The sequence below is a fragment of the Kribbella sp. NPDC003505 genome (genome assembly GCF_040610875.1).
GTDB lineage: Bacteria > Actinomycetota > Actinomycetes > Propionibacteriales > Kribbellaceae > Kribbella.
Genome location: NZ_JBEXNA010000017.1, coordinates 1 through 55,148, shown reverse-complemented (window position 1 = coordinate 55,148; position 55,148 = coordinate 1). Strand labels below are relative to the sequence as shown.

At 68.9% G+C, this 55,148-nt stretch carries 60 protein-coding genes (1 of these 60 running past the window's edge); 30 read left to right on the top strand and 30 right to left on the bottom strand.

Annotated features, from left to right (window positions below; genetic code table 11):
• Window positions 1-207, bottom strand: the beginning of a protein-coding gene (locus ABZX12_RS39385; protein ID WP_355700578.1) for a tyrosine-type recombinase/integrase. Its footprint begins 906 nt before the window's first position; only the first 207 of its 1,113 coding nucleotides appear in the window; its start codon is at window positions 205-207; its stop codon lies off the left edge, out of view.
• Between the two features lie 125 nt (window positions 208-332).
• Between ABZX12_RS39385 and ABZX12_RS39380 the strand changes: the two genes are divergently transcribed.
• Complete coding sequence (locus ABZX12_RS39380) at window positions 333-1,478, top strand: hypothetical protein (protein WP_355700577.1); 1,146 nt, start codon at window positions 333-335, stop codon at window positions 1,476-1,478.
• Between the two features lie 564 nt (window positions 1,479-2,042).
• On the opposite strand, the gene ABZX12_RS39375 is transcribed toward ABZX12_RS39380, so the two are convergent.
• A complete protein-coding gene (locus ABZX12_RS39375; protein WP_355700576.1) occupies window positions 2,043-2,840 on the bottom strand; it encodes an NAD(P)H-binding protein in 798 nt (265 codons plus the stop codon).
• A 56-nt stretch (window positions 2,841-2,896) separates the two neighbouring features.
• Here ABZX12_RS39375 and ABZX12_RS39370 point away from each other — a divergent pair, with 56 nt between their 5' ends.
• Window positions 2,897-3,280, top strand: coding sequence for a helix-turn-helix domain-containing protein (locus tag ABZX12_RS39370; protein WP_355700575.1), 384 nt, complete (start codon window positions 2,897-2,899; stop codon window positions 3,278-3,280).
• A 514-nt stretch (window positions 3,281-3,794) separates the two neighbouring features.
• Here ABZX12_RS39370 and ABZX12_RS39365 read toward each other — a convergent pair.
• Entirely contained in the window at window positions 3,795-4,202 is a 408-nt protein-coding gene (locus ABZX12_RS39365) for a hypothetical protein (RefSeq protein WP_355700574.1), read from the bottom strand.
• 252 nt (window positions 4,203-4,454) lie between these two features.
• Between ABZX12_RS39365 and ABZX12_RS39360 the strand changes: the two genes are divergently transcribed.
• A complete protein-coding gene (locus tag ABZX12_RS39360) occupies window positions 4,455-5,420 on the top strand; it encodes a BtrH N-terminal domain-containing protein (RefSeq protein ID WP_355700573.1) in 966 nt (321 codons plus the stop codon).
• On the opposite strand, the gene ABZX12_RS39355 is transcribed toward ABZX12_RS39360, so the two are convergent.
• The 3 genes from ABZX12_RS39355 to pepN all read right to left on the bottom strand — a co-directional run bounded on the left by ABZX12_RS39355 (window position 5,417) and on the right by pepN (window position 10,707).
• On the bottom strand, window positions 5,417-6,631 hold the full coding sequence (locus tag ABZX12_RS39355; RefSeq protein WP_355700572.1) for a hypothetical protein: 1,215 nt from the start codon (window positions 6,629-6,631) through the stop codon (window positions 5,417-5,419). The genes ABZX12_RS39360 and ABZX12_RS39355 overlap by 4 nt on opposite strands.
• A gap of 27 nt (window positions 6,632-6,658) precedes the next feature.
• On the bottom strand, window positions 6,659-8,062 hold the full coding sequence (gene sepH, locus ABZX12_RS39350; RefSeq protein WP_355700571.1) for a septation protein SepH: 1,404 nt from the start codon (window positions 8,060-8,062) through the stop codon (window positions 6,659-6,661).
• A 188-nt stretch (window positions 8,063-8,250) separates the two neighbouring features.
• Window positions 8,251-10,707, bottom strand: coding sequence for an aminopeptidase N (gene pepN / locus ABZX12_RS39345; protein ID WP_355700570.1), 2,457 nt, complete (start codon window positions 10,705-10,707; stop codon window positions 8,251-8,253).
• 34 nt (window positions 10,708-10,741) lie between these two features.
• On the opposite strand from pepN, the gene ABZX12_RS39340 reads away from it, so the two are divergent.
• Entirely contained in the window at window positions 10,742-11,686 is a 945-nt protein-coding gene (locus tag ABZX12_RS39340) for an aldo/keto reductase (RefSeq protein WP_355700569.1), read from the top strand.
• A gap of 115 nt (window positions 11,687-11,801) precedes the next feature.
• Window positions 11,802-12,563: a peroxide stress protein YaaA gene (locus tag ABZX12_RS39335; RefSeq protein ID WP_355700568.1), complete on the top strand. Its 762-nt coding sequence runs from the start codon at window positions 11,802-11,804 to the stop codon at window positions 12,561-12,563.
• Between the two features lie 4 nt (window positions 12,564-12,567).
• Here the strand turns inward: ABZX12_RS39335 and ABZX12_RS39330 are convergent, their stop codons facing one another.
• Window positions 12,568-13,275, bottom strand: coding sequence for a L,D-transpeptidase family protein (locus ABZX12_RS39330; protein WP_355700567.1), 708 nt, complete (start codon window positions 13,273-13,275; stop codon window positions 12,568-12,570).
• A gap of 210 nt (window positions 13,276-13,485) precedes the next feature.
• On the opposite strand from ABZX12_RS39330, the gene ABZX12_RS39325 reads away from it, so the two are divergent.
• Entirely contained in the window at window positions 13,486-14,115 is a 630-nt protein-coding gene (locus tag ABZX12_RS39325) for an HNH endonuclease family protein (RefSeq protein ID WP_355700566.1), read from the top strand.
• A gap of 3 nt (window positions 14,116-14,118) precedes the next feature.
• Here the strand turns inward: ABZX12_RS39325 and ABZX12_RS39320 are convergent, their stop codons facing one another.
• On the bottom strand, window positions 14,119-15,066 hold the full coding sequence (locus ABZX12_RS39320) for a MarR family transcriptional regulator (protein WP_355700565.1): 948 nt from the start codon (window positions 15,064-15,066) through the stop codon (window positions 14,119-14,121).
• A 166-nt stretch (window positions 15,067-15,232) separates the two neighbouring features.
• Window positions 15,233-16,186: a DUF389 domain-containing protein gene (locus tag ABZX12_RS39315; protein ID WP_355700564.1), complete on the bottom strand. Its 954-nt coding sequence runs from the start codon at window positions 16,184-16,186 to the stop codon at window positions 15,233-15,235.
• A gap of 102 nt (window positions 16,187-16,288) precedes the next feature.
• Between ABZX12_RS39315 and ABZX12_RS39310 the strand changes: the two genes are divergently transcribed.
• Window positions 16,289-17,704 (top strand): APC family permease, encoded by a 1,416-nt coding sequence (locus ABZX12_RS39310; protein WP_355700563.1) that lies wholly within the window; start codon window positions 16,289-16,291, stop codon window positions 17,702-17,704.
• Here the strand turns inward: ABZX12_RS39310 and ABZX12_RS39305 are convergent.
• On the bottom strand, window positions 17,646-18,845 hold the full coding sequence (locus tag ABZX12_RS39305; protein ID WP_355700562.1) for a Cmx/CmrA family chloramphenicol efflux MFS transporter: 1,200 nt from the start codon (window positions 18,843-18,845) through the stop codon (window positions 17,646-17,648). The genes ABZX12_RS39310 and ABZX12_RS39305 overlap by 59 nt on opposite strands.
• Before the next feature lie 110 nt (window positions 18,846-18,955).
• Between ABZX12_RS39305 and ABZX12_RS39300 the strand changes: the two genes are divergently transcribed.
• Entirely contained in the window at window positions 18,956-19,564 is a 609-nt protein-coding gene (locus ABZX12_RS39300) for a rhomboid family intramembrane serine protease (protein ID WP_355700561.1), read from the top strand.
• Here ABZX12_RS39300 and ABZX12_RS39295 read toward each other — a convergent pair.
• Window positions 19,557-20,477 carry a threonine/serine dehydratase gene (locus tag ABZX12_RS39295; RefSeq protein ID WP_355700560.1) on the bottom strand — a complete coding sequence of 307 codons (921 nt, stop codon included), beginning with the start codon at window positions 20,475-20,477 and terminating at the stop codon, window positions 19,557-19,559. The two genes, ABZX12_RS39300 and ABZX12_RS39295, sit on opposite strands and share 8 nt — an antisense overlap.
• 50 nt (window positions 20,478-20,527) lie before the next feature.
• On the opposite strand from ABZX12_RS39295, the gene ABZX12_RS39290 reads away from it, so the two are divergent.
• Complete coding sequence (locus tag ABZX12_RS39290; RefSeq protein ID WP_355700559.1) at window positions 20,528-22,420, top strand: propionyl-CoA synthetase; 1,893 nt, start codon at window positions 20,528-20,530, stop codon at window positions 22,418-22,420.
• Here the strand turns inward: ABZX12_RS39290 and ABZX12_RS39285 are convergent.
• Window positions 22,388-23,167 carry an alpha/beta fold hydrolase gene (locus tag ABZX12_RS39285; protein WP_355700558.1) on the bottom strand — a complete coding sequence of 260 codons (780 nt, stop codon included), beginning with the start codon at window positions 23,165-23,167 and terminating at the stop codon, window positions 22,388-22,390. The two genes, ABZX12_RS39290 and ABZX12_RS39285, sit on opposite strands and share 33 nt — an antisense overlap.
• A 17-nt stretch (window positions 23,168-23,184) precedes the next feature.
• Between ABZX12_RS39285 and ABZX12_RS39280 the strand changes: the two genes are divergently transcribed.
• On the top strand, window positions 23,185-23,835 hold the full coding sequence (locus ABZX12_RS39280; RefSeq protein WP_355700557.1) for an SDR family oxidoreductase: 651 nt from the start codon (window positions 23,185-23,187) through the stop codon (window positions 23,833-23,835).
• A gap of 61 nt (window positions 23,836-23,896) precedes the next feature.
• Window positions 23,897-24,304, top strand: a complete 408-nt coding sequence (locus ABZX12_RS39275; protein WP_355700556.1) for an OsmC family protein — start codon at window positions 23,897-23,899, stop codon at window positions 24,302-24,304.
• Here the strand turns inward: ABZX12_RS39275 and ABZX12_RS39270 are convergent.
• The 3 genes from ABZX12_RS39270 to ABZX12_RS39260 are packed head-to-tail and all read right to left on the bottom strand — an operon-like array spanning window position 24,294 to window position 26,404.
• Entirely contained in the window at window positions 24,294-25,088 is a 795-nt protein-coding gene (locus ABZX12_RS39270) for a sugar nucleotide-binding protein (RefSeq protein ID WP_355700555.1), read from the bottom strand. The genes ABZX12_RS39275 and ABZX12_RS39270 overlap by 11 nt on opposite strands.
• Window positions 25,085-25,924, bottom strand: coding sequence for a hypothetical protein (locus tag ABZX12_RS39265; RefSeq protein ID WP_355700554.1), 840 nt, complete (start codon window positions 25,922-25,924; stop codon window positions 25,085-25,087). Before ABZX12_RS39265 ends, ABZX12_RS39270 begins: the two co-directional genes overlap by 4 nt.
• Before the next feature lie 18 nt (window positions 25,925-25,942).
• Window positions 25,943-26,404, bottom strand: a complete 462-nt coding sequence (locus tag ABZX12_RS39260) for an Lrp/AsnC family transcriptional regulator (RefSeq protein WP_355700553.1) — start codon at window positions 26,402-26,404, stop codon at window positions 25,943-25,945.
• 93 nt (window positions 26,405-26,497) lie between these two features.
• Here ABZX12_RS39260 and ABZX12_RS39255 point away from each other — a divergent pair, with 93 nt between their 5' ends.
• A complete protein-coding gene (locus ABZX12_RS39255) occupies window positions 26,498-27,346 on the top strand; it encodes an LLM class flavin-dependent oxidoreductase (protein ID WP_355700552.1) in 849 nt (282 codons plus the stop codon).
• Complete coding sequence (locus ABZX12_RS39250; RefSeq protein ID WP_355700551.1) at window positions 27,343-27,768, top strand: nucleoside deaminase; 426 nt, start codon at window positions 27,343-27,345, stop codon at window positions 27,766-27,768. Before ABZX12_RS39255 ends, ABZX12_RS39250 begins: the two co-directional genes overlap by 4 nt.
• 32 nt (window positions 27,769-27,800) lie before the next feature.
• On the opposite strand, the gene ABZX12_RS39245 is transcribed toward ABZX12_RS39250, so the two are convergent.
• Together ABZX12_RS39245 and ABZX12_RS39240 are read right to left on the bottom strand one after the other, a co-directional pair.
• Window positions 27,801-28,730 carry a toxin-antitoxin system, toxin component gene (locus tag ABZX12_RS39245; RefSeq protein ID WP_355700550.1) on the bottom strand — a complete coding sequence of 310 codons (930 nt, stop codon included), beginning with the start codon at window positions 28,728-28,730 and terminating at the stop codon, window positions 27,801-27,803.
• Window positions 28,731-28,775: 45 nt separating this feature from the next.
• On the bottom strand, window positions 28,776-29,735 hold the full coding sequence (locus ABZX12_RS39240; protein WP_355700549.1) for a YafY family protein: 960 nt from the start codon (window positions 29,733-29,735) through the stop codon (window positions 28,776-28,778).
• Between the two features lie 92 nt (window positions 29,736-29,827).
• Between ABZX12_RS39240 and ABZX12_RS39235 the strand changes: the two genes are divergently transcribed.
• The 3 genes from ABZX12_RS39235 (at window position 29,828) to ABZX12_RS39225 (ending at window position 31,685) form a co-directional block, all read left to right on the top strand.
• Window positions 29,828-30,781: a WYL domain-containing protein gene (locus ABZX12_RS39235; RefSeq protein WP_355700548.1), complete on the top strand. Its 954-nt coding sequence runs from the start codon at window positions 29,828-29,830 to the stop codon at window positions 30,779-30,781.
• Complete coding sequence (locus ABZX12_RS39230; protein WP_355700547.1) at window positions 30,778-31,074, top strand: DUF1905 domain-containing protein; 297 nt, start codon at window positions 30,778-30,780, stop codon at window positions 31,072-31,074. Before ABZX12_RS39235 ends, ABZX12_RS39230 begins: the two co-directional genes overlap by 4 nt.
• 62 nt (window positions 31,075-31,136) lie before the next feature.
• Window positions 31,137-31,685 (top strand): isochorismatase family protein, encoded by a 549-nt coding sequence (locus tag ABZX12_RS39225; RefSeq protein ID WP_355700546.1) that lies wholly within the window; start codon window positions 31,137-31,139, stop codon window positions 31,683-31,685.
• Here ABZX12_RS39225 and ABZX12_RS39220 read toward each other — a convergent pair.
• Window positions 31,675-32,346 (bottom strand): HAD family hydrolase, encoded by a 672-nt coding sequence (locus tag ABZX12_RS39220; protein WP_355700545.1) that lies wholly within the window; start codon window positions 32,344-32,346, stop codon window positions 31,675-31,677. The genes ABZX12_RS39225 and ABZX12_RS39220 overlap by 11 nt on opposite strands.
• A gap of 39 nt (window positions 32,347-32,385) precedes the next feature.
• Window positions 32,386-33,249 carry a LysR family transcriptional regulator gene (locus ABZX12_RS39215; RefSeq protein WP_355700544.1) on the bottom strand — a complete coding sequence of 288 codons (864 nt, stop codon included), beginning with the start codon at window positions 33,247-33,249 and terminating at the stop codon, window positions 32,386-32,388.
• Window positions 33,250-33,324: 75 nt separating this feature from the next.
• Here ABZX12_RS39215 and ABZX12_RS39210 point away from each other — a divergent pair, with 75 nt between their 5' ends.
• Complete coding sequence (locus ABZX12_RS39210) at window positions 33,325-33,831, top strand: cysteine dioxygenase family protein (RefSeq protein WP_355700543.1); 507 nt, start codon at window positions 33,325-33,327, stop codon at window positions 33,829-33,831.
• A gap of 17 nt (window positions 33,832-33,848) precedes the next feature.
• On the opposite strand, the gene ABZX12_RS39205 is transcribed toward ABZX12_RS39210, so the two are convergent.
• Window positions 33,849-34,682, bottom strand: a complete 834-nt coding sequence (locus ABZX12_RS39205) for an aldo/keto reductase (RefSeq protein WP_355700542.1) — start codon at window positions 34,680-34,682, stop codon at window positions 33,849-33,851.
• Between the two features lie 584 nt (window positions 34,683-35,266).
• On the opposite strand from ABZX12_RS39205, the gene ABZX12_RS39200 reads away from it, so the two are divergent.
• Together ABZX12_RS39200 and ABZX12_RS39195 are read left to right on the top strand one after the other, a co-directional pair.
• Window positions 35,267-36,052 carry an aminoglycoside phosphotransferase family protein gene (locus ABZX12_RS39200; RefSeq protein WP_355700541.1) on the top strand — a complete coding sequence of 262 codons (786 nt, stop codon included), beginning with the start codon at window positions 35,267-35,269 and terminating at the stop codon, window positions 36,050-36,052.
• A 30-nt stretch (window positions 36,053-36,082) separates the two neighbouring features.
• Window positions 36,083-36,835, top strand: coding sequence for a methyltransferase domain-containing protein (locus tag ABZX12_RS39195; RefSeq protein WP_355700540.1), 753 nt, complete (start codon window positions 36,083-36,085; stop codon window positions 36,833-36,835).
• Here the strand turns inward: ABZX12_RS39195 and ABZX12_RS39190 are convergent.
• On the bottom strand, window positions 36,806-37,282 hold the full coding sequence (locus tag ABZX12_RS39190; protein WP_355700539.1) for an NUDIX domain-containing protein: 477 nt from the start codon (window positions 37,280-37,282) through the stop codon (window positions 36,806-36,808). The two genes, ABZX12_RS39195 and ABZX12_RS39190, sit on opposite strands and share 30 nt — an antisense overlap.
• Before the next feature lie 218 nt (window positions 37,283-37,500).
• Between ABZX12_RS39190 and ABZX12_RS39185 the strand changes: the two genes are divergently transcribed.
• The gene (locus ABZX12_RS39185; RefSeq protein ID WP_355700672.1) at window positions 37,501-37,884 is read left to right on the top strand and encodes a DUF3626 domain-containing protein; all 384 of its coding nucleotides are present in this window, start codon (window positions 37,501-37,503) and stop codon (window positions 37,882-37,884) included.
• Here ABZX12_RS39185 and ABZX12_RS39180 read toward each other — a convergent pair.
• From ABZX12_RS39180 to ABZX12_RS39150, 7 genes are all read right to left on the bottom strand, one after another.
• Window positions 37,869-39,095, bottom strand: coding sequence for a DUF6596 domain-containing protein (locus ABZX12_RS39180; protein WP_355700538.1), 1,227 nt, complete (start codon window positions 39,093-39,095; stop codon window positions 37,869-37,871). The two genes, ABZX12_RS39185 and ABZX12_RS39180, sit on opposite strands and share 16 nt — an antisense overlap.
• On the bottom strand, window positions 39,092-39,415 hold the full coding sequence (locus tag ABZX12_RS39175; protein WP_355700537.1) for a YciI family protein: 324 nt from the start codon (window positions 39,413-39,415) through the stop codon (window positions 39,092-39,094). Before ABZX12_RS39175 ends, ABZX12_RS39180 begins: the two co-directional genes overlap by 4 nt.
• An 85-nt stretch (window positions 39,416-39,500) precedes the next feature.
• Window positions 39,501-41,261, bottom strand: a complete 1,761-nt coding sequence (locus ABZX12_RS39170; RefSeq protein ID WP_355700536.1) for an ABC transporter ATP-binding protein — start codon at window positions 41,259-41,261, stop codon at window positions 39,501-39,503.
• Complete coding sequence (locus ABZX12_RS39165; RefSeq protein WP_355700535.1) at window positions 41,254-43,005, bottom strand: ABC transporter ATP-binding protein; 1,752 nt, start codon at window positions 43,003-43,005, stop codon at window positions 41,254-41,256. The genes ABZX12_RS39170 and ABZX12_RS39165 overlap by 8 nt, the downstream gene beginning before the upstream one ends.
• Window positions 43,006-43,079: 74 nt before the next feature.
• Window positions 43,080-44,105: an FAD-binding oxidoreductase gene (locus ABZX12_RS39160; RefSeq protein ID WP_355700534.1), complete on the bottom strand. Its 1,026-nt coding sequence runs from the start codon at window positions 44,103-44,105 to the stop codon at window positions 43,080-43,082.
• 41 nt (window positions 44,106-44,146) lie between these two features.
• Complete coding sequence (locus ABZX12_RS39155; RefSeq protein ID WP_355700533.1) at window positions 44,147-44,308, bottom strand: hypothetical protein; 162 nt, start codon at window positions 44,306-44,308, stop codon at window positions 44,147-44,149.
• A gap of 22 nt (window positions 44,309-44,330) precedes the next feature.
• On the bottom strand, window positions 44,331-45,386 hold the full coding sequence (locus ABZX12_RS39150) for a serine hydrolase domain-containing protein (protein WP_355700532.1): 1,056 nt from the start codon (window positions 45,384-45,386) through the stop codon (window positions 44,331-44,333).
• Between the two features lie 16 nt (window positions 45,387-45,402).
• On the opposite strand from ABZX12_RS39150, the gene ABZX12_RS39145 reads away from it, so the two are divergent.
• The 8 genes from ABZX12_RS39145 to ABZX12_RS39110 all read left to right on the top strand — a co-directional run bounded on the left by ABZX12_RS39145 (window position 45,403) and on the right by ABZX12_RS39110 (window position 51,579).
• Entirely contained in the window at window positions 45,403-45,750 is a 348-nt protein-coding gene (locus ABZX12_RS39145) for an HIT domain-containing protein (protein WP_355700531.1), read from the top strand.
• A 166-nt stretch (window positions 45,751-45,916) separates the two neighbouring features.
• Window positions 45,917-46,672 (top strand): class I SAM-dependent methyltransferase, encoded by a 756-nt coding sequence (locus ABZX12_RS39140; protein WP_355700530.1) that lies wholly within the window; start codon window positions 45,917-45,919, stop codon window positions 46,670-46,672.
• A gap of 58 nt (window positions 46,673-46,730) precedes the next feature.
• Window positions 46,731-47,150, top strand: a complete 420-nt coding sequence (locus tag ABZX12_RS39135; protein ID WP_355700529.1) for a methyltransferase domain-containing protein — start codon at window positions 46,731-46,733, stop codon at window positions 47,148-47,150.
• Window positions 47,078-47,464 carry a hypothetical protein gene (locus ABZX12_RS39130; protein ID WP_355700528.1) on the top strand — a complete coding sequence of 129 codons (387 nt, stop codon included), beginning with the start codon at window positions 47,078-47,080 and terminating at the stop codon, window positions 47,462-47,464. The genes ABZX12_RS39135 and ABZX12_RS39130 overlap by 73 nt, the downstream gene beginning before the upstream one ends.
• A 500-nt stretch (window positions 47,465-47,964) precedes the next feature.
• Window positions 47,965-49,011: a site-specific integrase gene (locus ABZX12_RS39125; RefSeq protein WP_355700527.1), complete on the top strand. Its 1,047-nt coding sequence runs from the start codon at window positions 47,965-47,967 to the stop codon at window positions 49,009-49,011.
• Window positions 49,011-49,361 (top strand): helix-turn-helix transcriptional regulator, encoded by a 351-nt coding sequence (locus ABZX12_RS39120; protein ID WP_355700526.1) that lies wholly within the window; start codon window positions 49,011-49,013, stop codon window positions 49,359-49,361. Before ABZX12_RS39125 ends, ABZX12_RS39120 begins: the two co-directional genes overlap by 1 nt.
• Window positions 49,362-49,531: 170 nt before the next feature.
• Window positions 49,532-50,839: a hypothetical protein gene (locus ABZX12_RS39115; protein WP_355700525.1), complete on the top strand. Its 1,308-nt coding sequence runs from the start codon at window positions 49,532-49,534 to the stop codon at window positions 50,837-50,839.
• Window positions 50,840-50,856: 17 nt separating this feature from the next.
• Window positions 50,857-51,579, top strand: a complete 723-nt coding sequence (locus ABZX12_RS39110; RefSeq protein WP_355700524.1) for an alpha/beta fold hydrolase — start codon at window positions 50,857-50,859, stop codon at window positions 51,577-51,579.
• A gap of 136 nt (window positions 51,580-51,715) precedes the next feature.
• On the opposite strand, the gene ABZX12_RS39105 is transcribed toward ABZX12_RS39110, so the two are convergent.
• Window positions 51,716-52,432, bottom strand: a complete 717-nt coding sequence (locus ABZX12_RS39105) for a hypothetical protein (RefSeq protein ID WP_355700523.1) — start codon at window positions 52,430-52,432, stop codon at window positions 51,716-51,718.
• 92 nt (window positions 52,433-52,524) lie between these two features.
• Here ABZX12_RS39105 and ABZX12_RS39100 point away from each other — a divergent pair, with 92 nt between their 5' ends.
• Window positions 52,525-53,235: a class I SAM-dependent methyltransferase gene (locus ABZX12_RS39100; protein ID WP_355700522.1), complete on the top strand. Its 711-nt coding sequence runs from the start codon at window positions 52,525-52,527 to the stop codon at window positions 53,233-53,235.
• 239 nt (window positions 53,236-53,474) lie between these two features.
• Window positions 53,475-54,365, top strand: coding sequence for an acetamidase/formamidase family protein (locus ABZX12_RS39095; RefSeq protein WP_355700521.1), 891 nt, complete (start codon window positions 53,475-53,477; stop codon window positions 54,363-54,365).
• Between the two features lie 283 nt (window positions 54,366-54,648).
• Here the strand turns inward: ABZX12_RS39095 and ABZX12_RS39090 are convergent, their stop codons facing one another.
• Window positions 54,649-55,080, bottom strand: a complete 432-nt coding sequence (locus ABZX12_RS39090; protein WP_355700520.1) for a hypothetical protein — start codon at window positions 55,078-55,080, stop codon at window positions 54,649-54,651.
• Between the last annotated feature and the right edge of the window lie 68 nt (window positions 55,081-55,148).

Sequence of the window (55,148 nt, the reverse complement as noted above, 5' to 3'; positions counted from 1 at the left end):
CCACAGCACGACCAGCGCGGTCAGCTCCGGGGTGAGCGCGTCGGCGAGGAGGTCGAGGCGGTCGACCTGCTCGCTTCCTCGGCCGTGAAGCGGACGCCGCCGTCCGAGGGAGCGCCGCACGGCGGCTTCGGTGATCGGGTCCGGCGCCGGCAGCGCGACCGCAGTCTCGGCTGGGCGAAATACGAGCGGTTCCGGCAGATCGTCCACACAGAGAAGCTAGCGCATAACGGGGATTATGCGCTACTTCAGTTCCGTTGCGTTCAGTCAAAAGTCGAGGTCGAAAACCAAACGAAAAGCGCAACTTTATCGACGTAAACCGGTAGGGTGACGTCATGACGGAGACGGATCTCGGCGCGCAGCGTCGGCAAGGGCTGTGCGAGTTCCCAGGTGTGAGCTGTATGAACCCGAAGCAGGTGGACCCCGGGACGCCGGGCCGCCCGCCGAAGTACTGCGGGCGGGAGGGAGCGGGCGTCGATGGGAAGCCCGTCCTGCACAACAAGGCGAACGCGTGGGCCGCGAAGAACCGTCTGGCCAGGCAGCCGGTGCGGCGTGACACCGCGGCGACGGTCGGCTCCGAACCGACGACAGGTCCGGTGACCGCGGCGCGGATGACGCTCGAGCAGCTCATGAAGGGCAACCTGCCGCGTCTGGTGGAGGAGCTGGAGGGATACCTCGCGCAGATCGCGGAAGCAGTCCGCACGTACGGCGATGCGGAAGCGGTCGCGGCCGAGGTGGAGCAGCTGCAGGCGTCGTCGCGCGCACAGCTGGCCGATGTCGAGCGGCAGCGAGGCCAGGAGGAACATCGCCGTCGCCAGGCGGAGCAGCTCGCAGCCGAAGCCGAAGATGCCCGGGATGAGGCCGACGAGGCAGCCAGGGAAGCTGTCGCCGCGCTCGATGAAGCGCGTGCGAATCTAGCGGTCGCCGAGGAAGCGGCACAGCAGGCCCGGCTGGACGCGGCGGCAGTGCGTGAGAGCTCCGCCGCTGACCTGGAGAAGGCCCGGCAGGAGATCGCGGCTGCCGGTGAGGGCGCGGCTGCGGAGGTTGAGCTGGTCCGCGCCGAGACGGAGCAGCGGATCCGCGACCTTCAGGCCACGGCCGAGGAGCAGCTCCGCCAGGCCCGGAGCGAGGCCGAGGCCGCGCGGATCGCTCAGGCTGCGGCCGAAGCCGAGCGGCAGACCGCGCAACAGTCGGCCGACCAGTTGCGCATCGAGCTGCGCCAGGAGCGCGAGCGGCACCGCGCCGAGCTCGACGCGGTGCGCAGCGACTTCCGTGCCGACCGCGAGCAGCTACGCGCGGATCATCAGTCTCAGCTGGCCGACGTGAAGAAGGCCGCCGAGGACCGCTTCGCCGCGCTCAACGCCGCCCAGCGAGCAGCAGAACAGGTCGCCGAAACCCTCCGCCACCAACTGGAAACCCGCCCCGCCCCGGCCTCCTCCCACGGCAAGGAAGAAGCAGCAGAGGTTCTGCCAGGCAACTGAACGACAGACCCGCACTCCGCTCCCGCCACCTCCCACGGCAAGCATGGGACGGGGCAAGTTGTGGCAGCCGACGGAACGACAGGTCCTCGAGCGCCTGCCGTCCGGGTTGGTCCTGCTGCCTCCTCCCCGCGGCAAGGAAGAAGCCGGGGGAGATCGTGGCCAGGCAACTGAACCACGGGGCGTCGAGCGCCGGTCCCGCGCTCCGGTCCCGGCACCTCCCGCGAGAAGCGCGAGACAAGAAAGAGGTGGTGGCAGGCGACGGAGTGCTAGGTCGTCGAGCGCCGGCCCTCCGCTTTCGGTCCCGGCACCTTCCTGCAGGAAGCGCGAGGCAAGGGACAGGTGGTGGCAGGCGACGAAGCGTCAGGTCGTCGAGGGTCTGACCGTGCGCTTCGGTTCCGCTGCCTCCCTCGGCAAGCGCGGAGTGGGGGAGGTTGTGGCAGGCAGGGAGCGGCGGATCGTCGAGCGCCTGCCCACCGCTCCGGTACCCGCCAACCATGGCAAGGACGAAGCGGGGGAGTTGGTGGCAGGCGGCTGGACGGCGGGGCGTGCGGCGGCTGGCCTTGTCTAGCGGAATGCGTGGATGTTTCGGTGGACCCAGTCGGCGAAGGTGTGTGGTGGGCGGCCGAGGACTGTCTCGATGTCGGGGCTCACCTGTTGTTCGGCGGGGGTTGGTGTGCCGAGGACGTCGACGGTGGCGTCGACGACAGGCTCCGGCATGAAGGTCAGCATGCCGGCGCGGGCCTGGTCGCGGGTCAGTTCAGTGAAGGTGATCGGCGTACCGATCGCGGTCTGGATGGTCTCGGCCTGCTGGCGGGGTGAGATGGCGGCGGGGCCGGTGAGGGTGTAGACGGCGTTCGCGTGGCCGGACTCGCGGAGGGCCGCGGCGGCGACCTCGGCGATGTCCTGCGGGTCGACGGCGGGCAAGGCGACGTCCGCGAACGGCGCGGCCATCGCGCGCCGGGTGCGGATCGACTCGGCCCACGCGAACGCGTTGCTGGCGAAGTTGCCGGGACGCAGGATCGTCCACTCCAGACCGGACCCGGTGACGGCGTCTTCGTGGATCGCCGGGTGGCGCTGTGTCCCGACGCCCTGCGACGACAGCAGCACGACGCGCGGGACACCGGCGTCGCGGATCACGTCGACGACGGGCTGGAGGTTACCGCCGGCAAGGAAGTCGGCGGAGGTGAGGAGGAAGACGGCTTTCGCGCCGTCAAGGGCCGGGGTCAGGGTTTCGGGACGGCTCAGGTCGGCCTGGTGTCCGTCGCCGTGTCGCGAGACTGGGACGACATCTTCGCCGGCGGCGGTCAGGGTCTGGACGAGTGGGCGGCCTACGTTGCCGGTTGCTCCGGTGATCACGATCATGGCGAAGACGCTACTGGCACCGGGATAGTAGGTACCTAGAGGATAGTATTGGGTTTGTGAAGGAGAACACAGCAGTCGAGCCGGTCGCAGCCTGTCCGATCGCGCCGGTCGTGGACCTGGTCTTCAGCCGATGGACGACGCCGATCCTGTGGACGCTCAACGAGTACGGGCGGCAGCGGTTCGTCGAGCTGCAGCGGCGGATCGGGGTGATCACGCCGAAGGTGCTCACCCAGCGCCTGCGGCAGCTGGAGCGCGACGGCCTGATCACCCGTACGTACCACGCGGAGGTCCCGCCCCGCGTCGAGTACGACATCAGCCCTCTCGGCCGCAGCCTCGCCCCGCTCTTCCACTCCCTCGCCGAGTGGTCTCCGAACCTGGCGAAAGTAGCGGAAGCCCGCCAGCACTTCGACACCCACGAACCCGCCCACCGCCGCCCCTGACCAGCCGCCCCTGACCCACGGCCCCTGACCCGCCGGGCCGCACCCCTGACCCGCCGCGCCGCACCCCTGACCCGCCGCGCCCCTGGCCCGCCGCGCCCCTGACCCGCGCGGCCTGGGCGGTGCCGCGTGCGTCCGGTTGGGGACGCCCCGCTCCGCCTTCCAGGCTTGATCCGCGCACCTTGACCTGTGCCGCCGATGAGCCGGGCGTTCCTGGCCCATGCCGGTCGGTTGCGCGCCGCGGCTCCGCCCGGCTGCGTACCAGGGGATATCCACTGACGTTGGGGGTTCTTCCGTCGCGGGCCAACAGCGAACCCCCAACGCGAGCGGATATCCCCTCGCGTGCCGTAGGTCGGGGCCGTGTCAGCTGGACAGGACGTGTCAGTCCGGTGGGTAGTGCACCTGAGCGTGAATGCGTCCGCGCGTACAGTGTCTCGTCGGTGCACTACCTGTCGTCCGTGCACCCCGTCCCGCCTGCCGCCGGCCGAAGCCGGACTGGGAGCCCGACGCGACCAGGTCAGGCGACGCCGGCCAGTTCGCGGGTGGGGAGGGTGGCGAGCAGGGCGAAGAAGTGGGTGGTGGCGTCGGCGAGCCGGAGGAGGCCCGCTTCGTTGCGGCGCCAGCCGAACTCGAGCTCGCCGTCGAGCGTGCGCTCTGCGAGCGGTACGGCGGACCGGCTGATCGTCACGCGGGACGGGCCGGTCTGCGGGTGGTGGTCGCCGCAGCCGCACTCGGCGGGGATCGTCACCGCGATCAGTGAGTCCGGCGCGTAGGTGCGCAGGCGCAGCGTCGTACCGCGGGCGGTGAACCGGGCGATCGTGGCGTCGGGCAACTGGACGAGCAGCTCGACCGGTACGGCGTACGAGCCGGGGAGGAGCCGGAGACCACGAGAGGCGAGCAGATCGGCGAGAGCCGGGAGATTCATGCGATGTTCCTGTGTGTGCTGTGTCGGCGGGCGGGCCACGGAAAGGTCAGGGCCTCGTGCGCCGGGAGCCGGCGCTCGTCAGCGACAACAGCAACAACACAGCATCTGCATGCCGAAGATCATGACAGCACGGACGGCCGAGCACCAAACACCGTCCGCGATCTGGGACGACTGTCCGTGATGTGTCGGGCACAGTGTCGACGAGGGTGAGGGGCTGGACTCTCCGGTTGCCGGAGGGTCCATGATGCCGGTGTGTCAGGTGACGAGCACTGCGAGACGACAACGCTGGGCGTGCTGCTCAGGGATCAGGGGCTCGAGCTGTCCGAGCCGATGATCTTCGGCCTGGGATCCGCGTTGTCGTTCATCTACTGGGACAGCAAGCAGCTGGACTTTCCCTTTCTGGGCGGGCGGATCAAGCCGTTCGAGCTGACCAGGAACGTGGCCGGAAGGCTCGGGCTGGAGCTCGTGGTCCGGGAGACGGCGTCGCCGCGGAAGGCCTGGGAGAACGTCGCCGCGTCGATCGACGACGGTCAGCCGGTGGGATTGCAGCTGGACAGCTACTACCTGGAGTACTTCAGCTCGAAGGTGCACTTCGGCGGTCACGTCGTGGCCATGTACGGCTACGACGAGCACTCCGCACACCTGGTGGACACGCGCCGGCAGGGCGGTGAGGTGACCACGAGCCTGACCAGCCTCGCCGAGGCCAGGGCGGCGCGAGGACCGATGACTGCCCGGCACCGGTCTTTCACCCTGACCGTCCCGAGACGCATGCCGCAGCTACCGGACCGGATCGTTCCGGCGATCGCCGCGTGCGCGGACGCGTTCCTGCATCCCCCGATCGCCAACGTGGGGCACCGAGGCATCGAGAAGGCCGGCAAGCTGGTGCGGACGTGGCTCCAGCGGACCGACACCCCGGAGCGGGACCTGCCACAGGCTGCACTCCTCATGGAGAAGGCGGGCACGGGCGGCGCCCTGTTCCGCAACATCTACCGCGACTTCCTCGGCGAGTGCACCGAGATCCTCGACGACAACGACCTCCGCACCGGCCACAGGTTGTACGCCGACGCGGCCAGCGTGTGGACTGAGGTCGCAGCACTGATCACCCGCGCCGGCGAATCGAAAGACCCGCAGTACCTCGTGAATGCCGGCGCCGCCCTCCACGACGTCGCCCAGATCGAACGCGACGCCATGCAGGCGCTCAGCCGTATCGGCGCTTAGCCGGTCAGCTCGGCGGTACGCTGCTCGGCCTCCTCGACCAGTTCGGGCACTTCGGTGTTGGCCAAGGTGTACCCGTACCAGTGGAGAGCGCCGGCCTTGTCGCCGAGCCAGTAACACAGCTCCCCGAGGTGCGCCGCCGCCAGCGGGGCGCCGTCGTACCCGGACTCGACGAACTGCCCGAACCAGCGCTTGGCCTCCGGAAGGTCGCGGTGGTGCTTCGCGATCAGCCCGAGGTGGTAGATCGTCTTGTCGAGCACCGGGCTCTTGCGGTCGGCGATCGTCAGGTAGACCGCGCGGGCCGCGTCGAAGTCACCGGTCTTCTGATGCGTCTGCGCCAACGCGAACACGGCTTCGGGGTCGTCACCGCAAGCGGCGTCGGTCAGCGTCCGTACTGCCAGGTCGTCGTCGCCCGCTTCGCGTTGCAGGATGCCGAGGAGTGTCTTGGCCCGCGTGGGTACGTCGGCGGTCGAGTCGTCCTCGACGCCGAGGATCGCGGATACCGGCCGCCCGCCGGGAACGGTGGCAGCGGACCTTTCGCAGGCTTCCGCCGCGGCGGCCTTGTCGCCGGCCGCGACCAGCACCTCAGCCAGGCCGAGCCAGGCCGCGCCGACGAAGTCTGGTTGACCGATCGCGACGACCTGCCGGGCGGCCCGGGCCGCGGCTTCCTCCTCGTCCCGCATCAGGTGCAGCGTGTACAGACCGAGCGCGGCCCGGGACCGGTGCGCGGCGTCGAAGTCCGACAGCAGCGGAGCGAGGACCGGGTCTCCGGATCGGAGTTCCTCGTTGTCCGGCCAGATCAGGTCGTCGGTGAGCTGACCCGCCAGGTCGCGAGTGAAGTCGAGCTCGCCCAGTACGGCGGTCACCTCGGTGTGGGCTCTGCTCCACGCAGCGAGGCCGTAGACCTCAGGCCCGAAACGGAAGGAGATCAGCCCGGCGAGCAGTGCGGCGCGGCCGAGCACCGACGGTTCGGCGTCAGGATCGGAGGCGACGGTTCGGTCGGAGCTGGCGGCGGCGCGGAAGGCTTCCCATGCCGAGGCGGGGTCGTCGAGCGCCAGGTAGGCCCATCCGATCAGGAATGCGATCCGCTGCGCGTCAGGAACCCGCTCGGCCAGCGCTTCGCGGCAGTTCTCGACAGCGTCGGCGGCTGCCGGGTCGCGTCGTACAGCCAGTTCGGTTGCGGTCAGGGCAGCTTGCTCGAGGTCCGTGCGCACGGTCCGCGAAGCTACTGGACCAGGGGTTCAGTCGGCCTTCTTGCCGAACATGATTTCGTCCCAGCTCGGGACACTGGCGCGCTTGCCGCGGCGGGCGGGCTTCTTCTTCGGCTCGACCGGGGTGTCGTCGGCGGGCTGAGCGTTCTCGGCGGCGTCGGGCAGGGCCTCCTGCGCAGCCGGAGTCGCGGCAGGCTCGGGACGCGGCGCCTCCGGCGAGGGGCTGCGAACGGGCTCCGGGCGAGGCGAACGCTCCTCGGGGTCAGGTTGCGGACGACGCGGCTGCTCCGCGCGAGCAGCGGGAGCAGCCGGAGCCGGGTGCGGCTCCGTGGGGCGACGCGACTGCGGCGCGTCGCGCTCCTCGTCCGCGGCTCGCTCCTCCGAGGCCCGGTCGTCCGGGGTGGCGGGGGAGGCGAACGCCGGCGGCTCGGCGGGACGCTCGACGGCGCGGACGGACGGCCGGGGCGCCGGAGGCTGGTCGACAGGTACGTCGATCAGGGTCGGCTCCTCGTCCGGGTCCGGCACCGACTGCACGCGCCGCGGGCCGCGCTCCACATCGCGCGAAGCGTCCCGCGCGACCTCCCGGGGGAATTCGCGCGGCTGCTCCCGGCCGCTGTCGCGAGTGACCTCGCGGGTCTCCAGACCGAACTCGCGGCCGTCGCGGGAAACCGGGTGGTTTCGGCGCCGTAGCGCGATGGTGTCCTCGAAGCCCGCCTCGTAGCTGTCGGCGCCGTGGTCAGGGGCGATCAGCGGGTCGATGTCCGCGACCGCCGCCAGCCGCCGCTCACCGGGCTGCGGCTGAACCGGCGTCGGCAGCACCTGCGCCTGCTCGCCGACCAGCCAGCGCGCCTCGTCGTCGTCCGGCACCGCGTACCGCCCGGGGGCGTCGTACGCGAACATGGCGATCTTCTCTTCCTTCTGCTCCGTCCCGGAGTCCTCGCTGTCCTCGGACTCGACGAAGTACGACACGCGCACGGCCCAGCGGCCGTCCTCACGGCGCCACGCGTCCCACTCGGCCGACGCCGGGTCGATCTGGCGCGTGCGCAGCCGATCGGTGACCCAGGCGCCGAGGTTGCGGGTCGGGGCGTCGCCGCCGCCACGACGGCGGACGGACGCGCGCTGCGCGAGGCTGGCGATGTGATCGCGCTCGGCGAGGACCGGGCCGGCGAACGCCATCACGCGTTCCATCGGCATCTGGGCGACGGCTGCGACCGCCTCGGGACTTTCGCCGGCGCGGATACGAGCCTGGATGTCTCGTGGGCGCAGCGCGCTCTCCATTTGAATCTCCAGCTGGCCGAGTCGGGCACGGTCGCCGCGGAGGGCCGCACGCAACCGGTCGTCGACCGGAACGGCGAACTCCTCACCCGTCTCTGCCATCGCCAGGACGAGTTGGGTTCCGTCCTGGCTCAGACCGACGAGCCTCGCCTCGCGCATTGACCTTGTTCTCCTGTGCGGTTCTAGACAGTCTCTCCCGGACGCTGGGCCTGACCAAGACCGGCGCGCCGTGCCGCGCGGTCATTGTGGAGGTTACGTCACGAAAACACATCTTGCCTGGTCACCAGGGTCCTCCTGATCACACCAGTCACACTAGTCACAACACGGTGTGACAGCTAACCGACTTGTCAGTTCGTGAAGGCCGAACGCACCGCAAGCGCACGCTTCAGGTCGTCCGCGCTGTCGCCGACGGACCGCCGGATGCCGGCCGCCACGGACTCGTCGGCGATCAGGTCGGCGGCCCGGTCGACCACCCGCTGCTCGACCGTGTACCGGGGGAACGCCAGCTTCGCGCTGGTCGCGACGACCCAGCCGGAGCGGAGCTTCTCGGTGCCGGCGATCTCCGCGAAGTACCGGTCGACGTACGGCGCCGTGACCGCGGCCTGTGTCGGATGCCAGAACCCCTCGCACGCGGCGTACAGCTCGTAGTTCGCCAGGTCCGCATCGGTGGTGATCTGCGTCCAGGCCCGCTCCTTGGCCTCGGCCGTCGGCAGCGCGGACCGGCATCGGGTGGCGTGCACGACGCCCTCGGACGAGGAGTCCCGCTCGAGCTCGGCGTCGATGTCGGCCTCGCCGATCGCGCCGAGCCGGGCGAGCTGCAGCGTCACGATCCAGCGCAGGTCGGCGTCCATCGTCACGCCCTCGGGTACGCCGTCACCGGCGAGCCACCCCTTCAGCAGGTCGGCGTCGTCGGTGAACCGCGTGAACCCGCGCGCCACCGACAGCTGCACGCTGCTGCCGGCCTCGACGGTCTCCAGCCGCGCACGCAGTACGTCGGCCAGCTGACCGCGGTACGGCTCGTACGGCAGGTAGATACCGAGCAGGTGCGTGCTCGACCAGTTCAGCAGCGTCCCGACCGCGATGTCGCTGGTCTCGGTCGGCAGCATTCCGAGCACGACGTCGAACCCGATCTTCGGGTCCAGCTCCGCGTCGGCGACCGCGTCCCGCACGCTGTTGAGGATGACGGCGCGCGTGACGCCGTCGTCGATCTTCGGCAGCAGCGCCGCGAGGTTCTCCAGGCTGACGGCGTCGAGCCGGATCTTCGCCCAGCTGTCGTCGCCCGCGTCCGGGATCACGACCGCGAGCGCCGGGTCCAGGTCGACGTCCACCTCGTCGGCGTCGATCAGCACGTCGGCCGTCGTGCGGTTCCCGTCCGCGTCGTACCCGCCGACGGTGAGCTTGTGCGGCCGCGCCGCCGGGTACGCCTCGGGCGCCTTGCGGTGCAGCTTGATGCCGGTGGCGGTGCGGGACACGCCGATCGTGTCGAGTCCGGCCGTCCGCAGCCAGGCCTGCGCCCAGTCGTCGAGACCGGCCGCGCCGGCCTCGGTCCACTTCGCGACCAGGTCGGCGAAGGTGGCGTTGCCGAACTCGTTGGCGGTGATGTGCGCGTTGACGCCGGCCAGGAAGACGTCGTCGCCGAGGTAGGCCGCGAGCTGCTTGAGCACCGCGGCGCCCTTGGCGTACGAGATGCCGTCGAAGTCGTCGAGCGAGGCGAGCGCGTCCTTGACCGCGTCGGCGGCCACCGGGTGCGTCGAGGACCGCTGGTCGGCCTGCAGGCCCCACCACTTACGGATGTAGGCGAAGTCGATCCAGTTGTCGGTGTACCGGGTCGCCTCGGTGGAGACCCGGTGCGCCATGTACTCGGCGAACGACTCGTTCAGCCAGAGGTCGTTCCACCACTTCATCGTCACCGTGTCGCCGAACCACTGGTGCGCCATCTCGTGGACGATCGTCCGGGCCCGGCTGCTGCGCTCGCCGTCGGTGACCGCGGAGCGGAACACCATCTGATCCCGGAACGTGACGCAGCCCGGGTTCTCCATCGCGCCGGCGTTGAACTCCGGCACGAAGGCCTGGTGGTACTCACCGAACGGGTACCGGTACCCGAACATCCGGTGGTACGCGTCGAAGGACTGCTTGGTGACCTCGAAGATGTCCGCGGCCTCGCGCTCGAGGGCGTCCTTCAGCGACTGCCGCGAGACGACGCTGAGATTGATGCCGTCGTGCGCGTCGGTGATCTGGTGGTACGGGCCGGCGACCACGGTGACGAAGTACGTCGACAGCGGCTTGGTCTCGGCCAGCTCCCAGCGGCCGGGGGAGACCTGCGTCGCGGCGCCGTTGCCGAGCACCAGCCACTCCTCGGGCGCGGTGACCTTGAAGCGGTACGGCGCCTTGAGGTCGGGCTGGTCGAAGCACGCGAAGATCCGCGGCGCGGCGTCGAGGAACGACATCGCGTAGGTGTACGCCAGGCCGTCGGCGGCGTCGACCGCACGGTGCAGCCCTTCGCCGTCGTTGGAGTACAGCATCGAGGCGACCACGACGAGTTCGTTGTCCGGCTGCAGGCCGGTGAGCTCGAGCCGTCCGTCGTTCAGTCCGGCGACGTCGACCGCCGAACCGTTGAGCGTCACCGAGAGCAGCTCGTCGGGTTTCACGTCCACCCAGGTGGTCGGATCGGCGGCCCGGAACCTGATCGTGGTGGTGGACCCGAACGTCCGATCGCCCTGGGTGAGGTCGAGATCGACGTCGTAGGACTGGACGGAGAGCGCGGCGGCCCGAGTGCGGGCGCCGTCGACGGTGAGACTCGGCATGAGGGTCACTGTATGCCGTGACTAGGCTGAGCACATGAGCGATATGGAGTACCGGCAGCTGGGCGACTCCGGTCTCACGGTGAGCGTCGTCGGGCTGGGCTGCAACAACTTCGGCCGGCGGCTCGACGCGGGCCGGACCGAGGCCGTGGTGAACGCCGCGGTCGACGCGGGCATCACGTTGTTCGACACCGCGGACATCTACCGGGGCGAGCACGGGTTCAGCGAGGAACTGCTCGGCAAGGCGCTCGGGTCGCGCCGCGACGAGGTCGTGATCGCGACCAAGTTCGGCGGCGACATGGGCGGGGTGAACGGCCCCGACTGGGGCGTCCGCGGCTCCCGCCGGTACATCCGCAAGGCCGTCGAGTCGAGCCTGCAGCGGCTCGGCACCGACTGGATCGACCTCTACCAGCTGCACTTCCCGGACCCGGTGACGCCGATCGAGGAGACCCTGGCGGCGCTGTCCGAGCTGGTTGCCGAAGGCAAGGTCAGGTACGTCGGCAGCTCGCAGTTCGCGGCCTGGCAGGTGGTCGACGCCGACTGGACCGCCCGGACGAACGGTCTGGAGCACTTCGTCAGCGCCCAGAACCAGTACTCACTGCTCGAGCGCGACGTCGAGGACGAACTGGTCCCGGCCTGCGAGCACCTCGGCCTCGGCATCCTGCCGTTCTTCCCGCTCGCGTCGGGTCTGCTCACCGGCAAGTACAAGCGCGGTACGACGGCGCCGGAAGGCACCCGGCTGGCGACACAGCCCGAGCGGCTGGCCCGCGCGGACTTCGACAAGATCGAGGCCCTTGAGACGTTCGCCGCCGAGCGCGACCTGACGATGATCGACGTCGCGATCGGCGGCCTCGCGGCCCAGCCGGCGGTGGCCTCGGTGATCGCGGGCGCCACCAGCCCCGAGCAGATCGCGCAGAACGTGCGGGCCGGCTCGTGGCAGCCGACCGCCGCCGACCTCGCCGCGCTGGACGACCTGACGTGACGGTGTTGAATGCCGCGCTGCCGCGCGGCGGGTCATGGGGGTGTGACTCCCGGCCTTCCCTCGTCGCTCCGGTCGCTTCGCTCCCTGCGCTCCTCAGTCCAGGCCGGGAGGCCCCATGACCCTAGTCCTCCTCCCGCCGTCCGAGGGCAAGACCGGACGGTCGCGCGGTCGTGCGGTGGACTTCGCGACGCTGTCGTTCCCGGAGCTGAACCCGGTCCGCGAGCAGGTCCTCGAGACCTTGGCGAAGGTGTCTGCCTCGGCCGACGCGCACGACGTCCTCGAGGTCGGCGCCTCGCTGCGCGACGAGGTCGAGCGCAACACCCGCTGGCGCACCGAGCCGTCCGTGCCGGTGTCCGAGCTGTACTCCGGTGTCCTGTACGACGCGCTCGGCTACTCGACGCTGTCCGCCGGCTCGAAACGCCGGGCCGCGAATCGGCTGCTGGTCATCTCGGCCGCGTGGGGTGCGCTACGGCCGGGCGACCGCGTCCCGCCGTACCGGCTCTCGATGGGGACGACGCTGCCCGGCCACGGACCGCTCGCGTCGGTGTGGCGCGATCCGCTGGGCGCCGCGCTGGCCGACGTGGACGGCGTGATCGTGGACTGCCGCTCGTCGACGTACGTCGCGGCGTGGCGGCCGAGCGGCGACCAGGCAGACAAGTGGGTGTCGGTGAACGTCGTCCGGGAACGCGGCGGCGTGCGCTCGGTCGTCTCGCACAACGCCAAGCACACCCGTGGCCTGGTGGCGCGGCACCTGCTGGAGTCCGGCAAGGACCCGGGTACGCCGAAGTCGCTGCACAAGCTGATCAGCGAGCGGTGGAACGCCGAACTCGATCGCGCCGGGGCCGGCTGGACCCTCACCGTGATCGAGCACGACTGAGGAGTCAGTAGCGGCCGTAGACGACGACCTTTCGGCCGATGGGCGTCTCGTTGAAGATGTAAGCGATCTGGGGCCGCCAGGTTCGCACGCAGCCATGGCTGGCGGGGTAGGGCTTGACCAGGCTGTTGGTGGACGAGCCGTGCAGGGCGATACCGGGGTGGTCACGGCGGAAGTAGATCGAGTCGTACATCCAGGCGCCGCCGTAGATGCTGCTCTCGTGCCACCCTGCCCACTTGCGCCACACGTACCCGGTGCCGCTCGGTGTGTCGTAGCCGCGCATCCCGGTCGAGACCCACACGATCCGCCGGTTGTAGTGGCTGACAACCTGGTACAGAACTTGGCATGTCTTGTTGACGTACAGCCCATTGCTCCGCGAGGTGTACGGGCGCCGAGTCGCCGCAAGTACCGAACGGATGTCGCGGGTCGTCAGCGTGTAGCGGCCGATCGGCAGCCCATGCGTCTCCCGCCATGCGCACAGCGCCTGGCGCGTGCGGACGCTGATAACGCCGTCGACCGTGCCGGTCGGATAGCCAAGAGCGGCCAGCCGAGCCTCAACCCGGTAGGCAGTGCTCACGGTGCTCACGGTGCTCACGGTGCTCACGGTCTGATCCGACGCCACGGCCTGCGCCGACGGCGGTGAGACCACCACAACCCCCGTCACAGCCAGCGGCACTGCCGCAAGAATCCGCAGCCACCGGCTGACGATGTGCATAGTCATAACCCCTCGTCCCCTCCCACAGAGCATGCCGAGCACACCGCTCGTGCACACTCAACGTCACATCGTCCGGGGCGGGGGTGCAGGGACGTTGGTCCCGAAATTCACAAGGCTTTCACCGGTGCGGGGTTTCCGCCCGCGGATGCGCAGGGAAGGCTGGGGGCAGCACGTCAGGGGGGACCGCCCCACCCATCGGAGGCCTGACCAATGCGACGTATCACCACGTTCCTGATCACCGCGGTGGCCGCGACCACAGCCTGGTTCCTGAGTGCCGGACCGGCGTTGGCCTACCCGCCCACACCGCCGTCGGCGAGCACCGCGGCCAGTCAGCTCGCCAGTCTCACCGTGAAGGCGGAAGGCTCGACGAGCGGCTACAGCCGCGACCTCTTCCCGCACTGGATCATCCAGTCCGGGACCTGCGACACCCGCGAGCAGGTGCTGAAGCGCGACGGGACCGGCGTCACTGTCGACAGCAGCTGTCACCCGACCGCCGGGAAGTGGTACAGCGTGTACGACTCGGTGTGGGTGACCGATTCCTCGTCGGTCGACATCGACCACATCGTGCCGCTGGCCGAGGCCTGGAAGTCCGGTGCGAACGCGTGGACGACGGCCCGCCGGCAGCAGTTCGCGAACGACCTGACGATCGCGCAGCTGATCGCGGTCTCGGCGTCCAGCAACCGCTCGAAGGGTGACTCGGACCCGTCGGAGTGGAAGCCGACCAACACGTCGGTGCACTGTGTCTACGCGCGCGAGTGGATCTGGGTGAAGTACACCTACGGCCTGTCGCTGCAGTCCGCGGAGAAGACAGCCCTCACGCAGATGCTCGGCACCTGCTAGGGCCTAGTCCTCGAGGAGGTGGCGGCGCTGAGCGTGGATGCCGGCCTGGAAACGGGTCCGCGCGCCCAGCGTCTCCATCAGCTCGGCCACCCGCCGGCCGACCGTGCGGCTGCTCAACGCGAGCTGCCGCGCGATCGCGTCGTCCTTGAACCCGGCCGCGAGCAACGTCATCAGCCGGGCGTCCGTCGGGTCGGCCTTCGCGGCTGGGACCACCGGCACGGCCTGGTCCCAGAGCAGCCAGAACATCTCGATCAGCGCGTCCAGCAGTGCACACGGATGCACGACCAGCGCGCTGTCGACCAGTTGGTCGACCGAGAGCGGCAGCAGGGCGATCTTCCGGTCGAACACGGCCAGCTTCATCGGCACCTGCGGATGCACGCGTGACGTCTCACCGGCGTCGGCCGCGCTGTATGCCTCGTCGACACCGCCCGGGATGTCGAGCGAGTCGGGGGAGTAGATGCCGTGCACGACGACGCCCCCGCCGAGGAGTCCTCGCACGGTGCTGTCCGACTCGTCGGCCTGAGCGGCGTACGGCGGCCGGTCCAGCACCAGGAGCTGATGACTGGTGCCGTTGAGAAGCTGTGCGAACCGGGCGGCGATCGCCTCCTGCCCGACGATCACCTCGACCAGGTTCTCCGGCCGGTACTGCTCCTGGGTGCTCAGCTCGGACAGCAGCACCCGGGCCTCGGCGCGGACACGGTCCAGCTCGGCGCGCCGTACGGCGACCAGCGCGTCGACCGCGACGTCCGGACGGGTCGGGAGCAGCCGCACCGGGTCGTCGGAGGTGCTCGTCAGCAGACCGAGCTTCTCGAGGCGGCCGACGGTGGCGGCGACGTCCTGCTCGTCCCGGCCGAGGCGCTCGGCGAGCTCACGGATGTCGCAGCCCGGGGCCGACAGCAGCGCCCGGTAGGCCTCCTCATCGGGTCCGTCCACCCCAACCGACTCCAGCATTCGAACAGGCTATCTCGTCGGTTGGACGGCCTCGACCGGTTTGGCGACTTCGCGCCATGTCTGGGATACGTCAGCGCACTGCCGGGTGCTGCCAGGTGCACGGACCCCTCAGGTGGGGTATGTCTGACGGTGCCGGGCGCGCGCGGATCGGACAGGGGACGTCCGGTCAAGCCTCAACGCGCGCGCCCGACCTTCGCTTCACCCGCAGGTAGCTGCGCCAGATCATCCGCTGCAGCATCAGCGTGACCACCCCGGCCGCCGTCATCCCGGCCAGGTTGATGCCGAGTTGCGCCGCCGATCCGCCGATCTGGTGCGGCGCCCACAGTGCGATCGACAGGGCGAGGTCACCGGCGGCCGGGACGGTCGTCACCGAGATGAAGACGCCGACCAGGGCGTTGCCCCGGCCCGCGGTCTGCGACAGGACGCCGGCGCACCCGGCCAGGACGGCGACGACGGCCGACCAGCGGTCCGGTCGCCAGATGAAGCCGGTCAGCGGCCGGTCCGCCGTCACGTCGGCGGCGTCGACCCAGCCGACCGCTCGGGCAACCAGCGCGGCGACCACTGTCACGGCGATCGCAATCACAAAGCCCTTGACCAGGAGTGCCAGGGACCGCTGGGTCAGACCGCTCTTGCGCAGGAACAGGCCGACCGCGAGCGCGGCGACGACACCGAACTCGGGGCCGACGACCATGGCGCCGACGACGAGGATCGAGGAGTCGGTGATCACGGCGACCGACGCGATCATCGTCGCCAGCGTGAGGAACACGTAGTACGACCAGGACCCGCCGGCCTCGTTGTAGGCCTGGTCGACGACGGCGTCCCAGATGACCGCGTCGTCGGGTGCGCCGGGTGCCGCCTTCTCGGCGGCCTGTGCGTTCCGCGACGGCGCCGCGTCGACCGCGCTGACCGCGACCGCGCCGTCGTCGTACAGGCCCTCGGACTTGAGGAAGGCCAGGACGTCCGAGGTGGCCTCGCGGGTCACGTCGCACTCGACGACATCGCCCTCCGGCCGGTGCGCGGCGCCGGCCAGCCGGACGATGCTGGTGACCCGCGGATCGGCGACGAGCGTGTCCAGGACGCGCTCACTGCGGTCCGATGGGACGATGAGACGAAGGTGCATCACGGGCCACATGCTGTCAGGCCGCCGGTCACCTTCCGGTCATGGCCTCGCCCATGCACCCCCGGATATGGTCCACTGACGCACCGGATCCAGGGAGGCACAATGAGTGATGGTACCCAGGCCGCCGAGCCGAAGGCCGGCGAGCGTCCCGAGCTGAAGCGGGTGATGGGGCCCGGGCTGTTGCTGTTGTTCGTGGTCGGCGACATCCTCGGCACCGGCGTCTACGCGCTGACCGGCAAGGTGGCCGGCGAGGTCGGCGGCGCGGTGTGGCTGCCGTTCCTGTGCGCGTTCGTGGTCGCGCTGCTGACCGCGACCAGCTACCTGGAGCTGGTCACGAAGTACCCGAAGGCCGGCGGTGCCGCGGTCTACACGCACAAGGCGTTCGGCATCCACTTCCTGACCTTTCTGCTGACGTTCGCGGTGATGTGCTCGGGCCTGACCTCGGCGTCCAGCGCGTCGAAGGCGTTCGCGGCGAACTTCTTCTCCGCGGCGCACATCGACCCCGACCGCGGCGCGCTGCTGATGATCACCGCGCTCGCGTTCATGACCCTGATCGCGCTGGTGAACCTGCGCGGCGTCGGCGAGAGCGTGAAGGCGAACGTGGTCCTGACCTGCGTCGAGCTCAGCGGCCTGCTGATCGTGATCGGGATCGGCGCCTGGGCGCTGATCGGCGGCGACGGCGACACCTCCCGGCTGACCGAGTTCCACGTCCCCGAGGGCGAGTCGGGGTTCGGCGCGGTGACCGCCGCGACCGCGCTGGCGTTCTTCGCGATGGTCGGGTTCGAGGACTCGGTGAACATGGCCGAGGAGACCAAGGACCCGGTCCGGATCTTCCCGCGGATGATGCTGATCGGCCTGTGCATCACCGGTGTCATCTACGTGCTGGTCGCGATCTCCGCGGTCGCGCTGGTCTCGCCGGACGAGCTGAACAAGGGCGCCACGCCGCTGCTGAAGGTCGTCCAGGCCGGTGCGCCCGGGTTCCCGCTCGAGGTGTTCGCGTGGATCACGATGTTCGCGGTCGCGAACTCGGCGCTGATCAACATGCTGATGGCCAGCCGGCTGCTGTACGGGATGTCGCACGAGCAGGTGCTGCCCGGTCCGCTCGGCCGGGTGCTGCGCCGCCGCCGGACGCCGTACATCGCGATCCTGTTCACCACGCTGCTCGCGTTCGCCCTGATCGGGTACGCCGACCTCGCGGCGCTCGGCGGGACGACGGCGTTCCTGCTCCTGTGCGTCTTCGCGATCGTGAACGTCGCGGTGCTGGTGCTGCGCCGGGATCCTGTCGAGCACAAGCACTTCCATGCGCCGACCGCGCTGCCGGTGCTGGGCGCCGTGCTGTGCGTCTACCTGGCGAGCCCGTTGTCGGGGCGGGCGTCGGCCGACTACAAGATCGCCGGCTGGCTGATGCTGGTCGGCGTCGGGCTGTGGGCGCTCACGTGGCTGCTCAACAAGTACGTGTTCAATCGGCACGCCGACTTCGACCCGTCGCACCTCGATCCGCAGGGACCGGTGAACTGACCGGCAGGTACGCCGCGACCACCACGGTCGCCAGGGCGAGCGCTCCGGTGGCGACCGCGATCCAGCCGAGTGCGGGGTAGCCCGCACCGGCGTCGATCGCGAGGCCGCCGAGCCACGGCCCGGCCGTGATGCCGACGTTGAACGCGGAGAAGTTCGTCGCGGTCGCGAGCGTCGGCGCGTCACCGGCCAGGCCGAACACCCGGGCGTTCAGAGCCGGGTTGGCGGCGAACCCGAAGCCGCCGAGCAGCGCGGTCACCGTGATCGCCGCGGCCGGGACGCCGGCGGCCAGCGCGAGTACGGCGGACAGCAGGATCAGCCCTGTGATGCTGATGAACAACGTGCGGAACGGCAGCGCATCGGCGAATCGGCCGCCGATGGTGATCCCGATGAAGGAGCCGAGGCCGTACAGGGCGAGGACGGCGGGGACCGCGCCGTCCGGCAGGCCGGTGGTTCGAGTGAGCAGCGGCGCCAGGTAGCTGAAGACGACGAGGATCGTGGCGGTCACCAGGGCTGTCGTGGCGAAGGCAAGCCAGAGCCGTGCGTTGCGGAGCACCCGGAGTTCGTCGGCGAGCCGGGGTGCGCTCGCGGGATCGAGCCGGTCGGCCGGGACGGTGGCCAGCACGCCGGACAGCGCGAGGACGCACAGCCCGGCGACGGTCCAGAACGCGGATTGCCACCCCAGATGCTGACCCAGGACGGTGCCCAGCGGGAGCCCGACGATGGTCGCGATCGTCAGACCGCCGGTCACGATGCTCATCGCGCGGGCGCGGCTGGTCGCCGGTACGAGGTTCACGACGGTCACCGCGGCGACGGACCAGAACCCGGCGTACACGAAGGCGCCGGCGATCCGGGTCGCGAGCAGCACCGCGTAGCTCGAGGTCAGCGCGCCGGCGACGTGGGTGAGCGCGAAGACCCCGAGGAAGGCGAGCAACGCCGTACGGCGGGACCAGGTGAGCGTCGCGACCGCGAGGACCGGTGCGCCGACGAGCATGCCGAGCGCGAACGCCGAGATCAGCAGCCCGGCCCGGGGGAGCGAGACGTGCAGATCGCTCGCGAGTTCGGGCAGCAGTCCGGCGAGCATCAGCTCGGACGTGCCCTGCGCGAAGATGCTCAGCCCCAGGACATAGACAGCGATCGGCATCGTTCCCCCTCACTCCGACGAGTGCCACTCGCAGTATCACAGATATCACTGTCCGCTGTCGCCGCGCCTGTCGTGGGCTGAGACTTGGGGGAGTACGGCATCGTAGATGCATGAGCTTTCAGACCCCGGCGAAGCGATCTGGGCGGAGTGTGGACACCGCCAAGATCGGTAGCGGGCTGAAGCTGCTCGTCGCGCTGGTGGGGCTGATGTGGCTGTCCGAGGTCGTAGACACGGCGATGAACGGCGCGCTGGACCAGTACGGGATCATCTCCCGCGAGCCGCGCGGCCTGGTCGGCATTCTCACCGCGCCGTTCCTGCACCTCGGGTTCGGGCACCTGATCTCGAACACGCTGCCGCTGGTCACACTCGGCGCGCTGATCGCGGTCAGCGGCGCGGCCCGGCTGTTCGCGGTGACCGCGATCGTGACGGTGATCGGCGGTTTCGGCACCTGGCTGATCTCACCGCCGAACACGATCACGATCGGCGCCAGCGGCCTGGTCTTCGGGTACGCGTCGTACCTGATCCTCCGCGGGCTGTTCAACCGGCGGCTCGGTCAGGTGCTGCTGGGCATCCTCGTCGTGATGGTGTGGGGCAGCGCGCTGCTCGGCGGGCTGCTGCCGCAGGACGGGATCTCCTGGCAGGGCCACCTGTTCGGCGGTATCGCCGGGGTGCTCGCGGCCTGGGTGTTGGCCGACGACAAGCAGCAGCGCGTCAAATAAGCGTGCTCGGGTCCGTGTTGGCCCCGCAGACCACCACGACGACCCGCTCGTCGGCCGCTGGTTCGTAGGCGCCCGAGGTCAGAGCCGCGTACGCCGTTGCGCCGCCGTGCTCGGTTGCCAGGTGGTAGGTGTGCCACAGCTGCTTGCGGGCGGCAATGATCGCCTCGTCGTCCACCAGGACGGACCGCACGTGATGGCCCTGGACTGCCTCGAACGCGAGATCGCCTAAGCGGCGGGCTCCGAGCGAGTCGGCCGCGACGCCGTCGACCGATCCATCCGTGGGCTGCCCTTCACGCAGGGCGCGGTGCATCGTGGGTGCTTGCGCCGGCTCGACGCCGATGACCTGGGCGTTGGCGCCGATCGCGGTGGCGATGCCGGCGATGAGCCCGCCGCCGCCGACGGCGACCAGGACCGTGTCGAAGCCGTCGGCTTGCTCGAGGAGTTCGAGGCCGACGGTGCCTTGACCGGCGACGATCTCCGGCTGGTCGTAGGCGTGCACCAGCAGTGCGCCGGTCGCGTCGCGCTCGGCGAGCGCCGCCTGGTACGCCTCGGCGTACTCGGATCCGACCTGCACGATGTCCGCGCCGAGGGTGCGCAGCTTGCCGAGCTTCGCGGCGGGTGTCGTCTCAGGGACGAAGATCCGGGCAGGTACGCCGAGTTCGCGGGCCGCGTACGCGGCGGCCAGCCCGTGGTTGCCGCCGGAGGCCGCCACGATGCCCTGGCCGGTCAGCTCGCCGCTGTCCTTGGCGGTCAGCAGCCGGTTGAACGCACCGCGAGGCTTGAACGAGCCGGTGTGCTGGAGCAGTTCGAGCTTGAACGTGAGACCAGGCGCCACCGGGATCACCGGCGTACGCCGGACCCGTCCGGCGATCCGTTCCGCGGCGCGCTGGACGTCGTCGAGGCTTACTGTCATGCCCCAACCCTGCCACGATGGGAACCAGCCGACGGTTGGGAGGCCAGGCAATGGCTGGGATGGGCGCGTACGAGGAGAGCTACCGGCGGAGCCTGGACGACCCGCACGGATTCTGGCTCGAAGCCGCGGAGGCGATCACCTGGACGCGGCCGCCCACCCGGGCGATCGACGCCACCCACGCCCCGATCTTCCGCTGGTTCCCCGACGGCGAGCTGAACACGTCGTACAACGCCCTGGACCGGCACGTGGAGGCCGGTGACGGGCAGCGGACCGCCCTGATCTACGACTCGCCCGTCACCGGGAGCGGCCGCACGTACACCTACGCGCAACTGCGGGACGAGGTGGCGGAGTTCGCCGGCGCGCTCGCGTCGCTGGGCGTCGGCAAGGGCGACCGCGTGATCGTCTACATGCCGATGATCCCCGAAGCAGTCGTCGCGATGCTGGCCTGCGCTCGCCTCGGTGCGATCCACTCCGTGGTGTTCGGCGGCTTCGCGCCACGCGAGCTGGCGGCCCGGATCGAGGACGCCGGCCCGCGCGTGATCGTCGCGGCGTCGTGCGGCATCGAGCCGACCCGCCTGGTCGAGTACAAGCCGATCATCGACCAAGCGCTGACGATCTCCTCCCACCAGCCGGAGCACACGATCGTGTTCCAGCGCGAGCAGGCCCCGGCCGAGCTCGGTGAGCGCGACATCGACTGGACCACGCTCACCGCAAAGGCCCAGCCGGCCGGACCGGTGCAGGTCGCGGCGACAGACCCGCTCTACATCCTCTACACCTCCGGTACGACGGGCAGGCCGAAAGGTGTCGTCCGCGACAACGGCGGCCACGCGGTCGCACTGGCCTGGACGATGCGCAACGTGTACGACATCGGCCCGGGCGACGTGTGGTGGACCGCCTCCGACGTCGGCTGGGTCGTCGGGCACTCGTACATCGTGTACGCACCGCTGCTGGTCGGCGCGACCACGATCCTGTACGAAGGCAAGCCCATCGGTACGCCGGACGCGGGCGCGTTCTGGCGGGTGATCTCCGAGCACGGAGCGAAGGCGCTGTTCACCGCGCCGACCGCGATCCGGGCGATCAAGAAGGTCGACCCGGAGGCCGCCGAGCTGGCGAAGTACCCGGTCGACAGGTTCCGGACACTGTTCCTGGCGGGGGAGCGGCTCGACCCGGAGACGTACCACTGGGCGCACCAGCACCTCGGCGTACCGGTGGTCGACCACTGGTGGCAGACCGAGACCGGCTGGCCGATCGCCGCCAACCCGCGCGGGCTGGAGCCGCTGCCGACCAAGCCGGGGTCGGCGACCGTGCCGATGCCGGGCTGGAACGTGCAGATCCTCGACGCCTACGGCAAGGAGCTGCTCCCGCACGAGGAAGGCGCGATCGCGATCAAGCTGCCGCTGCCGCCCGGCGCGCTGCCGACGCTGTGGGGTGACGACCAGCGCTACATCGACAGCTATCTGAAGGAGTACGACGGCTACTACCTGACCGGCGACGGCGGGTTCATCGACGACGACGGCTACATCTTCGTGATGGGCCGCACCGACGACGTCATCAACGTGGCCGGCCACCGGTTGTCGACCGGTTCGATCGAGGCCGTCGTGGCGGCGAACCCGGCGGTGGCCGAGTGCGCGGTGATCGGCGTGCACGACCCGCTGAAGGGTCAGTTGCCGCGCGCGTTCGTCGTACTGAAGGCCGGTGCGACGGTCCCCGAGGACGTGCTGCGCGACGAGCTCGTGGCCGCCGTACGCCGGGAGATCGGGCCGGTCGCCGCGTTCCGGGACGTGTCGGTCGTCGACGCGCTGCCGAAGACCCGCTCGGGCAAGATCCTGCGCCGGACGATGCGCGGGATCGCGGACGGTCGCGACGAGCCGGTCCCGTCGACGATCGAGGACGCCGCGGTGCTCGACGTGCTACGCCCGGTCCTGCGCGGCCAGGAAGGCTAGAACGGCGGGACTCGCCACCGACCGGAACTCGTGGAAGTAGGCGTGCCGCGCGCCCGCGATCAGCTCGGCCCGCGCGCCCGGGATCCGGTCGGCGAGCAGTTGCGCGTTCGCGACCGGGCTGAAGACGTCGTCGGTGCCGTGCAGGATCAGCGTCGGCGCCGTGATGCTCGGCAGCCCGTCCCACGCGTCATGCCGGTTGCTCGCCACCAGATGCCGGCCCTTGGCGTACGGCGGCATGCTCGTGTCACCGAGCACGTAGTACGGGCCGGGGTTGTGGGCGAGCCACGCCGGTGTGTACATGAGCTCGAGCAGGACACGGTCGCTGCGCGCCGGGTCGGCGAGCGCCTTGCGGATCTCCTGGCTGCGTTCGTACCCGTGCTCGGCGCCTGGTGACGTGCAGCCGAGGACCAGCTTGCCGACCCGATCCGGCGCATCGATGGCGAGCCACTGCGCGACACGGCCGCCCATCGAGGTCCCGTAGATGTCCGCGTGGTCCAGGCCCAGTGCGTCGAGTACGGCGATCACGTCCTGCGCGAACCCGCGCGTGCTGTACGGCTCGTCGGGCTTGTCGCTGGCACCCGTCCCGCGCCAGTCCAGCGTGATCAGCCCGCGTGCTCCGAAATCGGCGAGGATCGGATCCCACCACGTGTGGTTGTTCGACTGACCGGCCAGCAGGACAAGTGGTTGCCCCTCGCCACGAACCTGATAGGCGATCTTCGTCCCGTCAACAGCTGCCGCGTGTGGCACAGAGATAGTGTGCAGGTATGCGAGTCGTGATTGCTGGTGGACACGGTCAGATCGCCCTGCGGTTGACGCGGTTGCTGAGCGCCGACGGGCACCAGGTCGTCGGCGTGGTGCGGAACCCGGATCACGAGGCCGACATCGCCGCCGCCGGCGGGCGGGCCGCCGTCCTGGATCTCGAACAGGCCGACGTAGGTGCCGTGGCCGAGGTGCTGGCCGGCGCGGACGTCGCGATCTTCGCGGCCGGCGCCGGGCCCGGCAGCGGCAACGCGCGCAAGGACACCGTCGACCGCGGCGCGGCCGCGCTGTTCGCCGACGCTGCCGAGCAGGCCGGCGTCCGGCGGCACCTCCAGGTCGGCTCGATGGGCGCCGACCGCGCCGAGTCACTCACCGACGACTCGACGTTCACGATCTACCTGAAGGCCAAGTGGGCCGCCGAGGAGGACCTCCGGGCGCGCGACCTGGACTGGACGGTCCTGCGGCCGGGCGGCCTGACCGACGACCCCGGCACCGGCACGGTGTATCTCGCCGACAAGACCGGCAACGGCCGGATCACCCGCGACGACGTGGCGCTGGTGCTGGCCGGTCTCTGTGACACTCCGGCCGCGATCGGCCGGACGCTCGAGCTCGTCGCCGGGGACACCCCTGTCCGCGAGGCCCTCGAGAACCTCTGAAGTTGCCACAAGCAACAGAATGCGACAGGACGGCTTACATATGGCAGACACACTCCGGCAGGTGACCTTCGAGCGCCTGGTGAACAGCAGCTACGAGGTGCGGAACGACCGTGGCGGGAGCATCCGGGTCGGCTCGGGCGGCGCCGACACCGACTTCACGCCGGTCGAGCTGCTGCTGGCCGCGATCGGGACCTGCTCGGCGATCGACGTCGACATCGTGGTGAGCCGCCGGTCCGAGCCGACCGAGTTCAGCGCGGTGGTCCGCGGTGACAAGATCCGGGACCCTGAGGAGGGCAACCGGATGGAGAACCTCGCGGTCGAGTTCACGATCAACTTCCCCGAGGGTGAGGACGGCGACAAGGCCCGCGAGGCCCTGCCGCGCGCGGTGAAGATGTCCCACGACCGGTTGTGCACGGTCAGCCGGACGGTCGAGCTCGGCACCCCGGTCACCACGACCGTCAACGACTGAGCCGGCTCTCCGGCCTGAGGAACTCGGTGGCCGGCCGGAGGCGTGTGCGCAGCAGTTCCTGGGTCCGCCGGCTGTCGAGCCGGATGTCGGACGGCGCTCCCGGGACCGACGGCAGCGCCTCCGGATCCAGGCCGTCGCGGATCGCGATCCGGCGCCCGAGCTCGAGCCGGCTCAGCGCCTCCGGTCCTGCGACGTGCGCGACCCCGGCGACGTCGGAGGTGAGCAGTTCGAGCAGCGCCGCCGCCAGATCCGCGACGTGGACCGGGCAGCGGATGTTGGCGGTGTAGAAGGCGCCGGGTTCGCCGGCCGCCAACCGGCGTACCCGGAGTTCTTCTTCCGACAGGCCGTCGGAGCCGATGATGAGCGACGTGCGGGCGATGACGGCCTTGGGCAGGATCGCCTGGATCGCTGTCTCGGCCGCCGCCTTGGCCGCGCCGTACGGCGTCGTCGGGCACGGCAGCTCGTACTCCTCGAAGGCGGTGACCCGCGGTCCGAACACGGCATCGCTCGACACGAACACGAGCCGCGCACCGCCCGCGGCCAGCGCGACGTTCACCGCCCCGTCGGCCGTTGTCGCCCAGTCGTCCTGCTTGTAGGCGGTGTGGATGATCCCGTCCGGCCGGACCTCACGGATCACCGCCCGCACCTCGTCCCGGCGCCGTACGTCGAACTTCACCCCGCCTGGCACGGTCTGAGAGTGGTACGCCGGCACGACCTCGTGGTCGGCGGCACGCAGCAGTTGCCGCCCCAGGAAACCGGTGGCCCCAGTGACGAGCAACCTCACCCGGCCACTGTATGACGCTCGAGCCGCCAACCGGCAGTCCGGGTGCCACGCTTCACCTCGGCCACGGTCCGCACCTTCCGCGGCGCCATCCACGACTGTGACGGCTTGTGCAGCATCCACCCGTCGCCGATAGTCAGCGCCGCGTGCTGGACCAGTCCCGCAGTGTCACGCCACACGAAGACAGTCCCCGGTACGTCGTCCTTGCCGCCGCGCTCGGTGTGCTGTGCGAGCCATTCCTCGAACGGTTCACGCAGCATCCACACCGCCTCGGCCTTCTCGACACCGCAGGCCGCCATCACCGTCCCGAAGCAGTTCGGCCCGCTCCCGTCCGCGAAGGTTCCCGCCAACTCCCGAACCCGGGGAAATGCTGCGGGCCAGTGCCGAACCTCTGCATGCCTGCTCGGTCCGAAGTCTTCACTGACGACCAGCGGCAGTACGGCTTTCGGATCCGTGAGCAGGTCCTTCCACCAGACGAACCGATGCCCGTCAGCCTGCTGCCTGATCTCAGGCCCGATCACCCGTGCCCAGCGCCGCACGCCGGGCACCGAACCGCGCCCGTAGGTGAACTGTGCCCGCACGAGCTGCGCACGTGTCGACTTGGGCAGCTGCGCGAACTGCCCAGCACTCAACCAGGCCGTGAGCGCTGCGCGATGGTCGACGTTGTAGGTCAGGTACGTGTCGCGCTCTTCCCGGCTCGGCTCCCGCTTGTCGGTGGTCAGCTCCCAGGCTGCCGCCTGCTTGCGCGTGACGAAGAACGGCTGCTCGTCAGGTGCCAGCCAGCCGGCCCAGCGATCCAGCAGCGCGGCGGAAACCTCGATACCCAGGACGGTCGGCACCGGGCAACGCTCTCACCTTCACCCCTGATCGGTCACCGGCTTTTGCGGTCCGCGGTAGCGCTGCGTCTGCGAGTAGACCAGGTTGGTCGTCGTACTGCCGAAGTCGGTCAGCTCGTTGACGAGCTCCTCCAGGTGCGGCATCGACGCGGCCGCGACCTTCAGCGTGTAGCAGTCGTCGCCGGTGGTCCGCAGGCATTCGAGGATCTCGCGACGCTCGGCCAGCAGCCGGCGCAGCGGCTCGTGCTTGTTGCCCGGGTACTTCAGCCGTACGACGGCCAGCACCGGGTAGCCGACCTTCGTCAGGTCGACCTCCGCACGGTAGCCGGTGATGACGCCGATCGACTCGAGCCGGCGCACCCGCTCGGTGGTGGCCGACGCGCTCAGGTTGACCCGCCGCCCGAGCTCGGTGAGCGACAGCCGGGCGTCGTCCTGCAGCTCGTTCAGGATCGTCCAGTCGATCGAATCGAGAGTCTCGGCCATACGGTCAATCTACCGTCGATTCCCCGGCAGATGGCGCCGTACGCCGGGAGGAATCTCTTCAGGAGCGGACCCTCGCCTGGATAGCCTGAGGGCGTGGAACTTGGAGTGAACGTGCCGAACTTCGGCCCGGGGACGAACCCGGCCCGGCTGCGGGACTGGGCCGGCGTCGTGGAAGGTCTCGGCTACGACCTGCTGATGGTTTCGGACCACGTGGTGATCACGCCGGACGTCGCGGAGCAGTACCCGGCGCCGTTCTACGAGCCGTTCACCACGCTCAGCTGGCTGGCCGGGATCACGTCCCGGGTCCGGCTCGGGACGACCGTGTTGATCGCGCCGTACCGGCACCCGTTGCTGGTGGCAAGGATGGCGGCGAACCTGCACGCGTTGAGCGGCGGCCGGCTGGTGCTCGGCGTCGGAGTGGGCTGGGCGCGCGGCGAGTTCGAGGCGCTCGGCGCGGAGCACGCGCGGCGCGGCCGCCGGACCGACGAGATCCTCACCGAGGTGCGCCGGGCGTGGGCCGACACCGCCGACTACGGCGACGGGACGATACCGATCTGGATCGGCGGCTCGAGCCCCGCGGCACTGCGGCGAACTGTGCGGTACGGCGACGCCTGGCATCCGTTGCGGCAGACGATCGGGGACCTGCGGGACGGGCTCGACCGGCTGCGGACGACCGCGGCGTCGCTCGACCGGCCGGTGCCGGCGTTCGCGCCGCGGATCCTGCTCCGGCTCACCGACAAACCGCTGCGCGACGACGAGCGGGTCGCCGGCGAAGGCTCGACCGACCAGGTCGTGCAGGACCTCGCCGTCCTGCGGGAGCTGGGCGCGCAGAGTGTCGTGCTCGACCCGTTCGTCGGCGACCCCGCCGAGACCGAGCGGCCCGAGGTGGCCTGGCAAGCACTGGCGGCAATCGCCGCGCACCGACAACTGGAGACGATGTGACCCCTGAAGACGAGAACTTCCTGCGCCGCGCGATCGCCCTCGCCGCCGCGTCGCGCGAGGCGGGCGACCCACCGTTCGGCTCGCTGCTGGTCGGACCCGACGGGGCGGTCCTCGCCGAGGAGCACAACACCACGATCAGCGAGGGGAACATCAGCTTCCATCCGGAGCTGAAGCTGGCAGTCTGGGCGGCTCAGCACCTGACGCCCGCGGTCGCGGCCGCCACGACGATGTACACGAGCTGCCAGCCCTGCCCGATGTGCTCGGGCGCTCTTGCACGCTCCGGCCTCGGAAGGGTCGTGTTCGCCCTGTCAGGGGAACAACTCGACGGCCTCAAGTCGACCGGCGGCTTCCCGGCTGTCCCGTTGGAAGGCCCGGCTCTGTACGACGAGGCCCGCGTGCCGGTCGACGGCTACTACAGCTGACACGGGGTCCCGTTGCGGGGACCCCGCAGCGACTACTTGACCGGCGTCAGACAGAGCACGTACTTGGTGGAACCGTTCTGGTAGCGGTACGACGCCTCGGCGTTCTCGCCGCACTGGCTGTCGTCGGTCGAGTCGTCGATCTTGTCGACGATCTTGTACTCGGCCTCCGACGAGGCGCAGTCGACGACCTTGACGTCCGGGTTCACCGACGTGCCCTTGTTCACCACGCAGGCGCCGATCTTCGCCTTGGCCTCGGTCGAGTTCAGGTTCGCGAACACGATCGCGGCGATCAGTGCGACCGGCAGGATCAGCATGGCGATCACCGGGCGCTGGAACAGCGGCTTGCCCGGGTCCATCGGACGGCCCGGGCCTGGCGTGGGCTCGGGGAGACCCTTGAACTTCTGCATCGGCCCGATGTTCATCAGCATCGTGAACGGGTTGATGATCGCCGAACCGATGCCCCACCAGCCCTGCCAGAGGCTCTTCGCCGTCATGTCGCGCACCGACGCGATCCCGCAGGTCCTGCAGAACGGACCCTGCAGCTTCAGGAACCGCATCAGGATGATCATGCCCTGGTGGCCGCGGACGGTCGCGTCGGCCGCCGGGTAGCCGCCGCAGAAGCGACAGGTCATCTGGCCCTGCGGCGCGTAGCCCTGCTGCGGGAACGACTGGTCCTGCTGGTACTGCTGACCCGGGTACTGACCCTGCTGCGGCGGGTACTGCTGACCGGCGTCCTGCTGGTACTGCTGGCCCGCGTACTGCTGGCCCGCGTACTGCTCACCGCCGTACGGCTGCTGGTACTGCTGGCCGCCGTACTGTTCCTGACCGGGCTGCTGGGGCTGCTGGGGCTGCTGGCCCGGGTCGGTGTACTGCGGGAACTGCTGCTGCTGGGGTGGCGGACCGTAGCCGGCCGGCTGACCTGCGTAAGGGTTCTGCGGCGGCTGGGGAGGGGATGTGGTCACGGATATTTCCTGAGGCTTGATCGGGACACTTTGAACCATCGCACCTTACTCATGCACCTGGTCCACCGCGGCATAGCGCTGCGTCAATTCCCGGCCAAGTCGCGCGAGCTCCGCCTGCACCGACGGCGGCCCCAGCACCTCGATCGAACCGCCCCAGCCGGCCAGGTGCTGCGCGATCATCAGCGGCGTCGGCGCGCTGACCCTGACTCGCACGCGATCGCCGTCGGTCCCGTCGACCTCGCAGTTGCGGCCGAGCCGGTCCTGCATCACCCACACGAACCGCTCGTCCATCAGAACCGTCGCCGTCAGTCCCGACCGTCGTTCCTCCATCCGCTCGACGATCTCCGCCCACGCCGTCGACAGGTCGAAGCCGGGCGGCCGCTCGAAGGACGCACCGGTCGGCTCGGCCTCCGTGACCCGATCGATGCGGAAGGTCCGCTGTCCCTTCTCCGTCCACGCGATCAGGTACCAGACGTCGTCCTTGTCGACCAGCCCGAGTGGATCCACCACCCGCTCCGACGTCTCGCGGCCGCGCCCCGAGTAGAGCAGCCGGACGCGGTCCCGGCGTACGACGGCGTCCTGCAGGCGGCGTACCAGCTCGGGCCGCTCCTTCACGTGCTCTCCCCAACGTGCCGGGTCGATCACCACGGCCTCGGCCGCCGCCTGCGCGTGCTCGCGAAACGTGTCCGGCAGCGCGCGAACGAGCTTGCGCAGCGCCGCCTTTGCGTCCGGGGCGATCGACGCCGCGGGGCCGACCAGCAGGAACAAGGCCTGCGCCTCGGTCGCCGTCAGCCCGCTGAGATCGGTGCGCGCACCGCCGATCAGCTGCCAGCCGCCGTTGCGTCCCGGCTGCGGATAGACCGGGATGCCGGCCGTCGAGAGCGCCTCGAGATCACGCCGCGCCGTCGCGACCGAAATCTCCAGCTCCGCCGCCACGTCGGCCGCGGTCACCCGGCCCCGGGCCTGCATCAGCAACAGCACCGCCACCAACCGATCCGCCCGCATGCCCCGATCGTCGCAGAAGAAGCGCTCACCGGCTGAGCACGTAAAACGGGCTACGCTCAGATCCGGACGGCCTTCTTCCGGAATGGTGACTGATGGCGTACGACGTGAGCCCGACGGCGCGGACCCTGATGGTCCTCGAGCTGATCCAGAACAGTCCCGGCATCACCGCCGAGCAACTCGGGGACAAGCTCGGGGTCTCGGAACGCGCGGCCCGCCGATATGTCGCGATCCTGCGCGAGGCCGACATCCCGATCGAGTCGGTCCGCGGTCCGTACGGCGGCTACCGGGTCGGTCGCGGGTTGCGGTTGCCGCCGCTGATGTTCACGCCGACCGAGGCGCTCGGCCTGGTGATGGCGGTGCTCGAAGGGCCGCGCGGCGCGGCGGATCCGGTCGAGGACGCGCTCGGCAAGATCGTCCGGGTGCTGCCCGAGGCCGTCGCGCGGTCGACCGACGCGATCCGCCGGGTCAGCGCCCGCGGGCCGGATCCCGGTGCGCGCACGCCCGATCCGGAGATCACCGCCGCGCTCGTCTCGCACAGCGCGGACTCGCGGCGGGTGACGATCCATTACCGCCGCCACGAGGACGAGTGGCCGATGGACGTCGACCCGTGGGCGGTTGTCGTACGCCGCGGCCGTTGGTACCTGCTGTGCTGGTCGCACGGCAAGCAGGCCCAGCGCGTGCTCCGCGTCGACAAGATCACCAAGGTCGAGCCGCAGCCGGCCGAGTTCGTCGCGCCCGCCGGCCTCGACCCGCTCGCCGCCGTCGAGGAACACCTGGCGATGGGGTGGCGCTACGCGATCGAGGTCGAGATCGACGCGCCGCTCGACCAGGCCGCGGAGTGGATCCGGCGCAGCATGGGCCGCCTGGAACCGATCGACGAGACCCGCACCCGGCTGCTCGCCAGCACCGACGAACCCGACTGGTACGCCGCGCAACTGTCCGCGATCCACGCACCGTTCCGGATCATCGGCGGGCCGGAGCTCCGGGCCGCCTGCCGCGCGCTCGCCGACCGCCTGCACACCGCGAGCGAACCGGCGGCACGATGAACGACGTCGAGTTCGCCGGGGAGATCTGGTACTGGCGGGGGCCGGCGCCGTGGTACTTCATCACGGTCCCGGACGAGGAGAGCGCCTACTTCGAGGCCGAGTCGAACTTCGTCACCTACGGCTGGGGCATGATCCCGGTGCAGGCCGAGATCGGCGCAAGCGTCTGGGACACGTCGATGTTCCCGAAGGACGGGCGCTACCTCCTGCCGGTGAAGGCCTCCGTCCGGCGGGCCGAGGACCTCGACGACGGCGACGTACCGACCGTGCGGCTGCGGTTGCGCGGCTGGAAGTGACCAGAAATGTCGGCGGGCGGGGCTAGCGTTCGCCGTACACGTTCCGCAGGGAGGAGCCGAAGATGTCCACGCTGTCCGACCGGCCGCACACGGCCTTGCTGGTCGTCGACGTCCAGAACGGTGTCGTCGCGGAGGCGCACGAGCGCGACCGGGTCGTCGCCAACATCAGCACTCTCGTCGGAAAGGCGCGCGCCGGGGGCGTCCCGGTCGTCTGGATCCAGCACTCCAGCGACAACCTGGTCAGGGACAGCGACGAGTGGCAACTCGTCCCCGAACTTTCCCGCGAGGGTTCGGAACCGCTCGTCCACAAGACATATGCCGACAGCTTCGAGGCCACCGACCTGGAGGACGTCCTGGCTCGCGCCGGCATCGGTCGCCTGATCGTCAGCGGGGCGCAGACCGACGAGTGCATCCGCTCCACGATCCACGGCGCGATGGTCCGTGGGTACGACGTGACGCTGGTCGGCGACGCCCACACCACCGAGGACCTCAGCGAGTACGGCGCGCCCACCCCTGACAAGGTGATCGCCCACACGAACCTCTACTGGGGCGAGCACCGAGCTCCGGGCCGCACCGCCGCCGTGCAGAAGACCGACGAGGTCACCTTCTGACGACGTCGAGGACCTGAGTCAGCTCCCGCACCCGCGGTACGCCGGCGCCCGGCTGCGCGTCGTGCCGGTCGACGAGCACGGCCGGGATGCCGACGGACTGTGCGCCGCGGATGTCGTTCTCTAGCGAGTCACCGACCATCACCAGGTCGTCGGGCGCCGCCGCGAGCCGCTCCAGCGCGTGCGCGAACGCCCGCGGGTCGGGTTTGCCCACCGGCAACGTGTCACCCGAGATCAGCTCGTCGATCTCGTCGGTCAGCCCCAACCGGTCGAGCTTCATCCGCTGGTGATCCCCGTTGCCGTTCGTCAGCACCACCGCGCGGAGCCCGGCGGCCCGGACCGCGCGCAGTCCCGGTACGGCGTCGGCGTACACCGTCCACCCGGCCTCGTAGCGCCAGACGTAGCCCTCGAACATCGCGTCCGCTTCGGTGTCACTCACATCGACCGCGAGGAACTCCCGCACCCGGCGCCGCCGCTGCTCGGGGAAGGTGAGTTCGCGGCGCTGGAAGCGTCGGTAGTGCTTCTCCGACACCTCGGCCCATCGCGCCACCACGTCGGGACCCGTCACGCCGTACTCAGCGGCCCACTCCAGCACCGCCGCGGCAGCCGCCGCCCGCTCCTCGACCAAGGTCCCGTCGAGGTCGAACACCACGGTCTTCAGCATCCGCGCCGATCCTTTCGTTGACGACCGCGCGATCGTACGTCACCGGGCGGCCGACTCCTGGAGAGCGCTGACGAGCGCGGCGACCGGCGGCGGATCGGGCGGTTCGCCGTACGTCGCGACGTACACCCGGCGGCGGGAGCCCTGCAGTTCGGTCGCCGTGATGCCGGGGGACCGGTGGGTGCGCAGCGCGAGTCCCGGCATCGTCGTCACCCCGAGTCCGGCCGCGACGAGCGCCTGCATCACGACCATGTCGTCCGACGTGTACCCGATCCGCGGCTCGTAGCCTTCCGCGGCGCACAGCGCGATCAGGTGGCTGCGGCACCGGTCGCATCCGGCGATCCAGGTGCTGTCGCGCAGCTCGGCGATCGTGGCCGGCCCGTTCGCGAGCACGTACAGCGGGTCGTCGACCAGGTGATGCAGCCGGACGCCGCGCGGCTCGGGCGCGGTCTCGTCGTACCGGAACACGATGGCCGCGTCGACCTTCCCGGTGCGGAGCAGCTCGAAGGCCTCCGGCGGATGCGTGTCGACGAGGTTCACCTCCAGCCCGGGATGCTTCGCGGCCAGCCCGGCGACAGCTGCCGGGACGAGCGCGCCGATCGCCGACGAGAACCCGGCGAGCCGGATCCGGCCGGCGCTCAGGCCGACGTGCGCCGACAGCTCCGCGTCGACGGCGTCGATCCGGCCGATGATCTCCGCCGCCCGGTCGGCGAGCAGCCGGCCGGCCTCGGTCAGCCGGATCCCGCGACCGACGCGTTGCAGGAGCTGCGCGCCGGTCTCGGCCTCCAGACGCGCGAGGTGATGCGTGACGGACGGCTGCGAGTAGTGCAGCTCGCGCGCGGCCGCGGTCACCGAGCCGTGACGTGCGACCGCGTCGATCACCCGCAGCCTCGTGACATCGAGCATGTATCAATTCCATCTATCAGTGAGCACGAAGGTTGGCATTAGACGTTATGGGTTGACCCGGCGCAGGCTCAAGACATGACGACAACAGCCACCACCTCCGAACTCACCGACCTCATCAGCGGCGTGCGAGACGCCATCGGCCGGCACTCCGACTGGAACCGGACCGCCCAGGACGTCGGCGCCGCGCTCCGGCAGCACTTTCCGGGCCCCGACGTCCTGACCGCCGAACAGCGCCTCGGATCACCCGACGGCCACCAGGGCCACACACTCCACGTCGAACCCGACGGCTCGTTCTCCGTCCTGGCCGTGGTGTGGCGGCCCGGGCAGCTGACCCGGATCCACGACCACGTCACCTGGTGCGTGGTCGGGGTGCTCCAAGGCGTCGAGCACGAGGAACTGTTCGACGCGGACCTGCGGCTGATCGGCGCGAGCGACAACCACGTCGGCGAGGTGAGCGCGTTCGCGCCGCCGGGCGACATCCACCGGGTGCACAACACGTTCGCCGAGACCGCGATCTCCCTGCACATCTACGGCACCGACGTGACCCGGATCGGCTCGAGCGTCCGCCGGTACTACGACTGACGCCCGAGCCGGCGGTGTCAGTCGACGACCGAGTCGAGGGCCGCGAGATCCTCGGGGGAGAGGGCGAGGTCCGCGACTTGCAGGTTCTCCTCCAGGTGACGCGGGCTGGACGTCCCCGGGATCGCGAGCACGTGGTCGCCGCGGCTCAGCGTCCACGCCAGGCGCACCTGCGCGACGGTCGCCCCGTGACGGTCCGCGATCTCCTGCACCGCGTCGGACCCGGCGACCCCGCCGCCCTCCCGGGACTCCGCGGTGACCGCGAAGAACGGCACGAACGCGATCCCGAGCTCACCGCACAGCTTGAGGATCTCGTCGTTCACCCGCCCGAACCCGACGCTGTACCTGTTCTGCACCGCGACCACCGGTGCGATCTCCCGCGCCTGGTGCAAATGCGCGACCCGTACGTTCGACACGCCGAGATGCCGGATCATGCCTTTCGCCTGCAGCTCGGCCAGGGCCCCGAAATGCTCCGCGATCGAATCCAGCCCCATCTGCCGCAGGTAGACCAGATCCAGCGAAGCCACGCCGAGGGCCCGCAGATCCTCCTCCACGAGCTCCCGCAACTCGTCCGGCCGCGCCAGCCCGTGCTTCGTCGGCCCGACCTTGGTGGCGATCAGCAGGTCCTCCGGGTACGGCGCGAGCGCGCGGCGGATCACCTCGTTCGCCCAGCCCAGACTCTCGAACCGCGTCCCGCCGGCCCGTCCCTGACTCGGATAGAACGCCGCGGTGTCGATGTGGTTCACCCCGAGCTCGACGACCCGCTGCAGCAGCGCGACCGCACGGTCCTGCACGTCGGCGCCGCCGGCTCCCGCCAGCCGCTTGGCGCCGAACCCGATCCGCCGGACCGCCACGTCCCCGAACGACCAGAATTCGCCGGACTTGCTTTCCGCAATTCCTGATGATAAGTTAATTGGTGAAGGTGCATTTTCCTGTGAATTCTGCATTCGGCCAGGATAAATCCTTCGGGGATATTCGTCCACCTTTTCCGGGCATTTTTCTGCGCTAGTTCCACGGCCCGCCGATCCTTGAAGCGCACGTCCTGAGCGCCGCCCGGCACGACTAGGCGCCGACCGCGAGTTGACCAGCGAGCATCCACCCCACCGCCGCGACGGAAACCCCCGAGACCGGCAACGGTGTCCAGAGACCTGCAATAGCAGTTCCCCGCCTACCGACCAGCGTCTCCACCCGGCGTTTCCTGTCTCGGCCCACCCGGGCCACCTCCAGCCGCCGCGACGTGGTGAGAGGCGGGTTTGCTTCGCTGGACGGCGGGGGTTGACCCACTGGACGGTTGTCTGGCGGCCCGCATAAGGGGGCGAACCGCACGGTCGGCGGTCAGCCCATCAGTTGGGTGGGCTGGGGCAGGTGGGTTCTGGCGACGCATTAGGCTCGGTGCGTGGGGCTCAGTGGGCGACAGCGGCGACTGCTCGACAGTTGGATGCCTTCCGCCACGGTTGTGCGCGACCACAGCTGGGGAGTCATCGGCACGCTCGTCCTGGAGTTGGAGGACGGCGGGAAGCGCTATATCGCGAAAGCCGGCGACGACGCCGACCACCACCTCGCCCGTGAACTCCGTGCCCACCGCAACTGGTTGCGGCCGTGGACCAGCCGGGGGAGAGCGGCCGAGCTGGTGCACGCGGACGAGTCCGCCAAGCTCCTCGTGACCCGGTTCCTGCCGGGGAAACTCGTCGAAGGCACGCCGCACGAATGGGCACCCGAGGTGTATCGCCAGGCAGGTGAGTTGCTCGCCGACTTTCACGAGCAGTACGCCGTACCGGACGACGCCTACGAGGCCCGCGAGAACGAGCGCACGCTGCTCGATCTCGGCAAGCCGCACCGCATCGCACCGGACCTCGCCGAACGCATCCGCTCCACGATCCAGGCCTGGCCCACCCCGCCGGCGACTCTGGTGCCGACCCACGGCGACTGGCAGCCGCGCAACTGGCTCGTCGACGACGGCACCGTTCGCGTCATCGACTTCGGCCGCGCGGACCTGCGCCCGGCGTACACCGACTTCGCCCGGCTGGCCGCGCAGCAGTTCCGCTCCGACCCGTCCCTCGAACCGGCATTCCTGACCGGCTACGGATCAGATCCGCGCGAACCGGCGGCCTGGCAGCGTGCGCGACTGCGTGAGGCGGTCAGCACGGCAGTCTGGGCGCATCAGGTCGGAGACGAAGCTTTCGAGGCGCAGGGGCATCGGATGATCGCCGAAATCCCGTTGTGAGCCGACGCGGCGCGCTGTCATCGTCACGGCATGACCGGCCAACTTCTGCGCGAAGCGCTCACCCTTGACCGTTATCCCCGCTCGAACACCTACGACCAGCAGTGGGTCGTCGACCACCTGATGGGTCCGCACGCGCTGTGGTGCAGCGAGAGCCTGCTGCAGGTGATGCCGCTGCGTCCGGGGATGCGAGTGCTCGACCTCGGCTGCGGTACGGCGCTGTCGTCGATCTTCCTGGCCCGCGAGTACGACGTGGACGTGTGGGCCGCGGACCTCTGGGTCGACCCGACCGAGAACTTGCGACGCGTTGACGACGCGGGACTCGCCGGACACGTGCACCCGATCCAGTCGGACGCTCGGCAGCTGCCGTTCGCGCGGGGCTTCTTCGATGCGGTCGTGAGCATCGGGTCGTACCACTACTTCGGCACCGGCGTGGACTACCTCGCGTACCTGTCCGAGTTCGTCCGCCCGGGCGGAGCCATCGGCTTCATCAGTCCCGGTATCCGCACCGCCCCGGACTTCACGCCACCGCCGTACCTCGCGAACCGCTGGGGACCGGACCTGTGCACCTGGCTGCCGCCCGACTGGTGGCGAAGCCTCTGGGAGCGCACCAACCTCGTCACTGTCGACACCGCCGACTTCGTGCCCAACGGCTGGGCGGACTGGTTGCACTGGTTGCAGACGTGCGCCAAAGTCGGCCGCGGCTACGAACCGGACGAGCAGATGCTGCAGGCCGACCAGGGCGACCTCCTCGGCCTAACCCGCGTCGTCGCTCGTCTGAAGTAGCCGCGTCAACAGCTGATACAGCTCGGCGGGATAGATGTCGTCCAGGTCTGTCGCGTCGACCCATCGCAAGGTGAAGTGGTTCGTCGCGCAATGCTCGGCGGCTTCGGCACCCGACAGTTCCGGCACGCCGCTCACATCGGTCATCAGGAAGTAATACGCGGGCCGCCCGTTGTGCGAGCCGGTCCACAACAACCGGTCGATCGTGCCGGTCAGTGTTGTCTCCTCCTCGAGCTCGCGCAGCGCAGCGACCGCGGCCGACTCGCCCGGCTCCACGTGTCCGCCGGGCAGCACGGCGTACCGATGTCCATCGCACTGAGGGCCCGGCGCTCCGGCGTACTCACACATCACGCACTCGGCCGACGTCTCGAACCGCAGATAGCGCTTCACCACCAGCACCTTGCCCGCCTGGACGACAACCGCGGCCCCGCGCGGCACCTTTGTGCTCATGGGGTGCGAGTGTGGCCGACGGCGCCGACAAAACCGACAAGACCGACAAAATCGCTCGCCGGAGTCGGTGCTTCGTGGTGAGGTCTGGGGAGTCGACCCTTCTGGAAGGATGCCTGCCCCATGCCGAGCGCGCAGATCGAAGTCCGTCGTGAGTACTCGCGACGTTCTGCTTCCCGGACTCCGCCCGCAACCCGGCCGACTTCGGCGACCGCCACACCCTGCCGCGCCTGGGCCGGCTCGCCGACGAGGCCGGCAGCGACGACCTGAACGACTACGTGGAGGCCCAGATCCATGGACCGGTCGTGCTCGCGAGCGACGTCGACGCCGTCGTCCTGGACCCGTCGTTCAGTACTACACCCGTCGAGGAAGCCGCCCGCGGGCTCGGCTGCCCGATCGAGTACCACCCGGGCTTTCGCGGTGCGCCGAGCGCCTTCGACCCGGCGTACCGCGGACCGGAGATCGTCGAGCTCGCCCGCTCACTCGGCGCCGTGCTGACGCCTGACCTGCTCGGCGCGGCGGCGCGGTCGGGTGTCCATCCCGCGCAGTCGGTCAAGTACGTCTGGCATTGTCTGGCTCGGTTCGGGCGTCAGCCGGCGAGCTGATCGCGGCGCCGGATCAGGTAGGCGACTTCGGCGGTGTTGGCGGCGAGCGCGATCGCCTCGTCGTAGGCCGCCCGAGACTCCTTGCTGCGGCCCATCCGGCGGAGCAGCTCGGCGCGCGTCGCGTGGTACAGGTGGTACGCGGGCAGCTTGTCCCCGAGCCGGTCGACCATCGCCAGCGCGACCTCCGGACCGTCGAGCTCGGCGACCGCGATCGCGCGGTTCAGCGCGACGATCGGCGAGTGATCGATCCGGACGAGCTGGTCGTACAGTGCGACGATCTGCGACCAGTCGGTGTCGCGGGCGTCGCGGGCAGAGGTGTGCACGGCGTTCACCGCCGCGAGGATCTGGTAGCGGCCCGGCGGCAGTCCGGTGGCGATGCGTTCCCGCACCAGGTGGTGGCCCTCGGCAACGAGTGCCGTGTCCCAGGCGCCGCGGTCCTGCTCGTCGAGCGGGATCAGCTCGCCGGAGCCCGAGACCCGGGCGGTACGGCGAGCCTCGGTGAGGAGCATCAGCGCGAGCAGACCGGCCACCTCGCCGTCGTCCGGCAGCAGCGCCCGGATCAGGCGGGTCAGGCGGATCGCCTCCGCGGTCAGCTCGTGGCGGACGGGATCCGTGTCCGGGCCGGTCGCCAGGTAGCCCTCGTTGAAGACCAGGAAGAGTACGGCGAGTACACCGGACACGCGACCCGGGAGATCCTCCGCGGCCGGCACCCGGTACGGGATCCGCGCCGCCTTGATCTTCGCCTTCGCACGGGTGATCCGCTGCCCCATCGCGGTCTCCTGCACCAGGAACGCGCGGGCGATCTCGGGCACGGTCAGCCCGCCCACCATCCGTAGCGTCAGCGCCACCCGGGTCTCCATCGCCAGCGCCGGGTGGCAGCAGGTGAAGATCAGCCGGAGCCGCTCGTCGTCGATCGCACCGAGAGGCTCGGGCTGGTCGTCGTACGACATCTGAGCCTCCTTCTGCTTGTCGTCACGTTTGCTCTCGCGCCGGATCCGGTCGATCGCCTTGCGGTTGGCGGTCGTGGTCAGCCAGGCGCCCGGGTTGGGCGGTACGCCGTCCGCGGGCCACCGCTCGACGGCGGTCGCGAACGCCTCGGCCGCGGCTTCCTCGGCGATGTCGAGGTCCCCGAACCGCTTGGTCAGCGAGGCAACCACCCGCGCCCATTCCTGGTGGTGCGCGCGGGTGATCGCCGCTTCGACGTCGGTCACTGGAATGGCCGCACCTCGATCTTCCGGTCGCAGACCTTCGACGCCTCGGCGGCGAGCTTGAGGGCCACGTCGAGATCCGGGGCCTCCCAGACCCAGACGCCGGCCAGGTACTCCTTCGACTCCACGAACGGCCCGTCGGTGAACACCGGCTGCTCGCCCCGGTTGTCGATGACCGTGGCCGCGGTGGTGTCGGCGAGTCCGCCCGCGAACACCCAGTAGCCCTCGGCGATCAGCCGGTCGTTGAACACGCTGATCGCGGGCTGCCGGTCGGTGCTGCCGGGGTTGTTCTTGTCGTCGATCACAGAAACCAAGTACCGCATCACGATCTCCAGTTCAGTCTGCCGAGCTGCTTACACCCACCCAACGAACCGCACGAGGCCATTCCGACACAACCCGCCGATTTCCCTACGCCGACCCGCCGGGACCGTCGGTGCGCCAGGTCCGCCAGAGCCTGCCATAAACACGGTCCGCGCTGACCAGTTCGTCGTGGGTGCCCAGCTCGACGAGCTCACCGGCCTCCATGACAGCGATCCGGTCCGCGTCATGCGCGGTCTGCAGGCGGTGGGCGATCGCGATCACGGTGCGACCGCGGAGCACCGCGGCCAGCGACTGCTCCGTTCGGCGTGCGGTCCGGGGATCGAGCAGCGCGGTGGCCTCGTCCAGGATCAGGGTGTGCGGATCGGCGAGGACGACACGTGCGAGCGAGAGCTGCTGGGCGCCGGCGTCGTCGAGCGTGAAGTCCTGGCCGACTTCGGTGTCCAGCCCGTCCGGCAGCTCCTTCGACCAGGTGGCTCCGACCGCGTCCAGCGCGGCGTACAGCTCGTCGTCGGTGGCGTCCGGCTTGGCGATCAGCAGGTTGTCACGCACGGTGTCGTGGAAGACGTGGTGGTCCTGGGTGATCAGTACGACGTGTTCGCGGAGCTGATCGGGCGGCAGGTCGGCCACCGGCACGCCGCCGATCGTGACGGAACCGGTGTGCGGCCGATCGAGTCCGGCCAGAAGACGGGCCAGCGTCGACTTTCCCGCTCCGGAGGTGCCGACGACAGCGAGGCGCTCGCCGGGTTCCACCGCGAGGTCGATGCCGTGCAGTACGTCGCGCGCCCCTGTGTAGCTGTAGTGCACTTCGCTGACCTGGATCCGGTCTCCGGTGCTCCCGCTCTGCGAGGCGGAGCCGGACTCCTCGGGAATGTCGGCCAGGCCTTCCACGCGGGCGTACGAGGCCGCGGCACCCTGGAGCTGCTCGATCCAGAGCATCAAGGTGTCGAGTGGGCCGACGAGTTGCCGGAGATAGATCGTTGCGGTGACAACGATTCCGAGGCTGACCAGGTCGTTCAGGTAGAGCGCACCGCCGACCAGCAGGACCCCGACGACGGGTAGCGCGAGGGAGATTTCGGCCCACGGGAACAGCACTGTTCGCAGCCACAGTGCCCAGAGGCGCGCGGTTCGTGCTTCGGCGATGACGGCTTCCGTGGCCTCGGTACGGCGATGTTCCAGCCCGAGCAGCTCGACCGTGCGGGCGCCCTTCGCGGTGCCGGCGATCACGTCGGCCATCTCCGCTCCCGTACTCGCAACGGCAAGGTAGGCCGGCCTGGCACGACGCAGATACCACCGGACGGCTGCTCCGACGCCGATCAGGCACACGAGCCCGCACAGCCCGAGCCACACGTCGAGCACGAGGACTGCGACGACGAGGAACAGGGCGTGAACGATGGCCACGAGCACCTCGGGGACCGCCGAGCGCAGCGTCATCGCGACCAAAGACGCGTCGGTGCTTCCGCGCGCGATCAGGTCTCCGGCCGGGAGATGATCCGCCGCGCGTGGCGGCAGCGCCAGCGTCCGCTTCAGGAACCGTTCGCGTACGCGAGCCGCGGTGCGTTCGCCGTACCGGTAGCCGAGCTTGAGAGCCCACCATCCCAAGACGGTCTGTACGACGGTGAACACCAGCGCGCCCAACGCGAGCCGGTCGACCGTACCGAGCACGTCACCGGATCCGGCCTGGATCGTGTCGATGATCCGGCCGAGCAGCCAGGGGCCGACCAGACCCGCCGCGGAGGCGAGCGCGTTGACTAGGACGACTCCGGCGACGGCCTTGCGGTCCGCGCCCAGGTCACGCTGCGCCGCCGCACGTACTTCGCGTGGCGTCGCGATCGGCATCTGGTTACTCATCGGCAGGCCCGTTCTGCGCGCGGGACACCAGGTCGCGATAGCAGAGATCGGTGCGCAGCAGCTCCGTGTGTGTGCCGACAGACGACACCTGGCCGTCGACCAGGACGACGACCTCGTCAGCACGGTCGAGCACGAGCGGCGACGTCGTCGTGATCACCGTGGTCCTGCCCTGTCTGGCGTGACGGAGCCGGTCGATCATGGCCGCTTCGGTGTTGGCGTCGACCGCTGAGGTCGGCTCGACCGCGAGCAGGACGTCGGGCCGGGCGTAGACAGCGCGGGCGAGCCGGATCCGCTGCCGTTGTCCGCCGGACAGGTCGCTGCCGCCGGCGGCAATCTCCGCGTCCAGACCACCGGGCAACGCCTCTACGACGTCCTCGGCGACGGCAGTGTGGAGCGCCGTACGGATGCGGCCGTCATCGGGCTCCAGGCGTCCCGAGACGACCTCACGAACCGTGCCGGCGAAGACCTCCGCGTCGTTGTCCGCGAGAACCAGCCGGCGCCTGAGCTTTTCCCGGGCCACGTCCGCGAGCCGCACACCCGCCCACGTCGTACCTGGCGGGTGCATGCCGACCTGTCCAAGCCGCTCGATCACGGCGCGCGTCTCGGCGGGCCGTGCCGCGACCAGCGCCGTCAACAGTCCCGGGCGAATGACCACCCCTGAGTCGGGGTCGACCAACGGACCCGGTCCGGCAGGGATGGCCTCCGGGGTGCGGTCGTTGTTGTGAGCAACTGGGAGGTTGAGCAGGTCGATGATCCGCTGACCGGCCACCCGGGCGCGAGCGATATCGCTGCTACCTTCGATGAAGAAGCCCACCGGAACGACCAGCACGGCGACGTACCCGTAGACGGCGACCACGTCTCCGATCGTGATGGCCCCGGTGGCCGCCAGCCGCGCCGACAACCACACCACGGTGGCCAGGAACAAGGCCGGCAAGCCCGTCGACAGTGCTCCTACCCAGCTCGAGGGGCCGGCAACGCGGTAGCCACGCCGTACCAGTCGCTGTGACTGTTCTTGGTAGCGCTCGGCGACGAATGTCTTCCCGCCGAGGCCATTGAGGACGCGCAGTCCCGCCAACGCGTCGACCAGCCGGGTAGTGAGGCGACCTTGGTGGCTGCGGTACTCGCCGCCTGTGCGTTCGATGCGGTGCAGCAGCGGGCCGACCGCGACCGCGAGGAGTGGGACTCCGGCGAGGACGACCACGGCGAGCAGTGGGGAGATGGTGAACAATACGACGGCCACGACGGTGTACGCGACGACTGCGCCGACGCCCGGGCCGGTGACGGTCAATGCCTGCGCAACGACGTACACGTCCGCGATGCCGACCGTCACCACCTCGCCCGCGCTCACGTGCCGCGCCAGCGACGCGCCCAGGCGGGACGTGTGCCACACCGTGGCCCGGACCGAGCGAAACGACGCGTCCATGCGGACCTTGGTCATGGTCCGGTGCCGAGCGATTCCCAGGAGCGCGTTCAGGACGGCTACCGCCAGAAGGAGCATCGACCAACCGACGAGCGCTTCCGTGTCGCGGGCGACGAGTCCTTGGTCGACGACGCGCGACAACACCCACGGCGGGACTGCCAGGCCGACCGTCCAGAGGGTGCCTAGCGCGGCGCCTGCTGCGATACGGCGCGCTTGCGATCGGGTGAGCCAGAAGAGGAAGCGGTACGGGCTCGTCAGGTCGGCGGGCGCCGGTGGGCTCCACGTCTCCGGTGTCCTGTCCAACCACTCGCGAACGGCCGCCATGCGGCGATCCTTTCAGCACCAGGGCATCCGCGGATACCCATTTGCGATCGGATTCACAAAGTCGTTGCGTGCGGTCAGCGGAACCTGTCGGGCCGGCAGCCGGCGAGCTCGGGGGCCGGTGATCCGGTGAGGATCTCGTCCGCGGCGAGGCGGCCGACGGCGGCGGCCAGTGTGATCGCCGAGTGCATCACCGCGACGTACAGCCCCTGCGTCCCGGCTGGACGGCCGATGATCGGTTCACCGTCGACGGGCATCGGGCGCCAGCCGACCTCGACGGAGACGACCTCAGTGTCGTCGGCCCCCGCGAACGACGACGCGACCCGGTCGCGGACGCGCTGGGCGGTCGCGTGCAGCGCGGCCTGAGCTGCCTCGCCGCTGTACGCCGTGGGGGCCAGGATCGTTCCGTCGTCGAGCTGGCGGGCCTCCATGTCCGGCGTCGCGACGATCGCTCGGACCAGACCGGGGTGCGCGCGCAACCGGACGAGGATGGCGGGCGACGGCTCGACCGGCAAGGTGACGCCGACGCCGGAGCACAGGGCGACCGCTCCTATGCCGGTGGAGAGGACGACCGTGTCTGCCTCGATGAGACCTGCGGTTGTCTGGACGCCGCTCACGGTGCCGTCTTCTTGGACGAGGGCGGTCGCTGGTGTGCCGGGCAGGAGCCGTGCGCCTCGGTCGCGCGCAGCTGCGACCAGGAGATCGATCGCCGCGACCGGGTCGAACGCGCCGTCGTCCGGGTGATGGACGGCCTCGGCCGGGGGAGTGACGAGGTTCGGTTCGAGCGCCGCGGCGTCGTCGGTGCTCGGGCCCGGGGCCTCGTCGAAGCCGTCCCAGCTGAGCGAGCCTGTCCAGCGGATCGCCAACTGGGGGAGTTCGGCCTCGAGCCGGTGATATTCGTCCAGCGCGAGATACCGCAGCGGCGCCGAGGGCAGGTCGCTGCTGACCGGCCGTCCGATCCAGGCGAACGACGCACGGGTGGCGCCGGATCCGGGCAGACCGGCGTCGATCAATGTCACCTGGCGCCCCTGACCGGCCAGGTGGTACGCCAGCGACGCACCGACGATGCCGGCTCCAACCACAACGATGCCGCGATTCGCCATGCGTGCGTTTCTAGCAGCAGCGCGATCTTTGCGACACCGAGTTATCGGTCTTTGAGCGGGTGCAGACGGACGTTCGCGTACGTCGGAGGCGTACGGGTGAGGTCCAGCACCTCGCCGGTCGTGGAGATGTAAAGGCCTGGCTGGTGCTCTTGCAGCCCGACGGTCGTGCCGGCCCAGTGGTCGAAGAAGAGTTTGCCATTCACCTTCCGCAACCTGGCTGTTCCGTCACGGACCCCACCCACATGGATGGCGTAGGCGGTTCCAGGGACCGTCGACCTCGCCCGTTGCGAGAACTCTGGTGAAGATCTCGGCGGCCAACTTCCACTGCAGTGGATGATCGGTGGAATTCGTCAGCACGACCACTCCAAGTTTCTCGTCCGGTGCCCAATACATATCGGACAGGAATCCGAAACCGCCACCGCCGTGACCGCGCACCGAAATGCCGTCCGCTTGCCTCAGAGCCGTGCCCAGGCCGTATTCCTGACCGTTATACATTTCTTGGAGAAGTTCGGGGGAGAGGAGCGACTCGCCGCCGCGGAGGTGGAACTGGAGGTAACGACAGGCGTCGTCAACCGTCGTGTACAGTCCACCTGCCGCCACCATCGGAACACGGACCGGCAAGCGCGCATACCCTTTGGAATGCCCGATCGCTCGGCGCTCAGCACTCCCGATCACCTTGGAGTCGAAGGATGTCCGCTGCAGTTCGAGCGGGTCGAGCAACGCCCCTCGTGCGAACTCATGGAAAGGTAATCCAGTCACTCGCTGCAGGACATATCCAGCGAGATCTATACCAAGATTCGAATACTCAAACCGTTCACCCACGGGAAATCGGAGCCATGTGTCATAAATGCTTCGGCAATGCTCCTCGAACGATTCTCTGCCGACCAGATAACTCGATCCGACCGGTGCCTCATGGGTGAATCCGGCGGTGTGGCCGAGTAGGTGCCGCAGCGTGATACGACGCTCGGGATCCTGCTCGAACGAGCTATTGACTCGAAATTCCGGCAGATACCGGGGGACAGGCACGTCGAGCTCGACCAGCCCTTCCTGCAGCGCCAGCAGAACCGCCGTCGCGGTGTACATCTTCGAGCACGACTGCACGCTGAACATCGTCTCGCCGTCAATCGGCACGTCACCGCCCAGTCGCGTACTCCCGAACCCAGCGGACCACAGCACCGAATCCGCGTCACAGACACCGACGGCCAGCCCAGGCACCTCGTGCTCATCGACCAACCCAGCCACGCGACGCCGAAGCTCGCCAACCATCCGCTCGGTCAACACTCGATATCCTCCAACGATGAAATCAGCCCTGCGATACAACGGCGACGACTTCTACTGCGACGTGGCGATCCCGGATCCCAGCCGCCTCGACGTCGTACACGAGGACAGCCTGGTCCTGGCGTTCCACCACACCCGCCCATTCTGGACGAACCACATCGTCGCCGTACCGAAGAAACACATCGCATCGCTGATCACCCTGACGCCATCAGACGAACCCGCAGCCCGCCGGCTACTCGAAATCGTCCAGTCAATCGCCGCCCACACAGTCCGAACCACAGGCGCAGCCGCAGTCCTCACCAACCTCGGCACCTACCAGGACTCGAAACACCTACACATCCACATCCACAGCGGCCCCCAGCTCTGATTGACAATTCCGAAGCGCCGAACACGGAAGGACCGAGCGGATCAGCTCGCGCTATCCACGGGCATGCACGGACGGGTTGCCCTTGCGAAAACCATTGGTGCCCGGCTCGCTCCGCTGATGGACTGACGTCCCACCCTGGGTCTGCCGCGTGACGGAGGTAGTGGTCGTGACGGATTACGACGTGCTTGCCGAGGTGTACGAATGGCTCATCTCAGATGCAAAGCTGCCTCCGGCCGAGTTCGCCGCGTCGTTCGATGACGTTCTCAGTCTCCTGCCGTCGAACGCTCATGTCCTCGACTGTTCGTGCGGAACCGGACAGTTGGCGGTTGGCCTCGCCGGTCGCGGTATGCGGGTTGTCGCAACTGACGCCAGCGAAGCGATGGTTCGTCGGACTGCAGAGTTGTCTCAGGAATTCGGGGCATCCGTCCGGACCGTGCGGGCGAACTGGGAAGAGTTGCCCGACCATTTCGAGGACGACACGTTCGACATGGTGTTCTGCGTTGGCAACTCGCTTCACCATGCCGCGGGCGCAACAGGCAGGGGCGCTGCTCTGGAGTCGATGTCACGCCTTCTGCGCCCTGGTGGACGCTTGGTACTCACATCCCGCACTTGGGAACTCGTGAGGGCCAGAGGTTCCCGGCTCGACATCAGAGACCGACTCGTCCGCCGGAACGGTCGCGATGCCGTCGTGGTCTACCGCTGGGAGATTGCGCCGCAATGGGAGGAGGAGCACCACATCGAGATTGCGATCGCGCAAATTGACGCGACTGGCTTGGTTGTTGTCCGCTCAGAGCTGCTGTCCTGCTGGCCCTACCGGTACGAGGAACTCGAAGTCGAGCTGCACCGGGTCGGACTCCGGACGGAAGTGAGCACGTTCGATCCTGAGGCCGAGAACTACACGGTGGTCGCGAGCAAGGCCTAAACACCGGCTCTCAGCCCCTGGCCGCCCGGCCCATCTGTCGTCGGACAGGTGTGACCGCATGTCCATGATCAGCAACTCAGAAGCGATCGCAGCGTGGTCGGCGATGCCGACTGACGCGATTGAGGCGTACGACGATCAGGGCGACTTTCCCAAGCGCCACTTGATGAATGGGAACCTGCTCCGAATGCTGGGGTCCGTCGATGGTCGGAAAGTCCTCGATGCAGGCAGTGGCGAGGGCTATTTGAGTCGGCTGTTGGCGGAAGGCGGAGCTGAGGTTGTTGGTGTGGAGCCGGCTGCCGCACTGCTGGCACGCGCTCAGAGGATCGAGCAGGAGCGGCATCAGGGGATCAGGTTCGTGCAGGCTGATCTCTCGACGTTGCCGGAGTTGGTCAGCCGTTCGATGCAGTGGTCTGCAGCATGGTGCTGCTCGCCATACCTGCCTGGCAGTCGGCGATGGCGGCGTGCGTCGGCGCGCTGAAGCCGGGCGGCCGGTTCGTGTTCTCGATCACTCACCCGGCGTTTGAGAATCTCTACCCGACGTGGCGGGATCACGGTCATTACCAACTTGATCGGTACCTGGATGAGTATGAGATGCCAGAAGGCTATGCACCCGACTTCCACCGCCCGCTGTCGGCCTACATCAACGAGGTCATCGGTCTCGGGTGTCGCGTGATTGAACTGCGCGAACCGAGACTTGATCCACAGGTCGCACGGGACACCGGAATCGAGGCGATCGAGTCCTACGTCGCACTGCCGAACTTCCTGATCGTCAGCGCCGAACGCGACAGATGAGCGCCAATCGCCGGCCTTGCCGCACCCCGCCGACAGCTCGCCGCGACCCCGCAGACGCTGGGAAGTCGCCACAGGGGAGCGATGAGTTGCCGCACCAGATGCAACTCAGCGGGCTTTAGTTGACATAATGTCCGTTATCGGCGCTCTAAGAGTGCGAGTTGCATCAGATGCGAGAACTCGCACCCGGACGATACGACGGGCCCTCTCAGCCAGTTTGCAGATCGGCGTTTCGCCTTGTGCAGCTGCGTTTACGTTGGCGGACAGATCGTGTGGCCAGGCGCACATCCTGTCGTCGCCGAGTCCGCATCGCAGTCCTTCACCGTGCCGCCGCGACACGCCCTGACGTCGGTGTTTGCACTCCATCTTGCATCTGATGAATGATTCCAGCATTCGCCGTGATGTTCTGGAGGTGGGCTTTGGGCAGTACGTGGCTGGTGCCGGGCTCCGCTCCACATCTGTTGCGGGATGGGTCGTCGCGGCTGCTGCGGCCAGACGAACAGGTGTTCGAGGCGATGCTGGCGGGCTGGCAAGACCAGCAGTTGGCGCGGTCGCTGACGCCGGGCACGATCGGGCCGCGGCTGGCGATGGTTCGCCGGTTCCAGGCGTTCACCAACGACTACCCGTGGGCCTGGGCGCCTCGTGACCTGGACGAGTTCTTCGGCGAACTGAGGAGCGGGTCGGCACCAATCTCGGTGAGCACGGTGCGCGCCTACCAGGGCGCATTGCGGCTCTTCTGCGACTTCGCGGCTGATCCTCGCTATGAGTGGACGGCTGTGTGCGAGCGGCTGTTCGGCTCGCATCCGGCCCAGATCTGCTTCGAATGGAACACCGCCGAGCACACCAGTGACTACGAGGGCCGGCCGCAGCGACGGTCGCTGACCAAGGCCGAACTGCAGGGCTTGTTCGATCATCTGGACGACCAGGTGGCGACCTTACGGGCCCGAGGCAACAAAGGCTGGCTGGCGACGCTACGCGACAGCGTAGCGTTCAAGATCTGCTATGCCTATGGGCTGCGGCGCCGGGAGCTGGCGATGCTGGACATGGAGGACTTCGCGCCGAATCCGCACGCGCCCGAGTTCGGAAGCCACGGTGTGGTCTACGTCCGATGGGGCAAGGCGAACAAGGGCGGCCCACCGCGTCGGCGCTCGACGCTGACGGTGTTTCCGTGGTCGGTGGCAGTGCTGGTCGAGTGGCTGAGCGACTTCCGCGGCCCGTTCGACACCGCAGTACGCAGCTCAGCGCTCTCGCCTAGCGAGCGCGGCGGCCGCGTGGATGCTCACAGCATGGGAACCCGGTTTGCCGCCTATCGGGAAGCCGTCGGGCTCCCGCCAGAGATCGGACTGCACTGTCTACGGCACTCCTACGTGACCCACCTGATCGAGGACGGCTACGACCCGCTGTTCGTGCAGCAGCAGGTCGGCCACTCCTACGCCTCGACAACCGCGCTCTACACCTCGGTGTCGTCAGACTTCCGAACCCGCACCCTGCGCCGAGCGCTGGACTCGAGCATCTCCCGTGCACTGGCCAGCAACGAGGAGGACATCTGATGGCAGGTGCGGCCCGACGGCTGGGCTATCACTGGCACTTGCGTCGGCTGATGGCCGCCCACGACATGTGGAAGACGACCGAGCTGACGCCACTGCTGCGAGAGCGCGGTGTCAACCTCTCCCCTGCGCAGGTCTACCGCCTCGTCACCGACATGCCTGAGCGGCTGTCGGTGAAGACACTGGTCGCGTTGTGCGACATCTTCGACTGCACTCCGAATGATCTGATCGAGCCGTACGTCGAGGCAGCCAGGCGACCCGCCGCAGCCGGCGATGCCGCCGTCGTCGAGCTCCGCAAGGAACTGCGGCCGCAGCGCGCCCGGATCGTCGATCCCGACCCTGGCGAGCACTGATGGCGCGGCCGAAACCACCGCCCGATCCCAGGCGCTACTCCCCCTGCGGCCGCTGCGGATTGGCCTACGAGCGAGTGGCCAACTGGCCCGACGGACCGGTCTGTGGCTACTGCTACCGAGCTGCTCACCGAACCCGGGGCAGGTGCAGCCGATGCGGTCACGAGGGCGTCTTGCCGGGTCGCGCCGTCGACGGAAATCCGACCTGCCGTGGTTGCAGCGGCGTCAAGCTGAACCTTGACTGCCGTCGCTGCGGCGCCGAGGAAGAGCTCTATCGGGCCGGCCACTGCTGGCGCTGCGTTCTGTCGCAGGAGATCGACAGCGTACTGACCGGCCCCGACGGCGTGATATCGGATCAGCTCAAACCGGTCGCCGCTGCGTTGCGCGCAATGCAGCGAGCGAACAGTGGACTGACCTGGATCCGGCAATCGCACGTCCGGCAAGCACTTCAGAGACTGGCCAGCTGCGCTGATGGGCTCGACCACGATGCGTTCGACGAGCTACCTGCCTCGCGCACGCGCGAGTACATCCGCGGCCTGCTCATCGAGTATGGAGCCCTGCCGCGACGAGACCGACACATCGACGACTACGCCGAGTGGCTGAGGAGAAAGCTAGCTGCGATCGAGGACGTCGAGGATCGACGCATCATCGAACGCTTCGGACGCTGGCACAATCTCCGCCGGCTGCGGCGGCATGCCCAACGGGACAACCCGACCCACGGCGCGTTCCTGCGAGCCAAGCAGAGCACCACGGTCGCGATCGACTTCGTCGAATGGCTCCGTGTCCGCGGGCTCGCCCTCGGACACGTCAGACAGTCCGATGTCGATGCCTGGTACGCAGGCGGCCCAACGACCCGTGGCCTGGTTGAGACTTTGCTTTACTGGGCGATGAACCAACGGCTCGTCCACGGCATCGCCGTCCCACGACGCGCCGATGACGACGCAGCCGCGACGCTCGGCGATCCCCAACGAATGAACGCCATTCGCCGCATCCTCACCGACGACAGGCTCGCACTCAATATCCGCATCAGCGCAGGCATGGTTCTGCTGTTCGGCCAACCAGTGCACCGGCTCGTCGCCATGCGGATCGAGGACACCGATACCACCGGCACCGTTGTTCGGGTCCGCCTTGGCGATGACGCGCTGGAGGTGCCTGAACCGTTCGGCGACCTGCTGAGGGCTCACCTCGCCGCCCGGCCGAACCTGCAGACCGCAGCACATCGAGACTGTCCCTGGGTGTTCCCAGGCTTCCGACCCGGGCAGCACCTGAGTCCCCAGCACGTGCGAGCGGCGCTCCGGGAGATTGGAGCTCCAGCGCTGGCCAGCCGCACCGCCACCTGGCGCCAGCTCGTCAAAGACGCGCCGCCCGCCGTGCTCGCCGAGGCTCTGGGCGTCTCACCCGCGACGGCGATGCGACACGCCACCTTGGCTGGCGCCGACTTTCTCGCCTACGCAGCCACGCGGACCGCGAACAGGGAGTGAGCCTGAGCATGCGACTTATGACCAGACGATGGGGCGACGGAGACCGCGTTGCTGTCTTGCTGCACGGCATGATGGGCTCCGCCGAGCAGTTCTGGCAGGTCGGGCCTGCGCTGGCTGGCCGGGGCTACCGAGTGGTTGCCGTCGATCTGCCCGGGCACGGCCGGTCGCCGGCGGCTCATACGGCCGACCTCGCTCTATTCGCTGCGTCGGTTGTCGAGACTGTCGGATCGCCGCCTGAGCTCGCACTCGGCCACTCACTCGGCGCCGTTGTCCTCGCTGAAGCGCTTCCTGCGCTCCGCCCCTCGAGGGCCATCTACGTCGACGTCCCGCTCTCGAACGCGACGCCAGCTGACGATCCCGAAGCCCAGGAAGACGCCGACAAGCTGACTGCCCGATTCACGCTGGCTCGAGACAGCCGCACAGTAGACGCACTCAGGATCAGCCGACCGACCTGGTCTGAGAATGACCGACTTGTGGAGGCGAGAGCAGCACAGCGGTTCGACGTGGCGACAGCGGTTGCCCTTGAACTCGCCCACGCGAAGAATCCACCGCCGCGACCGCCGAGCGCCGATACACCATCCCTGGTGATCCATGCGGACCCGAGCCGATTCGTCTCCCAGTCGCGAGCCACGGAGTTGCAGAAACTCGGCTTCGAGGTCCGCTCGGTCCCCGGGGCTGGGCACAGCATCTGGTACGGCCACTTCGCCGATTTCATGACAGCTCTCGACGGCTGGGCCTAGCCAGAACCCACGCCACTTGAACACGAACCGTTACCAGTAGACCCACGGGAGTTGAAGCAGATGCGACTACTCCCTCCTGTCGACGCTGACCGCCTTCCTACATCGCTGCCGAGGGCGCGTTGAGCTGATCGACGGGTCACGAGGGTGGCCAGGTTGCAGTGTTGACGAGTGCGCTCGCGACGCGGATCTGGAGTTCTGCGACGATCAATGGGCTCAGCCCAGAGAGATCAACCCACACGATCTTCCCTTCCTCGGTCGCGAGGTGCTCGGCGGTTTCTGCTACCAGGGCTGCCCAAATCAAGGACTTGCGGGGGGTTTCTGTGTGCAGGAGGTCGCTGACGAGCGTGTCGTACACCGCCAGTTCGAGTCTCTGCCCGGCGCTCGGCGTGGTGGTGGCGTCGGTGAGCCACACGACACATCCGGCCTCCTCGCCGGGCGCGCTGTTGCGGGTTGCGGGGTGAGCGCTCGGCGCGATGCGGGGCGGCGTCCGTTGCTTGTTTCCGGTGAGCGCGAGCCTTGCCTCGGATTGGACTATCGGCGCGACGCCCTCAAGCGCGTTGGCGACGAAATAGCCGTCTGGCCCTGCGGCGGCGATTCGCGTCATTGGGCCGGAAAGTTGTATGCCGTAGCCGTCGTCATGGAGTTCCGTGAAGAGTATCCGCGCCCTTGGATAGAGCCGGCGCAGGTTGCCCAGCAGCTGAGAGCTCACCACCGGGGTCAGAAGGATGTCGGCGGTGTCGGGCGCTGTCTTGATGTCCTGGACGATGTACCCGTCGCCAAGCAACTCGCTCAGGTCCGCGCGCGCCCGAGGAGACATGGGCATCGCAGTGACAACGAGAACCGGCTCGCTCATGCCGACAAACGTAGTTGACCGGGTCGCCCGGCCTTGGGAGGCGTGGGTACTGGGGTGTCCAAACGAACCGGATCGACTGGTAGGAACTGTCCATGCCTGCCACACAGGACCCCGAGCCCGATCAGTACGACGCGTTCGCTGTCGCGTACTCGTCAGCCAACGACAGCAACCTCTTCAACGCCTACTACGCGCGGCCAGAACTACTTCGCCTCTCGGGCGACGTGTCAGGCCTCCGGGTGCTCGACGTCGGATGCGGCGCCGGCCCGTTGGTCAAGCAACTGCAGGACAAAGGTGCCGAGGTCTCGGGCTTCGACGGTAGCGCCGCGATGATCGATTTGGCCCGGCAACGCTTGGGCGACGACATCGACCTCAAAGTTGCAGACCTAGCCGCCCAACTCCCCTACGGCGACAGCGAGTTCGACCTGGCGGTTGCGTCCCTCGTCCTGCACTACATCAAGGACTGGGCGCGGCCGCTCGCCGAGTTGCGGCGGGTCCTGAAACCAGGAGGGCGGCTGGTCGTGGCGACCATGCATCCCACCGTGTACGCCGTGGCTCATTCGGACGCTGACTACTTCGCGCTCACCCAGTACTCCGAGGACTACGAGATGGACGGCCAGACAGTATGGATGACCTACTGGCACCGTCCCCTGCACGCCGTCTTCAACGCCTTCGTCGACGCAGGCTTCCTCATCTCGAAGGTGAGCGAGCCGCCCCCGGCGGCCGACACTCCCCCGGAACTCCTGCCCAACGAGGACGGACGCTCGTTCATCTGCTTCCTCTTCCTCGAACTTACGTCTGCGTGACGCAACTCCCGCCTCTTCAACTCCCGTGCTCACCAGTTAAGTAGGACGAGTTGAAACGGATGAGAGAACTTGTCTCGTCGCTGCCGTGCACGACGACGAGTCGTCTCAGGCAAGTGCTCTCAGCTGAGAGCGTTTGGAGCCCGAACGACGCGACCAGCCGGACCGCCAGACTCCGGGCACCAGCACGCTCGATCTGATAATCGCCTGTGACATCGCTGCGATGGTCCTACAGTGCCGTGATGGACCCCATCGCTGCGCCGCCCGTCGATCTCGACTGCCACGGTCTTCCGGACGCCGCGATTCTTCAGCCCGGTCGAAGAACCCGGATCCGCACCTGGCCCGGCTCGGATTACCCCTTCCTGACCGGCCCACTCCGCGTCGAGGGCGTGAGCCCTGGCGACACCCTTGCGTTCCACCTCCACGCCCTTGAACTGGACCCTGTCGGTCACTACGGCTTCGCCACCACCACCAATCCCCGGGAGCCGTGGGGCGGCGTCCTCCGCAAGTCGGCGAGTCAGGAATACGCCGGCCGCGCCGAACTCCGCGGCGACCGGGCGATTCTCGACGGCCAACACGTTCTACCAGTTGTTCCGATGCTCGGCTGGCTTGGCCTGGTCCGGCCCGAACTGATCGCCGACTCCTGGGACCACGGCGGCAACCTCGACACCAAGGAGTTCGCCCCCGGCTCGATTCTCTATCTCTACGACGAAACGGGGTCCGGCCGATTCGTCATCGGCGACGCGCACGCCGCAATGGGCGACGGCGAAATCAGCGGCCAGGGCATCGAGATCGCCTCCTGGTGCGACCTCACCGTCGAGATTGTCCCCGCCACCTCTCCACACCGTCCCATCGTCCAAACCCCCGATGCGATCGTCCATCTCTGCAGTCGCTTCACCGAGAAAGACGCCTACACACAAGCCATCTCCGACGCCGCCCACCACCTCCGATTCACCCAGCAAATCGGCTTCGAGCGGGCCAACGCCATCCTCAGTCTGATCGCTGACCTCCGCGTGTCGAGCGTCGTCTCCCACTCCCCGACCTACAAGCTTCTCGTCCCGTCGAGCTGGCTAGGCCCGATCGAAGACCTCCTAACCGTTGAGAAGCCGTTGCTCCCCTACACCCCCAGATGATGGGCGCTCGATCCCACGCGTCCACCTACTCCCGGCTCAGCAACTCCCGTTCCTGCCAGTCGGCGCCTCGGTCTATGCCAGGGGCCGTCTGCACTGTGCCAGCGGGACCGGCTGGCTTGTGATCGCCGATGGCGTCAACGGGTAGTACGCGTGATAGCGGCAGCCAGACATTGCAAAGCTCGGCGCATAGAGCACGGGCGGCAGTCCTCGCACGAATCCAACTCGTGCAGGTCATCGGTCAGCCCCGGGTGCTCCCGCAGCTCCTCGCATACACCGGCCCGGGTCACCCCGGGAAGTCGATGTAGCGCTCCGACCTGGTGCATTCGGTCGATCCGAAACTGATCGGCGCATTGTCGAAATCGCAGTCCATCGTGCGAAGGCGAGCATCGCTCTCCGGCCACTGGAAGTCACATCGCGCCCAGGTCCCGGAACCGTGCCCGTTCCTGCAGACATAGATGTTGTCGACAGTGAAGCCGATCTGCCCGAGTGCTGATCTGCCGTCGCTGTCAGTGTCCCGCACGAAGACCACATCACCGTCCCGCTTGATGCACACCGCAGCGTTCGGATGGCTGCCGTCGTTGTTGTCCCACAGACAAAGGTCAGTGCGTGCGCGAACTTCGTCAGCAGTGAGGTCGACCTGTTCACCGGTTCCGCAGTGAAGCCAGTCGTAGGGGCAATCATCGAAGTAGGGGCCCTGACCCCGGTTCTTGGACACGCTGAATCCAGCATCTGCTGGAGAAGCGAGAAGATTGAGAACTATGGCCCGTAAGAACTACTCCGAGC

Bases quoted from the DNA above. Each gene is read 5' to 3' on its own strand.
- ABZX12_RS39170 (WP_355700536.1), bottom strand. From the start codon at position 41,261: ATGAGTAACCAGATGCCGATCGCGACGCCACGCGAAGTACGTGCGGCG.
- sepH (WP_355700571.1), bottom strand. From the start codon at position 8,062: ATGCGCGAGGCGAGGCTCGTCGGTCTGAGCCAGGACGGAACCCAACTC.
- ABZX12_RS39105 (WP_355700523.1), bottom strand. From the start codon at position 52,432: ATGAGCGAGCCGGTTCTCGTTGTCACTGCGATGCCCATGTCTCCTCGG.
- ABZX12_RS39120 (WP_355700526.1), top strand. From the start codon at position 49,011: ATGGCAGGTGCGGCCCGACGGCTGGGCTATCACTGGCACTTGCGTCGG.
- ABZX12_RS39160 (WP_355700534.1), bottom strand. From the start codon at position 44,105: ATGGCGAATCGCGGCATCGTTGTGGTTGGAGCCGGCATCGTCGGTGCG.
- ABZX12_RS39195 (WP_355700540.1), top strand. From the start codon at position 36,083: ATGACCGGCCAACTTCTGCGCGAAGCGCTCACCCTTGACCGTTATCCC.
- ABZX12_RS39335 (WP_355700568.1), top strand. From the start codon at position 11,802: ATGACCCTAGTCCTCCTCCCGCCGTCCGAGGGCAAGACCGGACGGTCG.
- ABZX12_RS39225 (WP_355700546.1), top strand. From the start codon at position 31,137: ATGTCCACGCTGTCCGACCGGCCGCACACGGCCTTGCTGGTCGTCGAC.
- ABZX12_RS39330 (WP_355700567.1), bottom strand. From the start codon at position 13,275: ATGCACATCGTCAGCCGGTGGCTGCGGATTCTTGCGGCAGTGCCGCTG.
- ABZX12_RS39190 (WP_355700539.1), bottom strand. From the start codon at position 37,282: ATGAGCACAAAGGTGCCGCGCGGGGCCGCGGTTGTCGTCCAGGCGGGC.
- ABZX12_RS39365 (WP_355700574.1), bottom strand. From the start codon at position 4,202: ATGAATCTCCCGGCTCTCGCCGATCTGCTCGCCTCTCGTGGTCTCCGG.
- ABZX12_RS39315 (WP_355700564.1), bottom strand. From the start codon at position 16,186: ATGCACCTTCGTCTCATCGTCCCATCGGACCGCAGTGAGCGCGTCCTG.
- ABZX12_RS39230 (WP_355700547.1), top strand. From the start codon at position 30,778: ATGAACGACGTCGAGTTCGCCGGGGAGATCTGGTACTGGCGGGGGCCG.
- ABZX12_RS39165 (WP_355700535.1), bottom strand. From the start codon at position 43,005: ATGGCGGCCGTTCGCGAGTGGTTGGACAGGACACCGGAGACGTGGAGC.
- ABZX12_RS39215 (WP_355700544.1), bottom strand. From the start codon at position 33,249: ATGCTCGATGTCACGAGGCTGCGGGTGATCGACGCGGTCGCACGTCAC.
- ABZX12_RS39340 (WP_355700569.1), top strand. From the start codon at position 10,742: ATGAGCGATATGGAGTACCGGCAGCTGGGCGACTCCGGTCTCACGGTG.
- ABZX12_RS39310 (WP_355700563.1), top strand. From the start codon at position 16,289: ATGAGTGATGGTACCCAGGCCGCCGAGCCGAAGGCCGGCGAGCGTCCC.
- ABZX12_RS39210 (WP_355700543.1), top strand. From the start codon at position 33,325: ATGACGACAACAGCCACCACCTCCGAACTCACCGACCTCATCAGCGGC.
- ABZX12_RS39240 (WP_355700549.1), bottom strand. From the start codon at position 29,735: ATGCGGGCGGATCGGTTGGTGGCGGTGCTGTTGCTGATGCAGGCCCGG.
- ABZX12_RS39135 (WP_355700529.1), top strand. From the start codon at position 46,731: ATGTCCATGATCAGCAACTCAGAAGCGATCGCAGCGTGGTCGGCGATG.
- ABZX12_RS39145 (WP_355700531.1), top strand. From the start codon at position 45,403: ATGAAATCAGCCCTGCGATACAACGGCGACGACTTCTACTGCGACGTG.
- ABZX12_RS39095 (WP_355700521.1), top strand. From the start codon at position 53,475: ATGGACCCCATCGCTGCGCCGCCCGTCGATCTCGACTGCCACGGTCTT.
- ABZX12_RS39380 (WP_355700577.1), top strand. From the start codon at position 333: ATGACGGAGACGGATCTCGGCGCGCAGCGTCGGCAAGGGCTGTGCGAG.
- ABZX12_RS39220 (WP_355700545.1), bottom strand. From the start codon at position 32,346: ATGCTGAAGACCGTGGTGTTCGACCTCGACGGGACCTTGGTCGAGGAG.
- ABZX12_RS39290 (WP_355700559.1), top strand. From the start codon at position 20,528: ATGGCTGGGATGGGCGCGTACGAGGAGAGCTACCGGCGGAGCCTGGAC.
- pepN (WP_355700570.1), bottom strand. From the start codon at position 10,707: ATGCCGAGTCTCACCGTCGACGGCGCCCGCACTCGGGCCGCCGCGCTC.
- ABZX12_RS39280 (WP_355700557.1), top strand. From the start codon at position 23,185: ATGCGAGTCGTGATTGCTGGTGGACACGGTCAGATCGCCCTGCGGTTG.
- ABZX12_RS39235 (WP_355700548.1), top strand. From the start codon at position 29,828: ATGGCGTACGACGTGAGCCCGACGGCGCGGACCCTGATGGTCCTCGAG.
- ABZX12_RS39200 (WP_355700541.1), top strand. From the start codon at position 35,267: ATGCCTTCCGCCACGGTTGTGCGCGACCACAGCTGGGGAGTCATCGGC.
- ABZX12_RS39300 (WP_355700561.1), top strand. From the start codon at position 18,956: ATGAGCTTTCAGACCCCGGCGAAGCGATCTGGGCGGAGTGTGGACACC.
- ABZX12_RS39320 (WP_355700565.1), bottom strand. From the start codon at position 15,066: ATGCTGGAGTCGGTTGGGGTGGACGGACCCGATGAGGAGGCCTACCGG.
- ABZX12_RS39325 (WP_355700566.1), top strand. From the start codon at position 13,486: ATGCGACGTATCACCACGTTCCTGATCACCGCGGTGGCCGCGACCACA.
- ABZX12_RS39305 (WP_355700562.1), bottom strand. From the start codon at position 18,845: ATGCCGATCGCTGTCTATGTCCTGGGGCTGAGCATCTTCGCGCAGGGC.
- ABZX12_RS39260 (WP_355700553.1), bottom strand. From the start codon at position 26,404: ATGGCCGAGACTCTCGATTCGATCGACTGGACGATCCTGAACGAGCTG.
- ABZX12_RS39295 (WP_355700560.1), bottom strand. From the start codon at position 20,477: ATGACAGTAAGCCTCGACGACGTCCAGCGCGCCGCGGAACGGATCGCC.
- ABZX12_RS39175 (WP_355700537.1), bottom strand. From the start codon at position 39,415: ATGCGGTACTTGGTTTCTGTGATCGACGACAAGAACAACCCCGGCAGC.
- ABZX12_RS39375 (WP_355700576.1), bottom strand. From the start codon at position 2,840: ATGATCGTGATCACCGGAGCAACCGGCAACGTAGGCCGCCCACTCGTC.
- ABZX12_RS39110 (WP_355700524.1), top strand. From the start codon at position 50,857: ATGACCAGACGATGGGGCGACGGAGACCGCGTTGCTGTCTTGCTGCAC.
- ABZX12_RS39100 (WP_355700522.1), top strand. From the start codon at position 52,525: ATGCCTGCCACACAGGACCCCGAGCCCGATCAGTACGACGCGTTCGCT.